Origin of the sequence: Salinicoccus luteus DSM 17002, from assembly GCF_000712035.1 — a bacterium.
Classification (GTDB): Bacteria; Bacillota; Bacilli; order Staphylococcales; family Salinicoccaceae; genus Salinicoccus; species Salinicoccus luteus.
In genome coordinates this window covers 114,108-171,307 of the sequence record NZ_JONV01000008.1, presented here as the reverse complement: position 1 = coordinate 171,307, position 57,200 = coordinate 114,108, and the positions used below count along the sequence as shown (strand labels likewise).

The window sequence follows — 57,200 nt, the reverse complement described above, 5'->3', positions numbered from 1 at the left end:
GCTCAAGACTATTCAAAGTGGTTTTACAACGAATTAGAAAACGAAATAAGTATAAGCAAAGATAAAGATTTCTTACTAGATAGCCTTAGGTTAATAAATGATTTGAAGAAACGTACCTTTGACATAGATATGATTGAAGATTTCTTTCTAAAAAATCAACAAAACTATGCCAATATTACTGATTTGAAACTTTCATTAAAAAAACTATATAAATACGGAGTGATTGGTAATTCTTGGATTCATAGAAGGAGACCAAATAAGAATGTTTATCACTATGCATGGGGCTATCGAGATGATGCAGATAATGAACCTAACTTTTCCCAATCATTTGTAGTTCATTATGGTTTAAGAAAGTTTTTCTCACTATAGACTAAATAAAAAAGGATGCTGTTTTACAGCATCCTTTTTTCATGGCTCTTACGTCCATAGATTATTTCTGAGCTCTTAGTGTCTCAATTTTTTACATAAACTGATTAGCATATGCTAGAAAACACTTGATTTATAAATTATATATCCTCTCCTGCAGTAAGTCAAACATTTTTTCAGTTAATTGACATGTATATTTATTTCCAACAATTTTTTCAAATTCAACACTTCATCAACTTAATAAATTATTTATAATATAGAAGTATAGAGTTTTTAACATATATAGTTAAGTATTTATATGCTTTCATAAGTACTCAGTGAAAGTTATTTTGCATTCGATGACCACTAAACTTACCAATACGAATGAACTAAATATAAAAGATAATAAAATAAGCAGTGAGTTGATTGCTAGCTATATTTCTTATGCGATAGTAGGACTAATATTAGAATGGTGTCAAAATGAATATGAATATTCTCCAAAAGAAATGAATAGGCAACTGTTAGAACTTATGAGAGTTTCACCATATAAAACCTTTAATACAAAAGCTCGTGATTTATATAGATAATACTCATATATTAAATTGACAAAAAGACAAAATATCTATTATACCTACTATTGTAGAAAGGTTAATCACTTTTTAAGGCTTGACCAGTTTTAATTGAAGTCCATTTCTACATTCATATATCAAGTAGTTGGACTTAAAAATAAAAGACTAAAAACTGCATTATAAACTGATACACTGAATCTTATATGCTTGTTAGAATATGCCGTCCTGTTAATATTTAATAACTGACTCCGAAGGAAAATGGTTGATCACAGGGAATAGACAATAAATTTTTACTCGGATAAACAAACTAGAACTCATGGAGATATAGAAATTTTAGTTTTCGGGAAGATTAAGAGATAATTATCGGAATATTTATATAAAATATCCTTGGTTTCGCTTCATTGAGTTCCAATTCATTCGTAACCAAAGGGGCGAGGGTGGCCAATCCTTCAGCTATAGCAAGCTGCGCCACCGCCATACCCATTTCTTCATTTACTTCTTCTATACTGTTGAACCTGACAAGATGGTTGAATTCATGTTGGATCAGCATTTTGATATCCGAATTTCTTAGGCGTTCTAGTCCTAAGTAGAGAAAGGGACTCTCACTTGGGAGAGCAGTACCATCTACGTGTCCTAATCCTACTAATAAATAGACATCATAGTAATCTGCGAAATTATAGTAATCTGCAGAATCAGATATTATCTCCTTAAGTTCTTTGACTGGATGCATTTGTATTGCGACCTCAGCTTCTTTGCTTAAAGTTTCTAAATCCATATCTCTGACCTTGTCTTTGATGGACTCCATATCCATCATGTACAATGTCTTAAATGTCGTACTGAGAGGTCTATGGTAAAAGTAGAATATTCCATCCATGCATCAACATTACCTTTTGTCTCAATATTGCTCAAAGCATGATTCTAGACCCTGGGTCAATCACTTTTATTTTTTACACAATACGTAACCTGTGGTTCCATTATTTTTCGTCCTGCCGCTTATAGCAACATGTGTCGGATAGCCTTTATCAGTATTGGTTATGGGCAGGACCCAGATCAAACCCGTGTATCTATGTACACTTTCTTCCGATACAACAATGGCGGGTCGATATTCTTGCTGCTCATGTCCTTTCGCTGGCGACATATTAATCTTTATAATATCTCCAGCCTTAAAAAAACGCTGTCATATCCATCCCTCCAAAAATAAAATCTGTACCCTTTTGCTGAAGCATGAGTACAGACGCATGATTTTTAAGCTGATCAATAGATCACCATTCTTCTTTTCCCATCGGCTCCGTTTCCTCCCAAAGAGATTCAGTTTCAGGCTTCTCACCTTCGTAACCGTCAAATAACTTTTGGAACGGAGTCAGTTTGTTCTTCGGTACCAAAGAAATCCGATTTGGTTCCACTTCCAGCTCAAGCTCGGTGTCGTTTACATCAAACCCTGCTTCATTCAAGATCTCGCGAGTAAGTTTGACGCCTTGGCTATTGCCCCATGGACGGATTCTGGCTTCACGATGCAGTACTTTGCGTTTTGTATCATCCATACTGCTCGACCTCCTCGAGATTGTTTAGTATTTATAGTATATTCGATGTGTAAATATAAGCCAATTGAGAGCCTTGATTCGTCATTCATTTACAATTGGGGCCCATAGAATCTTTATTATGAACATCATGATCTGCTTAAATCACATCTTGTCAGGATTCAGGTTGATAAAGAATGGGCCCCGCTCATTCATTCTGGAGTAGGCGCATAAAAAGACAGGTATGTATAAACAAGCTATAATCCCTTTGGTAAATCAGGATCTATGGCCACAGTCGTTGGGGTTTATCCTGTATGTTTCGCGAAATGAATAGGACTGAAGGGATGTTAAATGACAATGGTATGCTCCCTTCAAAGTTTTCACTTTTTCAAGTGTCTATTTTGAAGAGAGCATACCATTTTTCTGAAGGGGCTTTTAAAGATGAATATATTATCTTTTAAGCTTCAATATTCTTATTTTTGTTTTGATCTGATTCATTCCGGCCGACCAGGCGGATTAGAGCCTTCATAGGATGCACCACTTCCATACTCTTCCAGCTCCGGTGCATCTGTTTCATATAGTTCCATGCTCGATTCTCCACCATATTGTTCAATCAGGCTCGTTTCTTTATCTGGGTGCTCTTCGAGTATATCTAATTGATCACGGTACAAATAATCGATTTCTTTTAATCCATCCAGAGGTTCAGGGTTATAGAAACGCAGCAGATCTTTCATCAGAATTTCGTTGGAATGGCTTAATTCTTCTCTCGCTTCGTCTCTATAGCGATAAAGTTCTTCCAATTCTTCTTCGGTAAATTGCTCCTGCAATGCCTCACCTGTCTCTGTATCATAGATTTCCTGTTCAAAGAAAGTATATTCAGGCGTCACTACACGTCCATTTCTGAGTGGGACGGTATCATCGTGTTCTTCTGATAAAATATCCTGCCCCATAAATAAATAACCATCTGTTTCCATGCCCAGTAAATGCATTAAGGTTGGAAGCATGTCCACCTGACCACTGTATGTGTCAAACACTTCACCATTTCCAACACCGGGAACATGCATGATGAACGGCACTCTTTGCATTTGAGTGTCATGGTATTGATTCCACTCCTCCGGATCTTCACCCACTAAAGGTGCCAATTCCGGGTTTCTCATATCAGAAATACCATAATGGTCACCGTACATGACTATGATCGAATCTTCATATAAGCCGCTTGACTTTAAGTAATTGAAGAATTCCTTCAACGCCTGGTCAGCATAATGTGCTGTGACGAAATAATTGTTGATTGTATCATCCTCTGTCTGGGCAGCTGGAAACTCCACATTTTCCTCATCCAATGGATATGGGAAGTGATGAGAGACGGTGAGGAACTTGGAGTAGAATGGTTGAGGGAGCTGTTCAAGATACTCTACCGAATCATGGAAAAACAATTTATCTTTCAAGCCATATTCCATTGATCTGTCCCCGGACACATCATAAAACTCGGCATCAAAGAAGAAGTCATAGCCGAAACTTTGGTAAGTATCCGTCCTGTTCCAAAAAGAGCCAACATTCCCGTGAAAAGCAGCTGAGGTATAGTCCCCATGCTGGGCCAAAATATTTGGCGCTGAATGAAATGTATTTGTGGATCCCAATGATTGAAAAACACTGCCTTTAGGGAGACCGTACAGTGACAACTCACCTAAAACTTCAGCGTCTGATGACTTGCCCTGGCCGGTCTGATGGAAAAAGTTTTCAAAACTGTATGAGTCTTCATTGTCAAAGATGCTTGAAAGAAATGGCATGACTTCGTGAGTTTGACCATATTCATCTTCCAGTTCGTAATCAATTAAAAACTGCTGCACACTTTCCAATCCAATTACAATCACGTTGCGGCCCTCTGCCGCCCCAAAGTATTCTGGATTTGGCGCTGCATGGTTTTCGGCCGAAAAGTTAAACACCTTCCCTAAATCTGACTCGTCAGCACTCACGCGCATCTGGCTGTTTTGAGATGATTGGAAAACATCATAACCGGTAAAGAAATTCAAACCTAAGTATTTAACTATATAATTCCTGTCAAAAGTGCGCGTTAATAATTGAGGGCGGTCAATTTCCGCCAATATCAGGTTCCCTACCAAAAGTAGGACACCCACTAATGTAACCATGGCTTTAGTACGCCTCTTATGTTCTTTCTTATCTTCAGCGAGCGGTGCCTCCTTTTTATAAAAGAACAGATAGACAAACAACATGATATCGACCCAGTATAAAAAGTCCCAAATCCTCATCATTTCAAATATGGAAGCAAATAAGCCGGTGGTCACATTATTAGTGCCCGATACAATATTAAATGTCAGAAAATCAGCGAATTCCCTGTAATATAGTATGTTCGAATATAATAATAAAGTCATTAAGAGTAACATTATGAACATTGCCCATTTTCTTAAACTTGGACTACTGAAAAATAGCGCGATGGACAACAATATGATACCGGTAGCAACCGGGTTGATGAACAATATGATGTGTTCGAATATACCTGATACGCCCAGACTGAATTCAATCCAGTAAGCCATGTATGTTTTCAACCAGAACAAAAAAAGGAACAGGATGAAATATCCATAGCGTCTATTCAATAATTCTTTTATATTTGACATATTTTCACTTCCCTATTCTCTACCTTGCCTCTTAACCTCCAATGGTTCATAAAGGTTCCATATGAATCATTCATAGTGAATTAAGGTAGCGTGAAATATAAGAAAACCCCTTAAATAGCGTGGAGGGTCTAGTGACGGGCAACAAGTAAAATTGAAGTGCCTCAACATCAATATATGGACAGTTGCTCCATCCACTTCATTGAGGTGTCACCCCTTGTGCAGAGCCTGTATTGATGATTCTTATCTTTACACTTACAGCCTCGGATTTTTACAAATCCTTTACGAACTTTATCAATACTCTTTATTATAGAACAATATGTAGTTTTTAAGCAAAAAATACTCGTTTATCAACAATGCATTTACAGTTATTTAATAAAATAAATCAGTTTCCTATAGAGCGGTTTGCTGTATTGTTCGGTTATACCGCATGAAATAGCCCCCAAGGGATCATTAAAAAAATAAGACCCTCTACTCCAGTTCGATTGAGATAAGACGAGAAAACCAAGTTGAATAGTTAAAACGCAATAGAATATGAAAGGCTGCCGCAAGACATTACGACCATCAAGGAACTCGACCAATTCAGTGAGTATTATGAAATGGACTGAAAATAAAAGGAGCCCCTGCCACTGTGGAGGCTCCCCGATATAGAAGTTGTTGGAGCAGAGCGATCTGCTCCTTTCTTATGGGCTTTTACTGAGAATGGTTAGTCTCAGGCAGAAGCGGTAAAAGGATAGCAATCACTATATGGAGGGATGAAGATGAAACGCGCTGAAGATATTGAAGTGATTACAATCAAGATCGAGGACGATGGCCAGATACCCAACCACCCCGCCTTTCCCCTGCTGATCTATAAGAGCGTATTTGAAGAGAGTGATGACATTCCCGCCATCCTCAACTCCAATGACTGGTCCGGTGAATGGCTCGGCTCCGTCCATCCTTTCCACCACTACCACAGCAACACCCATGAAGTGCTTGCGGTCAAAGAAGGACAGGCCACACTGCACCTCGGCGGTGAGCAGGGCGAGGCAGTGGAAGCTGAGAAAGGCGATGTCATCATCCTGCCTGCAGGCTATGGACATAAAAAAATTGATGCGAGTGAGGATTATGCAAACTACGGTGCCTATCCAGGCGGTGTCGACTTTGATATGAACTATGGTAAAGCAAAAGAAAGGCCTCAAACAATCGACAATATCGCACAAGTTCCACTCCCCGATTACGACCCCGTATTCGGTCAGGACGGTCCGCTCTTTTATCGTTGGAGACGCTGATGCCGAGATGAAAATAAAAGGCATATAAGTTTGAACATCCTGGTTTTAGAGAAGATATGTAGGAAATTATTTAAACCGAATAGGAGCTGTTTAAAAATGAAAACGAATTTTGATTTGGTTGTAGTCGGCACAGGTTCTGCTGCATCCACTGCAGCAATGGAGTGCAGGGAAGCGGGATGGGAAGTCGCCATGATAGACTCTCGCCCCTTTGGAGGCACTTGTCCTTTGCGAGGGTGCGACCCTAAAAAAGTTCTTGTGGGGGCAGCTGAGATGATTGACGGGGTGGAAAGAATGCGCGGCAAAGGGGTGGCTCATGGTGCCACCATCGACTGGTCCGAATTGATGGCGTTCAAGCGGACATTCACAGAACCGGTGCCTGACGGAACAGCCAAGAAGCTGCACGAGGCAGGTATCCATACGTTTCATGGACAGGCTTCCTTTGTAGATGAAGAAACGATTCAAGTTGGAGATAATCAGCTTACAGGCAAGCACATTCTGATTGCGAGCGGTGCAAAGCCGGTCGAGCTGCCAATCGAAGGGATCAAGCATCTGACATATAGCGATGAATTCTTAGAACTGGATGAATTGCCTTCAAAAGTGGTTTTTGTCGCTGGCGGATATATCTCATTCGAGTTTGCCCATATCGCAGCCCGCGCCGGTGCCGAAGTGCACATCATCCAACGTGGGGAGCGACCACTTAAGAACTTTGAACCGGAGCTCGTCGATCTGCTGGTGAAAAGTTCTGAAGAAAACGGTATTCAAATCCACTTGAACACAGAAGTCAAATCCATTGAAAAGACGGAATCTTCCTTTACGGTCGAAGGCACGCAAGGTGAGTAATCCTTCAAACTGGAAGGCGACCTCGTCGTACATGGCGCAGGCCGCGTCCCTGAAATCGATGATTTGGATCTTGAAAAAGGAAATGTAGACCGGGAGAAAGAGGGTGTCTCCGTCAATGAGTATCTGCAAAGCATCAGCAACGCCCGTGTCTATGCGGCGGGAGATGCAGCAGCGACAAAGGGACTGCCCCTGACACCGATCGTCTCCATGGAATCCCAGGTCGTGGCTACCAATCTGCTCAACGGAGATCAACGGACATCGAACTACGAAGTAATGCCGAGTGTTGTATTTTCACTGCCAAAACTCTCGGCAGTGGGATTGTCGGAAGAATCGGCCAGAGATCAAGGATACAATATCAGAGTCAATAAGATCGATACTTCGGAATGGTATACTTACAAGCGGACAAATGAAAGGTACGCAATGGTTAAAATCATCATCGATGAAGATAAAGATCAGGTGCTCGGTGCCCATCTGCTCAGCCGGGAAGCGGATGGACTCATCAAACATTTCGCCACTGCGATTCAATTCAAGCTGAAAACAGAGGACCTTAAACAGATGATTTATGCCTACCCTACTGTTGCTTCTGATCTCTGTTCCATGCTTTAAAAAATTGAATCTGTTCCATATAAATAAATCACCAAACACAAATCTCCCCCAACCTACTTTTACAGATTGGGGGGATTCGTGTTTTATTTCTGCAGATCAACCAGCCGCTTCTTCTCTTCCAGCAACTCCTTGAACTCCGTGTCCAGTGCTTCTGTCGACCCATCTGCCATGTCACTCAGTACTTTGGAGATTTTATTTTCAACCACCATCAATGCGTCTGCACTCTCATCTTTAGGACGGACTGCCACGTTCTCCTTCAATGTCTTATCTTTAATGACATATTCCTTATCCGATACATTCTCCTTGAACCGTCTGTCGTGACTGATGGTGACGACAGCGTTCGGGTAGTTTACAACCATCGATTCCAGAGCCTCGACTGAATTGATGTCCAGATAGTTGGTCGGCTCATCCAAAATCAGAATATCCGCGTCCATGACCAGTATCTTCACCAGCTGGACTTTAATGCGCTCTCCGCCACTGATCAGTCGAACCGGCTTATGCACATCATCCCTGCGGATATTGAGCCGGCCCAATATGATCCTGACTGTTGTTTCATCATAGATGGCAGTATCCATCACATTCTCAAGTAGCGTCCTTGATTCATCCAGCCCTTCCAGGTTCTGATGAAAGTAGCCGATATTAAGCTGTGCTTCATACTTTGAGCAGATATGGTTGATCAGCGTTGTCTTGCCACTGCCATTCGCCCCGCTGATGGCGATCTTTTCTCCATTGCGGATATATAGACCGGGACCTTGTATCAGCATCCTGTCGCCGATGCTGACATCGGATTCAAAACGGATGATCATTTTGTTGCCGTATTTATTCTGCGTGTCGCTATGGAAGATGATGTCCTTCTGCTCCACCGGCTTCTCCTTCTCTTCCAGTTGATTAAGACGTGAGGCCATCGCCTTCGATGTACTGTGCAATTTCTTCTGCAGTTTATTATAGTAGGGGCTCGATCCACCATCACCATGGTCCACCCCTTCAGCGACATTCGACCGTGCCGCCTGGTCGCTTTTGCGCTTGATCTTATCCTCCAGTGCTTTCTTCTCATTCACGTACTGACGATATTCCTCATGCTCCCGTTTCAGTTTCTCTTCTTGGATTTGCTTGAATTTCGTGTAGTTCCCGGGATACTTCAATAGCGTCTTCTGTTCGATCGACCAGATTTCAGACGTCACCTGATCGAGGAAATGCCTGTCGTGCGAAATGACGACTACAATACCACCGTATCGTTTCAGTTCCCCCGTCAGCCATTTGATATTATTTTCATCCAGATGGGTCGTCGGCTCATCGAGCAATAGTATCTCACTGTACTGCTTCAGCCCATCCATGAGATATTGCTTGGTCGTCTCTCCCCCGCTTTTGGCAACTTCTGCTTCTTTAATCTGGGGGACGTAGCTGACATCGTCATGCGTCTCCAAAATTCTACGAAACAGTGTTGTCTTTCCTGACCCGTTATCCCCGATCAGACCGATAATTTTCGGATCGACGACTCTCAACTGGTCGACATGCAGGAGCTGTTCTCCTTCGACTTCCAAGGTAAGATCATTGATTTCCAACATAAAAAAACACCTCATTTCCTGTCGGAATAAGGCGCAAATATCCAAAAATGGGTGCAGAAAATACACATACCTGTCCACTTTATCCGATATAACCCTTATCCCGACATAAATTTCCATCACGAAATAAACCATGACGTATTATGTTGTCGTTTAGAATAAGGATTATTTTCTCATCGGCCTAAAGTTCACCCCTTTAACTTGTTGGTGCAATTTTATCATTTTATTCAGTTTTCGGCAATGACTGTGGTCCGCGCCATTCTTTACAATCTTATTGTAATGGGTGATCTGGACCCTTCAAATCCAGCACCATCAAGTGTTCATCATAATACCTTTCGCCATCATACATGGCTTTCGGTTCCGTGCCGTATACTTCAAAGCCGAATGACGCATTGAATGCCATGGCTCTTGTATTTTCAGTAACTACTGAGAGCAAATATATCCATGAGCCAATTGATAGCCTTGCTTCATCATTCACAATTGAGACCCATACTATCTTTAAGTATATGTAAATTATACTTGGCCCGACATTTTACAGATATGAGTATCATGCTCCATTTAAATCGTATTGTGGTAAGCTATTGTATTTTATTCTTTAATCATAAACGAGGGTGTCATTGAGAAATCAATTTGAAAAAGAATGGGGCTCTCGTTATTCATTCTTGAGTAGGGGGATAAATAGTCGGGTATGTATAAACAAGCTGTAACACCTGCGGTGAAGTAAGATCCACGACCATAATTGTTAGGAGTTATCCTGTATATTTTGCGAAACGAATAGGACTGAAGGGGATCAAATGAGAATCCGGATGAAAGACTTTTTCAAAAAGCTGGTCTACTATTCCTTAAAAGATAAAGTGTTTGATATGGCTGCACAGCTTTCTTATTTTCTGCTGCTCGCGATATTCCCATTTTTGATTCTGATATTCACCCTGCTGCGATTCTTGCCGATTTCAACCGGTTCAGTTCTGGATTTCATCGCCCCGTATGCACCAGAGGGGGCGATGCGGCTGATTGAAGACAATTTGTATCAGGTGCTTGAGGTTACAAGGGGAGACTTGTTGTCGATCAGTATGGTAGCGACGATATGGCTGTCTGCAATGGGTGCCAGTGCATTGATACGGACATTGAACAGTGCGCACCAGGTGGAAGAGAGCCGGCCTTTCCTCAGGGCTCTTGGTGTTGCAGTGCTGCTCACCATCGGTATGATCCTCGGTGTGATCTTTTCTCTAATATTGATGGTGTTCGGAAGAGAGATCGGGTTGTCCATTACTTCCCTATTGGGGGTCGATGCTTCTTTCCTGCAGGATTGGAACACATTCCGCTGGACTTTCAGTTTCATTATATTAGTAGGCCTGGTGGCAGGTCTGTATTACTTTGTGCCGAATAAGAAATTACGCTTCCTCCACATCCTTCCCGGCACATTGTTTGCTGTGGCTGGATGGCAGCTGGCTTCGCTCGGGTTCTCATACTATGTGAGCATCGCTGATTATTCCCTCATTTACGGAAATCTTGGAACCATCGTGATTATGTTGATCTGGCTGTATTTATCTTCCCTGATCGTTTTAATAGGCGGGGAAATCAACGCCATCATAAGCGATAATAAGAGAGAAGGATAAAATAATTTAAGATCCTAACAAAAAACGATCTCAGGGGATCTGTTGCTCCTGAGATCGTCTTTAATTATGGGGCAGAATTTATATTTCAGACCCATCCTTTACTATTTTGCGCGGTTCAGATACCAGCTGCCCAGTGTCAGGTAAGCTGCGAATGTTGTCCATAGTGTATACGCCAGCAGGATGATGCCGGCCAGTCTGCTTACTTTGAAGAATTTCACTAATACAGCGTACATCGTAATCCAAATCATAATACTGTTCACCAATGCCAATTGACGTTTTCTGAGACGGAAGAATAGGAAAGACCAAGTGTAGTTGATCATGAGATGAACCTTGAAGAGCCTGCTTGCCTTACGGTCCCCTTTTCTTTTGACGAGGGCGTGAGCCAGTCCCATCGTCAGATAAAGGAAAGTCCACATGGGGGCAAAGATTTTACGTGGCGGGGCAAATGGAGGCTGCTTAAGCTTCTTGTATTGCCTTGGTGCCGATTTGGTAGATAATTTACCGACCGTCTTGCCTAATATGAGCGGAGTGACAAGATGAAATACAAACTGGATGATTGGTTTCATGGAATCTCCTCGTTTCGTAATTTGATACCAAGTATATACCATATTCAGGTTAAGGTAATATTGATACACATCAAAATACAATAATCATCAATGATGCAAATGGGGAAATAAAAAACCTGACAGAAATATATTCTGCCAGGTTTTACACATTCAATTGATTATTTTATTCTCCCTCAAACTTATGCTTAGCGAGCTCCCGTTCATAAATGAACAACGCATTATTATCATCCTTAATCCGTTCAAGATAGTCGATATGACGTTCGAAAGTGGATTCTTCCTCAACTTGCTCATCCAGGAACCATCTGATGAAAGATAACGTGGCATACTCTTTCTCTTCAGTCGCGATATCAGAAATGTTGTAGAAGGATTCCGTGACTTTTCTCTCCTGATCCAACCCCGCCTTAAAAGTATCCAGGATGGAATCATAATTCACCCTTGGAGCTGGAATTTCTTTAAAGACGGCATGAATTCCACGGTCATTCAAATAATCATAGAGTTTCATACCGTGGAAACGCTCCTCTTTGGCCTGCTGGATATAAAAGTTCGCGAAGCCATCATAACTTCTGGACTCACAATACGCGCCCATAGCCATATACTCATGTGCTGCTGCAAATTCATTATTCATCTGATCATTCAATGCTTCTTTGAGTTTTTCCGATAACATGTTATACACGCCTCCCTTTGGGTTGCTTATTTATCATTACCCTCTCATCACGGAATATATCATTTGAACCATCAGCAAAAGCAATACTATGACGTCTAGACATGAAAAAACCTCCCAAGTCCACAGATTTTTCATTTCATCTGTAAGCTTGGGAGGCAGTACCTCATATGAATGTCTGCTTCTTTAATATAAGCAACCTTCTTCATGGGTGCTTTGGAAAATCATTCGGCGCCTTATTCTGAGCCTTCACCAGCTTCAGTGATCCTATAGATCTTACCGCCATCAGTACTTGCAATAAGCGCGCCATCCTCGGTTACGAGAATATCACGGAAACGTTCGCCTTCTTCAGTCAACAGATGCTCTTCTCCAACGATGGTGTCATCTTCAATAACGACACGTACGATATAATTCGGTGCTAAACCACCGATGAACAAGTTGTTCTCCCATTCAGAAATTGCGTCGTTGTCATAGAATGACATACCACTTGGTGCACTTGTCGGATCCCAATAATATCTTGGTTCAACAAAGCCTTGCGCTTCGTGCTCTGAAATGCCATCATTGATCAATTCACCACTGTACTCGATACCATAGGAAACGATTGGCCATCCATAGTTGTTGCCTGGTTCAATGATATTCAGTTCATCCCCGGCCTGTGGACCGAATTCAACAATCCATAGGTCCCCTGTTTCTGGGTGGAAGTCCACACCTTGAATATTACGGTGACCATAGCTGTAGATGCCATCCAGTGCGTCCTCATCTTCGATGAACGGATTAGACTCTACTGGTTCCCCATCAGGTGTAATGTGGATTACTTTACCCAAGTAGGCATCCAAGTCCTGGGCACGTTCACGGATTGGATCATCGGAACGTTCACCAGTCGTCAGGAACAGGTTGCCATCATCGTCAAAGATGATGCGTCCACCATAGTGTAATGTACCTTCATATGCTGGTGTCGCCTGGAAGATCACTTCAAAATCTTCAAGTGCGGTTTCATCTTCTGACAACATACCTTTACCGACGGCCGTTACAGTACCCCCTTCGATATCCTGAGAAAACGTCATGAATACTGTTCTTGATTCGTCAAAATCAGGTGCAACCGTTACATCAAGCAGACCACCCTGGTCTTCGCTGTTCACTTCCGGTGTCCCTTCGATTGGGTCGGAAACAGAGCCATCTTCAAGGTTTACGATAAGAAGTTCTGCTGAATCCCTTTGTGTAACAAGCAGGCGGTTCGTATCAAACTCCACCATACCCCAAGGTACGCCAAGACCTTCTGCAACAACTTCCACATCAAGTTCTGCTTCAGTCTCTACTTCAGGTGCTCTTGTCTGTTCTTCAAATGCTGGTTCAAAATCAGTAACCTTCGGTTCAGTTTCTGCTGATTCAGATTCTCCGTCTGCACTTTCATCACTTTCTTCTGTTGATTCTTCGGAATCTTCACCCTCTTCTGTTGTTTCCTCCGATTCTTCTGTTGATTCTTCAGTCGTTTCTTCCTCTGAGGAGCCACCATTGCCACATGCTGCCAAGGCCAATACGAAGATCAGCATCAGAAGGAACGTTAATCTTGACCATGAAATTTTCCCCATCGTTTTCCTCCCCTTTATATAATATTGAACTGAATATATTAAAACCCAGTCCATAATTCCCAGCATCAAAAACGATTCAGACTTTCATGTCATAACTGAAGTTATAGATTTCCTTATATACAATTTTATCACAATTATCAGATAACTTTAATGATGAACTTACTTTTTTCACTATAAACGGAATTATACTCTCCTGGTTTAGGTACTGGTTCGCACTATTATAATTTAAAAACCCAGTCTATCTCTCATCAAGATAGCCGGGATTTAAAATTAGTTATGCAGAATAGAACCTAAAATATATGCACTTGATAGTCAAAATTGACTAACTGGCCTCAAAGGACTTGGTTACAGTACAAAAACTCAATAGGTTTTTAAAATATTGTACTTAGATAATTGTACGTGTTTTTATATTGTCGATCTGTAGTGAAATCAGCTCTATCTTTTCTTCCTCCAATGTTCCAATAAACGGTCGTTATTTAATAGTATATTAAGTTAAATCTAAAGCGACATGCTTATCACTTTAGGAGTTAATTTGCACTGATTTAGGCGATAATTCAGAAGCTCAGCTAATCTTTTAACGAAGACAACTGGGCTTTAAAGTTGGTTATGCAAAATAACACTTAAAATATATGCAATTTACCGTCAAAAATGACAACATGCTATCGGTGGGGAAATATATACTTAAAACAGTGAAATACAAAATATGTGCTAATAAAAAACATGAAAACTATAAAATTTATAAAAGTATCATAGAAGATTTGAGATATGGGTTATTGAAAATAGAAGATAAAATTCAGAGGCATAAAAATAATGAAGTAAGCTTTGACTATGAGAGGTAGGTGAATAGTTACGGGAGGCTTAAGGATAATAACTATGAGAAATTCCTAGATATTAAAATTAAATTAATCACCCTGAGCACAAGAACTTCATGTGAATGTCGTGTTATATTAAAATTGCTACATTATCGATAAAACTCTGAGAAATAAATCTAGTTATTAAGCATAATAAATACTAGCAAAACTAAAATGGTTCATAAAGGAGAATGTAAGTTGTCAAAAAAATATTTTGGAAAAAGACCAAACTACTTTTATAAAAATGGAGAGATGAGATTAAATGCTAAAATAATAATGAATAATATTATCTCAAAAGAGATTCCTTCAAACATCTTACTAGATATCAACATAGACCGTATACTCTCTTTCTTTGATGATATTTATTTTGAAGAAAAAGCAGAGTTATTTGAGGTCGATGATAGTACAAAACTGATAACAGAGGTTAAAATAAAAGCAGGGGAGACACCAAGTTACATATTTGATAAAGGAGTAGAATCTATATCTTTTATAGATTACAAAGATTCGAATAAATATAGAGAGATTCGAATTCCAAACTTACTTTATTATTTATCATTTATATATAATGCTTTATTAATCAGGGAAAAATTATACAATGCTATATACAAAGATATTGATTATAATTATTCTAATTCAAACATATTAAACGATCAAGAATTATATCAATTCATAAATTATGATGAAATAGCTATTGAGAACGAATACTATTATAGAAATTTGAGGGAGAATAATAAAGACTTTAAAAACAATTTAATGAAAGAGAATTTCGCAGAAGGTACCCATATATACTATCTTACTACAGACATCGAAAGCTACTACAACAATATTTATTCGCATCACTATAACATGTTGAAAACACAGTATCCTTATAAGGAAGTTAAAGATTTAATAAAGTTTCTTGAGTATCTTGATATTTATAATATGAGAATTAACCATAACCAAACAAAAGGGATAATCACAGGCCCTCTTTCCTCCTATATAAGTGCAGAATTGTTAGGAATTTTTCTTGATAGTAAAATACATGAAGTAATTAATAAAAACAAGAAAACAACATACATTAGGTATGTTGATGATATGACTTTTTATTCAAATGATGTGGCAGAACTGGAAGTTATATTAAGAGAAGTTCAAAATATATTAAAAATATATAATTTGAGTATTAAAGAAGAGAAAACTAAAATTGATAAAGGATTTAAGCCTAGAAAAGAAAGTAGAATATACGAAATATTCCAGGAATTTCCTCATCTAGAACATAAATATGAGAAGCAAGTAAAATATGATGATTCAATTTTTTATAAAGTAAAGAGATACATAGAAGTTTATATTAGCCAAAATAATTTCACTCAACTAAAAACATTCCTGAGTCTAATGATATCTAATTTTAAAGATACAGAAGTCCTAATGGATAGAGATATACTTATTCAATTTGTAAACTATTTCTTAAAATTAGGTCATTTATATAATAACCTTCAGTCTAGATCGTACAAGTTAATAAATGAATTAATAAATCATTCTTCTAATAAAGACAGAGAGGAAGTAAAACAGATACTCAAAGACAACACCGAACATATAAACAACGTGCACCATGATACAATAGCTCAAATTTGGCATTATCATCTACTAAATAAACTTTTAAATTATAATGAAAAAAATATAGAGTTTAATATGTTAATTCAATATTATGAAAGAGATAAATTCAAGACTGATATTAATCCTTTAGTTTTGATTGAGTTTGTAACAAAGAGTAAAAAAAGAAATAAAAAAATTTTTGATTATGTCTGGTGTAAGTATCTTGACAGCATTGAAAATACAGATGCTTGCAAAGACACCATATCTCATTCAAAATGGTGGATTGTGCTTCTGACATTAAGATATAAAGGCGACTTTAAAATTAATAACTTAGATAATCTCTTTTTCAGTAAAAAAAATATTAAGCAAATGAAGCATCTAGGTGTTTATGAAGATTTTTTCAAAACTACTTAATTTTGCTTACTTTGATTTTTCCGTCAAGTTAAATACCTTTACCTTATAGTGTCACTTTCGATATTATTTTATGCTAAACTATATTCAATTTGAGCATGATACTGCAAACCTGCACCATAATTCTTCTTCCACTTGCTCGTCTGCTCGTATCCCTTTAAAGTAGAAGCTATCAATTATATTGAGTTTCTCATCTACTATTACATCTGTCCTAGCATCCTCTCTGATATTCGAGGTGTTCCAATCCAGGGTATTTACTTCTATCCCCTCCATGACTTCAATTGTCTGGCTATATACTGATTGAAAGTCTTGGGGCACTTCTCGGAATTCCTCGGGTATCTCATAAGTTTCATAAAAGCGTTGTGTGTGATCTAGCCTATTCTGCAAAGTGTTCATATTTTCATTATATGTTTCTTGAAGCTTCATTAGCTTATCGTTTTCACTGTAAAAGTCTTCAAAAGTTTCATCTTGAATATGTAACAGATCTGAATAGTAATCATCAGCATAGGAAAGATAAGCAAGTTCCTCGCTTATATATTCGGTATACTCCTCCCTCGATATTTCCTCTTTAGAATTGCACCCGGCAACAATGACTATTAAAAGTAAGAAACTAAAAGTGATAACTGATTTTCTCAAAGTGTGTCCCCCTCAGATAGTATTTATTACAATTATATCCATGTGAAGAGAATATTTCTATACCCCCTGTGCTTTTCTAATCAGTATGGCCTAATATCATTTTTGTGTGATTAATGTAGACCCTAAATAGACATTACAGGATATTTCTGGTGTTGGATTAGGGGTCTTCTAATCACCCTCAGAAAGTATTTTTATATAGTTTGATTTCTCAAAATGAGAAGGGTAGATCTGTTGGAAAATCAGAGTTGCTATGACAGATTTATATAAGTGCATAGTTTTAATAATATTGAGGATTTCAGTCACTATTTACAAGCGAAGTCAGACACAAAGGTTTTCAAGCTAGGGTAACAGTATAATCATGGATTACCGATTATAAATTGCTTCAAAATTACATCCATCATTTATATATATAGCTAAATCCTTAAAAATTGTAAATTTCCATTTTAATCTAAAACGCTGTATAATAAATACTATATAAATTAACGAAATACAAAAGTGGGGTGACCAGGATGAAAACTGCGAAATTATCAGATATTCGTGAAAGAAATGCAAAAAGAAGGTCACAAGCAATCCGGGCAGCAAGGCGTGTCAATCCCGATTTCATGCCTGGTATGCGTACAATCGATAGGCCACGTAAGAACCCACAAAAACAGCGCATACTTGAAGAAATGCAGGAAAGAGAATATGAATTACAACGAAAATGATGCTAGAGCTGATATGGATAGAATTTCGTCCGAGACTGAACTTTACGATCGCATGATTCAAGTAGCCGCGATTATCACAAAGCTCATGGAAGGCCATGTCAAAGTCAGTGACTTGCCAATTATTGTCGGTGGTCTTTCAATGGAAATTTATACAGAAAGTAAATATACGACCCATGATATTGATTTTGTAACTTCGGCATCCAAAGAAATGGAAGAAAAGCTATTAGCCATCGGCTTTGAGAATAGCGAGCGCGTTTTTCAGCACAAGCGCCTGAACGTGGCCGTCGATATTGTCGACAGTGTATTGGAACCATCCGACTATGATGGCCTGACCAAATTGGAAGTGGATAATGATAAGTATATTTATGTCCAATCAATAGAAAGTATTCTCTATGATAGAGTCCTGGACTACGAAAGAGTGGATAATGAACTATATAGCGTCTATCTTATTTCGATTGCATATGATGAAATCGACTTTGACTATTTGAAGCGTGAAGTGAAAACTGCTGATCCCGATGCGCTTATAGCACTTGAAAAATGGATTGAAAAAGCCTTGGAAAATTAAATTAAGTATAATAACAGATTACAACCGATGCGGACTTTGAGCTGCCCCCGGAGGCTAGATTTTAGGTCTGACTTTCGGGTGACACCATACTTGCCATGTCGGTTGTTTTCTAAAATACCTATTCCTTCGATGATTATAGTGAATACAATAAATCACCCCCAATCCATTTAAATGGATTGGGGGTTTGGTATGCCATGTTAATCACAATTTCTGATTGATTATTTTTCTTCTATCTTGGCTGGCAAATAAATAGCTAATCTCTTAGAGCGAATACTGTTCGCCATCGTCCGGTACGAGCAGATTATCGCTCATCCCTTTTTCTTCTGCATAGTCCTTCAGCTCCTGCCTGGATAGTGCCCAATGGTTCACTGCTTCCATGTGAACGGAGATGATCGTGGCTTCGGGTGCAGTCTGGTGGACTTTGAGTACGTCCTCACCGTCCATGACAAGGGAGCCACCCTCGAGGAACTGGTTGTCTCCGGCGTTCACTACGATGACTTCGGGTTTGTGGGTGTTTAGTGTCTTCTCCACTTCTTCGTACCATACGGTATCCCCGGCTACATATAGCGTCTTCTCCTCTTGATGCTTGAAGACGACACCGCATACGGATCCGGCAATCTCCAATATCTCTCCCCTGCCATGCTCGCCTTTTGTCTTGATCAGTTGGATGCCCTCAAATACTGTATCTTCCGCGAGTACTTCTATATTCGTAAAACCGGCATTCCCGACCTCTTCCTTATCCGCTTCATTCTGGGTGAAAAGCTTGATGTCCTTCGGCAATGCATCCTTTGCAGCGTCATCCCAGTGGTCGAGATGTGTATGGGTGACGATGACGGCACCCACACCGCTGATTACTTCTTCTATGGATGTCGGCAGGCTGACGAGCGGATTGTTCTGATCCTGCCGCGCAGAGTTCGGGAATGGCGGCAGTGTCCCCTTCTCCGCCAGGAACGGATCGACCAGGAACCTCTTCCCTGCATAGTCCATAACGAGTGTGGCATTACGTATATGTTGAATGTTCATAACAGCAACTCCTTTAGTTTGATTTATCCCCAGTGTATACTGATACCACTTCTGAAATAAATGGACTCATGAAAGTCTTTATGCCATTTCACTTTAAAAATGAAAGGAGCAGACGCCTATGCTCGACGATACAGATTCGCTCATTCTGGATGCGCTTCGGACAAACAGCCGCATCACGATGAAAGAACTTGGTGAAAAGGTGCATTTGAGCGGCCCTGCGGCTTCGGCCCGGGTGGAGAAGCTGGAAGATGCGGGAATCATCGAAGGATTCACCATCAAAGTGAACCCGGAAAAGATGGGCTACCCGGTCCATGCCTTCATCACCATATTCACAAGCAGCTCTTATCATACACCCTATTTGAACCTGGTGGCGGCCAACGCACAGTATGTCGTCCGAAACCATAAGATCAGTGGGGACGGGTGCTATCTCCTCGAATGCCGCTTCCCTTCAAACAGAGTACTGGATGAATTCCTCGTCCAGCTGGAATCCCATGTGAACTACAAGCTCTCCATCGCCATCAATTGACGGAAGTACAGAGATGCCTTTTCTTCCACAATGCACCCATGGCGCATACCTCTAAATATTAATGCCTGTATTTATTTGGTATGATACCAGTATCACTAAATTTCCAAATTTTTAAAGTCCATATATAAATGAGCAGCAGTTATTTTCTATTTTAAGGAGATGTCTTGAATGCCACAAAAAAGCGTATTGATCATCGGCGGCGGGCTCGGAGGGTTATCAGCCGCCATTTCCTTGGCACAAAAGGGATATGATGTATCGTTATATGAGAAGAATGCACACTTGGGCGGGAAACTGAACCGTCTGGAGCAGGATGGCTTCGGCTTTGACCTCGGCCCTTCCATTTTGACGATGCCGAAAGTATTTGAAAAACTCTTTACCGCAAGCGGAAAGAAGATGGCGGATTATGTGCCGACGGTCAAGCTGAATCACCAGTGGCGCTCCTTCTTCCCGGATGGTAATGTCATCGACCTGTATGAAGATATGAATGACATGCTGGAAAAGAATCCATCATTGGATAAAAAGGACATCAAGGAGTATGAAAAACTGCTCGCCTACTCCAAGAAGCTGTATGATACGACCGAGCAGAGCTACTTCAAAGGGGTCGATGATAAGAAGGACATCCTGAAGTACCAAGGGGTGTTCAGCACCTTGAAGGGCTTTGACCTGTTCTCGACGGTACGCCAGGCGATCGACAAGCGGATCAGCAATAAGCAGCTGAGCGATATGCTTTCCTACTTCATCAAATATGTCGGCTCCTCCCCCTACGATGCACCGGCTGTATTGAATATGATGATATATATGCAGCATGACCAGGGCGTATGGTATGTACCGGGTGGCATGGACAACCTGGCCAAAGGGCTCGTCCAGCTTGCCGAGGAGGTCGGTGTGACGATCCATACAGGGCAGCATATTTCTGAACTCCGAAATTCAGAAGGCAGGATCACCGGCGCCGTACTGGATGATGGTACACAACTGGATGCAGACTATTACGTATCCAATATGGAGGTCATTCCGACCTACGAACAGCTGATTGGCGGACATGAGGACTATGTCCGGAAAATCAAAAAGAAATTCGAACCTGCGAGTTCCGGCCTGGTCATGCACCTCGGGGTCAAAAAAACCTACACCCAGCTTGCCCACCACAACTTCTTCTTCGCAGAAGATATGAAGAAGCAGATGGATAAGATATTCCATAAGCATGAACTGCCGGATGATCCGGTCATCTATCTCGTGAACGTCAATAAGACGGATCCGGACCAGGCACCGCCGGGACATGAGAACTTGAAGGTGCTCCCTCACATCCCATATATCCAGGACGAGCCATTCACGGCTGAAGCCTACGAACGGTTTGCAGAACAGACGCTGATCAAGCTTGAACGCATGGGCCTCACGGATCTGCGTGAGAATATCGTGACAAGAGATGTGTGGACGCCGGAGGACATCCAGCGGGTGTACGGCTCCGACCGGGGGGCAATCTACGGCACCCTCTCCGACCGCAAGAAGAACAAGGGATTCAAGCATCCAAAGCAGAGCGAACACTATGACAACCTCTACTTCGTCGGGGGCACAGTGAATCCCGGAGGCGGCATGCCGATGGTGACATTGAGCGGCCAGCATGTCAGCGACCAGATCGTCCAGAGGGATTCGATTGATGAGTGATGTCTCCTTCTGAAGTTTGTGCGTGATTCAGGACACTGTCGCAAATGACGCCTGCGAAAATGAAAATGCTTAGGAGGTTCGGCCATGCAAGTGATCTCATTGTCCCTGTTCTGGACCATCGTCATAGACATAGCCGTCTGGTTCTTCTTCCATATGGCCATCTCCGTCCTCTGCCTGAAGCTTCCGGCCACAGTATTCCAGAACAATGCCTTCTGGTCCCGCATCTATCGGTGGGAGAAATCAGGCGAGATATGGCAGCAGCTGTTCCGGGTGAAGGCATGGAAAGGCAGACTGATCGACGGGGCCACCCTGTTCAAAAAGGGATATCAGAAGAAATCACTGCATGGCACGGGCAGGGAAGACCTCGAAATGTTTGCCATGGAGACAAAACGGGCTGAGCTGTCACACTGGCTGTCGATCGTGCCCGCCCCGCTCTTCTTCATGTGGAACCCACCGCTCGTGGGCTGGCTGATGATCGTATATGCGGTCGCCTTCAACCTGCCCCTCATCATCACGCAAAGATACAACCGCGGAAGAATCAGAAGAATGCTGTCGTGACTCGGGAGAGTTTTAGAACCTTCCGGGTCCTTCATTTAAGAAAGAGGTGTATGCATGACAAAGAAAGTGATCGTCATTGGTGCAGGTGTGGCAGGACTGGCAAGTGCCATCAGGCTGCAGCACGCCGGCTATCAGGTGGAGATCCATGAGAAGGATGCTACTCCGGGTGGAAAAATGAACCGGATCGAAAAGGATGGGTACCAGTTCGACCTTGGGCCGAGCATCGTCATGATGCCGGAACTGTACCGTGAAATATTCGAGCTTTGCGGACGAGACCCCAACGACTACATTCCAATGGAGAAGTTGGACCCCATGTACCGGGTGTACTTCAGCGACACTCCGGATACACCCATCGACATCTCCTCCGACTTGACCGAGTTGACCAGAATGATCGAGTCCATAAGCCCGGGGGATACGGAAGGCTTCCTCAGCTATATGCATGATATCTATAAAGGATATATCTTCGCCCAGGACAACATTCTCGGACGGCCTTTCCACAAAAGAAGCGACTTCTATAACCTTTCGATGTTGAGGAAGGCGCCGAAAGTGAAACTGGTAGGTACAGCGGACAACTTCATCGGAAGGTATATAAACAGCGAACGCCTGAAGCAGATCATGGGGTTCCAGACATTGTACATAGGCGTCTCCCCCTTCACCGGCCCGTCCTTCTATTCGATGATTCCGATGATCCAGTTCCTGTACGGGATATGGTTCATCAAAGGCGGTATGTATACGATGGCAACGGCCATGGAACGGTTGTTTGAGGAACTTGGCGGGGAAATCTTCTATGGAAGCGCAGTGCAGGAGATCTCCATCGATGCCGGACGGGCGACCGGCATCAAGGTGGATGACAGGAAGATCGATGCCGACTATGTGGTCTGCAACGCCGATTTCCCGTATGCGATGAAAAACCTGGTGAAAAGCCCCCGCGCCAAAGGGAAATTCACCGATCGGAAGATCGACGGCATGAAATATTCCTGTTCCGCCTTCCTCCTCTACCTGGGTATGGACCGGAAGTATGATGATGTCGAGCACATCCATAATTTCATCTTCAATGAATCACTCGAGAAGAACATGAAGGACATCTTTGAAGGTAAAAAGCTGGACCATGCTTCCTTCTACGTCTATATCGCCTCGAAGCTCGATCCGACACTCGCACCGGAAGGAAAGGATGGACTATATATCCTGATGCCGGTGTCCGACCTCGGTATGGCGGACTATGAGTGGAACGATGAGACGATCGAATACTACCGTACATACATTTTGGATACCTTGAAGCAGATACGCGGGTTTGAAAATGTCGAGCAGGAGATCGTTGCAGAGACACACTTCACACCACTCGATTTCGAGTCGAGGTTCAATGCATATAACGGTGCTGCTTTCGGGCTGCAGCCCACCCTTTCCCAAAGCATCCACAAGCGGCCGCAGAGCAAATCACCAAGCTGTTCCAACTTGTATTTCACAGGCAGCAGTACACATCCGGGGGCAGGCGTCCCAATTGTACTGCTGTCCGCCCAAATCGCTGCCCGGGAACTCATCCAGGACGACAAAGGCAGCCCATCCACTGAATGATATGAAAGGGGATGACGCTTATGATGGTCAATCTTATACTGGGGCTTCTGGCGATTGTTGTCGGGACACTCATGTTCTGGTCCCTCCCCCGCCCGTCAGGCCGGGGGGAGGGTGCCGAATACCCTTTCGTATCCATCATCATTCCGGCCAGGAATGAAGCAGAAAGGATTTCCGCCCTGCTCAGATCCCTGCAGGAGCAGAATTTCAGATCATTTGAAGTTCTGGTCATCGACGATGACTCCACGGATGATACAGTTTCTGTCGCATCGGCTTTTGATGCCACAGTACTGCGTAATGAATTCAAGGAGGCCGGTGCAGGGAAATCGTCAGCCTGCTGGCACGGTGTCCAGCATTCGAAAGGGGAATGGCTCCTTTTCCTCGATGCCGATACACGCTTCAGCACCCCCGACAGCCTTCAGGATCTGTTGACGCTTTATCGACGGAAAGGGGCCCGGGGCATATTGGCCCTGCAGCCCTTCCACCGCATCGAAGCCATGTACGAGAACCTCTCAGCCATCTTCAATGTGATTGTTGTTGTGGGAATGAATGTATTCACCGTCTGGGGGAAGCGCTTTAAACCTGCAGGGTCGTTCGGTCCCTGCATCCTTTCCAATAAGGACGACTACCTTTCGACAGGCGGGCATAAAGCCATCCAGGATGCCCTTATGGATGATCTGGCCCTCGGTCAGGCGTATCTTAATCAGGACCTGCCTGTCTATTGTCTCGGGGGACGCGGCGTCATATCCTTCCGCATGTACCCGGAAGGGTTCAGAAGCCTTGTTGAGGGTTGGTGCAAAAGCTTTGCGCTCGGTTCACAAGCGACCCATCCTGCCGTCATGCTGATGACCATCATCTGGATTTCCGGCAGCTTCATCAGTGCCGGCGCATTGGTTTCTTCACTTATCGCAATGGACCCGGTGCTGATTGTGCTCACTGGGGTGGTCTATCTCCTCTATGCCCTCCAAACCATGGTTTTCGCCCGAAGATGCGGCAACTTCAAAAGGTATATCTTCATCTTCCATCCCGTCCTGTTCGCCTTTTTTGCCGGTGTATTCGTATACTCCATCTTCCGGGTCCATGTACTGCGTTCGGTGAACTGGAAAGGTCGGAAAATCAACGTCAAATAATGCTAGAAAAGCGAGGTCAGTCATGTTCAAAACCATCTTTGCAAAATTACTGAGACTCTTTCCAAATAAGGCAGCAAAAAATCCAATGATTGATCATCAGCCTGTAGAAAGCAAGAAGGATATCATGGTGGAAACATCCATTGGCCTCACCGCAATAACGCTGTATTATCCATTGGAGGCAGAACAAAAAAAGCACCCCGTCTACATCAATTTCCATGGGGGTGCCTTCATAATGAACGATAAGGATATGGATGACCCGTATTGCCGCTACCTCGCCAATGAGACGGGATGCGTCGTCCTAAACATCGATTATGTGAAGGCACCGGAGTATCCATTCCCGAAAGCGATCGAACAGAGCTATGAAGTTTTCCAATGGATGAAGGAACACGCCGATGAACTGGACATCGATACTGAGAAGTTGATGGTGGGCGGCCAAAGCTCAGGCGGCAACTTTGCAGCTGCATTCTGCCTCCTACTTGAGGAGAAAGCGGAAAAGCAGCCGCTTCTCCAAGTTCTGTCCTATCCGATGCTCGATTTCGTCACACCATATTCAGAGAAGCCTGAACCAAATAAGTTGCGCGCGCAATTCCCACAGGCTGCACACTTTTTGAACATATGCTATGTGCCTGAGAAGGAAATGGCGAGGGACCCCCTCGCCTCCCCTGTCTTTGCCGATGTAGACGACCATTTGGCTCCTGCCCTCATCCTCATTGCCGAACATGACGCCTTCAGACCGGAAGCCGAAAACTATGCTGAAAAATTAAAAGCTGCAGGTGTAAGCGTCCAGGATATCCTTTTCACAGGCTGTGGCCATGCCTTTACGCATTTCGGACCGAAAGAAAAGGCCCAGGAGGCTTGGCAGCTGATTGCACAGAACATCAGAAAAGCTGTCGATCATGAATAGTCTTTTAACTTTCTCCAATGAAGATTCATTGGATTGATCTCCAAATAAAATAAATGATGAAGCCATTGTTTATCAATGACTTCATCATTGTACCTCCTAGCACTCTTACGAGTGTTTTATGGAGGTTTTTTATTGGGGTAGAGGAAGCATCACTACTACATCCAATCAATATTGATATAGTGATCAGCAAAGTACCCGTTGCTTTAAAAAACCCCTTCTGCATTTAATAACCCTTTTATAATTTAGTTCTATTAAATACTAGTTCTTTATTATTTTTCTTCCCATAGATGGTAAGCCTGATTAATTTACTGCCATTCAATTCATTGGAAAGTTCTTTATGAACTCCATGAAACCGAAATAACCAAGTAGACCCAAACCAAGGCCAACAACAATAATAATAATGATGAGATACTTAGTTCTATTATCCATTATTTCACCCCTTAGGCTTTCAACATGCTAAAAATTATATCGGAGTATATGGATGGCTCTCTCGTCAAATATTACTTGAAAAAGTGGTGCTTTGAAAAAATTATCGTGCGCACTGCAAGCACTATAATATTCATAACAGGAAATGAACGGAGCAGCTTTTGTCTTTCTTTTCACACGCCAAATATTAGCGTGGCAAAAATATTGTAGGCGATTGGAAACAAAAATAAAATGATATTAGAAATAATGCCAATCCTTGATATTTGATCCTTTCGATAGCCATATCCGACAGCTCCAACAACTGCGCCTATAGGGCATAGAAATAGTGGCAGAATCAGAGGTGAGCCTTGGATTTTTTCATTTGGTACAATTTCGAGAAAGAAGTTCAAAATGAGTATTGATAAGATGAGTGGGATTAACACAGACACAACTCCAAAAATATTCACTGTCCCGTTCTTCATTGAAACTCCCCCACTTTATCCAGCATTTAATTCAAATCGAAGATTATATCTATCTGGTCCAGGGCATCAACCCTACCTGATATAGAAATTGCTGTAGAGTTCCTCACCAAATGGGTTGATCTGCTCATGAGTTCTGTAAGAAGAGAAATTGAGATACTTCCCATTCATGAAGAAAGGCAACGTGGTGAAGACGTCGAATTCATACTGGTTGCCATTGGTGAAGGCTTCATAGATGTCCTCATACTCCTCCATGAAATAGTCCCTGGAAATGATCATCGATGGCCGGTACGCCTGTCCTTCCACTTCAATCTTATCCTTGAAGCGCACGGCAATGACTTTATCATTACTTGTCTCCGATAAATAGGCCCTCCCTGTATAGATCATCACCTTTTCCTTATCCAGCATGTCTTCATAGAACACATTGCTGCGGATACTTTCAAACATTTCCCTGATGGGGATGTCACCGCCTGCACTTTGATTGATCACTCTGAAGCCTGGGTCATCTGCAAAGAGTTCGGCATGTTGTTGGAGCGTCCTCAGCCTGTGGACAACTCCCTTCTTCTCTCTGGACTCCCCTTCTTTCTTAACCTCCGGCATCAGAAGCGTTTTTCTGCGCTGCTTCTGGTCAACAGCCTTTTGCTTCAGTGGGGTGAGGGGGACAAACCCATTCACTCTGGATATTCCTGAAATAGTTCTGCCGCTGTCGAAGTGTTCTGCATAGCTTTCTTCAGGCCTTTCCTTCCTGTCCTCCACTTTATTATCCGGATGATGACTGCAATGTTTTGAATGCAGGTTGACCACTCTTGACTGATTTACAAATGTCGGCTGATTGACATGCGTTTCTTTAATTGAACGGCAAGTGATTGGTGCATCGCACCCTTTAGTTGCACATTTAAAATGACGATTACTTTTGACTTTATCAGGATAGAGGGACTTCGCCATCAGCGGCGTCACTTTCAGATTATCCTCACCCCGTAGGGAAGTCAGATATTCTATTGCCTCCTCATCTGTAGGTATTGCCATCCGTATAAGACCACTGTCCATGCTATATCACCTCGTTGTAATGAAAATCATTTTTCAGGCTTCAATATGGTCCTCTGGATCATGCCTCCACCCATGGAATCATTCCGTTCAATAAGAATATAAGTCTGACCATCGATCAGGAATCTTCCTTTTCCTTGATACTCTACACTTCTTCCCTCTTTAACCAGCTCATGTTTTACCGCTTCCACATACTTCGACTGGTCGGTATACCGCTCCTCCAGATCCAGAACAATCTGCCCCTTCTTATATCCCATCAGCCGGTTATAGCCAAAGAGGACAAGACCAAAAATGAGCAGGAAAACTATCAACTCCATTTGAACCCCTCCTATTAAAATTTACTGAAAGAAACAACTTCCACTTCTCCAGACTCCGTCAGAAACTGTCTCAGAAGGTGGAGGTGTGCGGCGCCTATATAAAGCAATACCCTATCATGACCGGCCTCGATCAGTTCCATGACATTCTTATAGATGATCAGGTTGCGCTGGTACCACCATCGCATCCAGTCTATACCTACGTACTCCGTACCCACACCAATTTGGGCCAACTTCATATAAGCCTGATGATTATCACGGATGTTCGAATCTGCATTGATCAGCCTGAGGTTCTCTATGATTGTATTATTATTTTCAATACGATCACTTTCCATGAACATATCATAGACCGTTTCATATGTATCCGGCTGATGGACTTTCGACCACTCGATCACATCGCCCATACCTCTGTTACCCACCGAATCCATCCAGTCTACGGCATTGATTTCAGCCAATCCCAATCGTTCACCCAACCGATACATGACTTGATGGACTTCATTGGCTTCAAGTGAAAGCGTCCCGGCCAAATATGATCTGTATTCATCATTCAGATGCTTTTGCTTATCCTTGGTGATTTCCACCGCCAGGGCAGTCGGTTTGAAGCGAGCGAGTATATCTATCAGTGTCTGTATCTGATTCTGGTCGTTCTCTTCGTCAAAAGTATCTTCGTGGCTCACCATATCGAGTTTTGACGCGAAGTGATAGGTGCCCACCAATAGGACTTTTGGTTTCATATGGATGCTCCAATCCCTGTTGATTTCTAAGGCTGATTCCTTCTCTTCAATCCATCCCTAATTGTATTTTGCCTCAACCGCTTCAAAGACGTTCCTCATGTCTTCTCCATCGACCTGATGCTTTGTGATTTCATCACAGGTAAACACTTTGCCTGCGACAAATACGGTATCGATGTCGAGTATGTTCTCCAGGCGCTCTATAGGGTTGCTGTTGAGGAGCAGGTATCCTTCGTCTTCACCAACCACCTTCTTTGCTTCAATAGTCGCCTTCTTAAGTATTTCAAAGTTTTCCAGACCAAAGTCCCTGAACTCATTCAACTCTTCAACCATGCTGAGACCGGGATATACCCATGTTCCTGCCGGGGCATCGGTACCGATATATACTTCCCCGCCCATTTCGAGGTACTTTTCAGTTATCCGCTTCACCTGGTCATACTGCCATTTTTGGCGTTTCCGGAACTCCTTATTAATCTGGTCATCGATTGAACGGAACTGTGCATCAATGGATAACATTTCATCCAACCCCAACAGTTCCATCTGCCGGGATGCATCCAGTTCAGGCGGGTTGAATACCCGCCCCTCAGCCAAATGACGATACAGCGTCAATGTCGGTACGATCTTCACTTCATTCTCCATCATGTAGGACAGCAGATCCTTCAATTTATCCTCATCCATAGGTTTTCCGGCGATGGCATCAAAGTCCTCATCTGAAAGCTGCGTATGGTAGCCGGGGAACAGGTGATGGATGATGCTCGATGCATGTTCGAGCCACTTCACTCCGTATTCTGCCGCCTTCATAGCATCGATGGACTTCTTGTGCAGCAGGTCGGCTGCCACCTCCAACCCGAGCGCCTCCCCCTTTTCAACCACTGCTTCGAGAACATCCGCCTGAATATTCCCGTAGACTTTAATGAATTTCGCCCCCTGGGCATGCAGTTCTTCGACAGCCTCTACAGCTGTATCTATATCATTGGTGGATACAGTGCCATAGGACGTCGGGCCCCATAGACCCGGGTCCCCATCGATGAAACGGTATGTTGCGTATGTATTTGGAGCCACATCATCCACCACCTGGATGAGTTCATAATTGCCTCCCGTATTTCGGACAGAAGTGACACCGCTGGCCAAATAGTGTTTCGCACTGAGCGGCGAAATATGGGTATGCATGTCGACCAGCCCGGGCATCATGTACTTGTCTGCCCCATCGATCACTCGATCGGTTTCCGAAGGGATTTCCATATCCCTCACTTCGATCTTTCCATCCTTAAGATCAATCCAGTTGACACTGTTTATTTTGATCATCTTAACTGCTCCCTACTGTTTAAAGATTCTTCAAGCATTGCAGCATTCCTAACTCCTACCTACACACCTTTGATATGAATGTTTCGAGCGCCTTATTGTAGATTCCGGGCTGATCAAGGTGTACAGCATGTCCCGCGAAAGGAATTGTCGCAACATGGATGTTGGGATTCATTTTTGGATATCTGATGGTCCCCTTCACTTCATGCATATTCTGCTCCCCCACTATATACAGGACGGGCATATCGAGCATGGAGAGGTCCGCCGTTTCGTCGAATGGATACCAACTCCCCTCCTGGGTCAGCCGTAATAGTTCCCGCCAGTTACCTTCGTGGAGACGATCAAAGTAGGCAGCCGTATCCGAATGCTCCAGCATCTTCTCTACATTTTCCGCATCCAGACGGTTCAGTTCCTCCCAGTTTGACGGCTTTTCCGCCATGATGCCGGAGAGTGTCAAGCTCTTCGTCTTTTCAGGATATTCCTTGGCAAACATCAGCGCTGCCAATCCACCGAGTGAACACCCTGCAATGTGTGCCGACTGGATCTTCAAATCATCCAGTGTTTCAGACAGATCGATGGCTGTTTGGGCAAAGTAGTCTGTAAAGTCTTCCGCGACGGATTTTCCATGGCCACGGAGGTCGGGGAGAATGACCAGATTATCTTGATTAAAGTATTCTTTCTGTATTTCAAGTTCAGTTTCTCCTGTCTGGAGTCCGGTGTGCAGAAAAACGACAGGCTCTCCTTCACCTGAAACGTCGGTATGCAGAATCATGGATGTCGCTCCCTCCTCTTCTTTAGTGACATGGGTACTGTCTAAAGGATGACTCCTAATTTATCATTACAAGAAATGCGATGAGAAAGATGACATAGATGCCCATAAATCCGAGTGATAATTGTGCCAGTCTTGTCTTGATCGAAAGTGCCGGCATGAATCCAAGTCTGATGATGTTTACTCCGAGGAGTATAATCGCAAGTAAGAAAGATGCCAGGGCGATAAGGAATACGACCTGTTCCAAGTAGTTTCCCCTTTATGATTTTGAAAGTAAAAGATATAAATCACGCTCTATAGGTCAAGTGACCGACTTCAGTAGATCCACAGAAAGAAAACGACAGAGGAAAAATTCGCCAGGAAATGAGCGATTGCACTGACCCAGGCGTTATCAGTCCTGTAGAAGACGATGCCATATAAAACACTGTTGATGAAGACGAAGAAGATATCATATACCACAACAAGTGGACTGGCGAAGACGATATGCCCAAATGAAAAAAGCAGAGAAGTAAGCAGTAATGCAGGGAAAATCGGCATCATTTTGCCCAACTGCTTTTGAAAGAAAGCCCGCCAGGCAATCTCTTCACCCAATGCGAAGAATGCCAATTGAAAAATCAACAGAAACAACAAGTTCCATGAAAGGAAGGCTTCTGTCCTTGAAACGACATGCTCGAGGTAATCGGGGAGAAAAATCAGGGCGATGCCGATGCTCAATGCATTCATGATGACCGGAAGGATGATCCAGAACCAGATCCCCTTTTGCTTCAGGTCACGTCTTATGGCTCGTATATCCAGTCCACTATTGCTTTCAGATCTTCTTTCCCTCCTCTTATGAAGGAAAAAGAAAATGACTCCAACAATGACCGCCGCCCCTGCAATTCTTGTACCAAAGAAATTGGCAAATGACAGAACTGTCATTACAATGACGCCAACTAAAGCAAACTTGCCTATATTCTTCATTTTCCCACTCTCCTGTGGTGAAACTTCAAATTTTGAAAGCCGAAGTTCCAATCGTCATCTCCCTCGACAATAGAACAGTCGCATTCTTACTTCATGGTATTGTCCCCCTGTTGCCGCTTCGAGTGAATCCACCCTCAATTTATTTTTCTGGATGTAATTATTTGGTATGGTAACAGTATAACAAATTTTCTGATTTTTTATCTCGTGATTTCCTATTTCACATAAATCAAAAGGAGTGCTGTTCATTGGAAAAGAAAAAGTTCACAGAGCTTGATGTTGAGAAACTTAATATTGTCGACAGCAATGGCAAAATCAAAATGACGCTTTTCAATCAGGAGAATATCCCACCAGTGATTTTAGATGGTCAAGATATCATGCCGGGACACAGAAAGGATAATCCGATAGGAGTTTTTAAATTATGAATGAAAAAGCCACATATTTTCTTAATATATTGGTTGGCATTTTCTTCTTTATTTTTTATATTACAATTGTTAATGCCATACTTAATCAAGATATTCTTAGTTTCCCCTTTGTCATACTAACAATATATTTTTTTATTTCTATCTTCACACTAACTCCAGTTAGTACAGAGCTTGGAGAAAAGACTAAAGATTGGAATGCTATTATTGCTAGTTATTCAATGATTGTTGCCTATTTGATATCTCCAATATGGTTATTAATAAAATCTTTCAAAAATTAGAAGTAGTTTTTTGTATAAGAAAATTATGCTTTCTCTATGGAAGGGAAGAGAAATGTGGCGGGTTGATCTTTGGCAGTGAAGCGGATGAAGATGGCAACCCATCAATGACCGCTTCCCTTACCTTCGATGAGTACAGGCAGGATCAAGTGGTACAGATGAGCTACATAGAGGAAAAAGGACAGACCCAATACGGATTTTCCGTTTTTGATAGACCCAATCGGCCACTTTCACATATCGTCAAAGCACATCGTGAGATTGAATCATCTGATATGAGCGATGAGGAGAAAGAGACCGCGTATAAAGCATTGTATAAAGGCAACGCACCACGTGCCTTCATGGGTAAATCCCAAAATGGTGATGTATCCATGAAGCTTATGGATTCAAAAGGGAAGGATCGGATCCGGATGGTCATAGATGAGAATGATGAGCCCAGGATGGAGTTCCTGAACGCACATGGGGAGGTTACTTATAAGCTTCCATAACTCGCTGATCAGTTGCCCTGAATCCACCTTTCATTTAATGTCTTAACTTCTCGAACCTATTTCGATTTGATGCCCGCTCCACAGAGTGGGATGATTATTTTTTCGTCCGGATGTTTTTCATACTTGAGGTAGCCGGCATAGTTGACTGCTGATGTCACTTCCACATAGAATCCTTTTCCACTCAGTTCAGCTCGTGCATCGAGGATTTCATCCTCTTCAATCTCAATGAACGTACCATTCGTATTTCTTACAGCTTCAAGAATCTGCTTAGATCGCGCTGGTGCGGCGATGGCAATCCCTTCCGCCAGCGTCCCTTCATTGACGACGGCCTGTGCAGTCTCCTCACCGTTCCGGTAAGCCTCAGCCAGGGGCGCACAGTGCTTCGCCTGGATGGCGATGATCTTTGGCATCTTCTCAATCAAATCATTTTCATAAAGCTCTTTAAAGCCGTAATAGACACCGAGGAGCAGTGTCCCATTCCCCACCGGAACAATAACTGAATCGGGCACGCCGTTCAGCTGTTCGTAGATTTCGTAGGCGTATGTCTTTGTGCCTTCATAGAAATATGGGTTGTACACATGACTGGCATAGAAGACCCCCTCTTCATCCACAGCCCGTTGGGCTGCCGCGGCAATATCCTCACGGGTACCATGGACCGCCTTGATCGTGGCCCCATGTGCCTTCACCTGATCGATCTTCTTCGGTGATGTTGTATCACGCAAGTAGATGTCACAGGCGATATTGCAGCGTGCTGCATAGGCTGCGATTGCTGTGCCTGCATTGCCGCTGCTGTCGGCGATCACCTTTTTCACACCCAACTCCTTGGCCAGTGTCATCAGAACGGCTGCGCCCCGGTCCTTGAAGGATAACGTTGGCATCATGTAGTCGACTTTCACATATGAATTTGGGGTTTCAGAATCCAGGACAATTAGAGGTGATTGGCCTTCTCCCATCGTGACGCCTTCCCATGTTCTCGAATCCTTTTTGAAGGGCATGGTTTCAAAATAGCGCCATAACGAGTCCGGATAGGCATTCCAGGCTGCAACATCAATCTTGGGGGTTTCCTTCGCTATATCCAGTACGCCTCCACATTCACATTTCCATAATGTCGGAGTAATCTCATACTTTCTACCACAGCTGCTGCAGATGAATTGTTCCACACTCCTCAACCCTTTCAAATAATAATTTATATTAATTAGACTTTTTTATATGCCTCATGCAAAAAAATATACTTAGATGTATGCGATGGCATCTGCTTCAATTTTGAAGCCAAAATGGAGTTCATTCGTCGGTATCACAGTACGGGCAGGCTTGTGCTCGCCGAAGAATTCCTTGTAGACGCCGTCCACCCTATCCCACAGCTTCACATCCGGAATATACAGGTTCATGCGCACAATCTGCTCTTTACTGCTGCCGGCCGCTTCCAAAATGGCTTCCACATTCCTAAGTGCCTGCAGTGTCTCCTCTTCAATCGGTCCAAACTTCTTTTCCCGGGTTTCCGGGTCAACCGCGAATTGTCCGGATACATATACGGTATCCCCGTGTATCGTCACCAAAGCATAATGTCCATTCGATTTTAAATTTCCCACTTCAAAGATCTGCTTCATGATGACACTCCTATTTTCATTTATTTTTGATTTCATCCAAATAGCTGTAGACGGTCACTTTGGAGATGCCCAGCAGAGAAGCAACCTTCTCAACCGAACCTTTCATCAGAAAGATGCCCTTTTCTTCCATGAACCGCATCAGTTCCACCTTCTCATGGCGCTTCATCGCCGGATGCACACTGGTTTTAATGATCTGCTGGATCAGCTGGTCCACTATTTCTTCGACATTCTCGACGTCATCATCCTTTTTGGCCTCTTCCACCGTGGGCACGGCCTGTACAGGCAGAAAATTATCCATGAACTTCTGCATCTGGTTCAGTGCCTCGATATCAAAATTCACACAATAGGCACCAATGACCTTCCGATTGGAATCACGTATCAAAGAAGTCGAGGAACAGATGGTCCGCCCATCTTCAGTTGTGAATGTATAGCCTGACAGATGATCCTCCTTGAAGTCTTCAGCCTGCAGTACCGTCTTGACCAGGTGATCAAAAGATTGACCGACTTCCCTTCCCGTCACATGATTATTGACTGTAAACATCACTGAATTTTGCGGATGGGTCAAATCATGGATGACGACCTCACAGTTTGGTCCGAACATTTTTGCGTTGGCTTTCGCAACCGGGATGAAACTTTCTAAAATTCTCTTGGATTCCTCCATATATATCTCCCTCAGCTTTGAATTCAAATTTATTATATAATTTATTATATGTATATATAAATAAATAGATTTTTTTATACAAAAGAAGAGAGAAGACGGCTGCCTCCACCGCTTCTCTGCACATCCATCAAACATCTAATCCTTTATCTCCTCGACCATGCTGCCGACGGATGAAAGACGGCCTTTATGGTCTTTGTAGATGACATGCTTCCTTTCGAGCTTTGTTGGGGAGTCGACACCGGCAGCTGCGGCCATATTAAACAGTCCTGCACGAAGTGAGGTGACATAGTTCGTCACACGATAGAGCTTTTCATCGACGATCAGACCCTCCTGCAGCTTATCATCCGTCGTCGCCACACCGACCGGGCATGTATTCGTATGACATACTTCAGCCATGATACAGCCGACACTGATCATAAAACCGCGGGCGACATTGATGAGATCCGCCCCCATCCCAAGTGCGATGGCTGCCTTGTCGGGCGTAATGAGCTTGCCGGAGGCGATCAGTTTGACGCGGTCCCGGATACCGTATTCACGGAGCAGATCATCGACAATCGGCAGCGCGGTCATAATCGGCAGACCGACGGAATCCGCAAGCTCCTGATACGTCGCACCGGTTCCGCCCTCCCCTCCATCAATCGTGATGAAGTCCGGTCCTTTACCGGATTCCTTCATGGTCTGGACCATCTCTTCCACACCCTCGATATCTCCGACCACAATCTTCATCCCCACCGGCTTTCCGCCGACTTCACGCAGTTCCTCTATGAAGTCGAACAGCTTCGGGAAGGAATCGTATTCGATGAAGCGGTTCGGGCTGTTGACCGTCTTCCCCGGTTCGATCAGCCGGATTCTTGCGATCTCTTCAGTGACCTTCTTCCCTTCAAGGTGGCCGCCCCGCGTCTTGGCCCCCTGGGCGAGCTTGATTTCAAAGGCCTTCACCTGCTCCATCTCTGCCTTTTCCTTGAATGCCTCCCAGGAGAACTCTCCGGCCGGGGTCCGGACGCCGAACAGTCCCGGCCCGATCTGCATCATCAGGTCGGCATCACCCGCCAGGTGATGGTCGGATATCCCGCCTTCCCCCGTGTTCATCCAGGTGCCGCCGGCAATCCCGAGTCCTCTTGACAGTGCGGTAATCGCCCGTTCGCCGAGGGCACCGTAGCTCATCGCAGACATGCCGACCTGCCCCTTTAGATGGAAGGGCTGCCGGCATCTGCCTTCCCCAAGGACAATCGCGTCCTCATCCCGCAGAAGATATGGGTCCGCCTGCGTCTCTTCCCGGTGCTCCTTGCGGGAGAAGAGCCCTTCATTGTCGATGATGTATTTGTAGGTATTCGTCTTCTCTGTATTATCAATCCGCATTTCACTGGAAAGCTTGGGGAACAGGCTGTTCCGTATCAAATAGCCCTCTTCCTTGAAGTCCCGGTCGGAACCGAAGCCGAGCAGCCGTTCATTATATTTCCCTGCCTTGACCACGTTCTGGAACTCGAGCCTCGAGAACGGCTCCCCTTCATTATCCTCTGCGAAAAGGTACTGTCTCAGTTCCGGACCGACGTGTTCGGAGATATACCGGACCCGCCCAAGCAGTGGAAAATTGCGCAGGATCGCATGCTGCTTCTGGCGGTCATCCTTCTGATACATATATGCCATATAGGCAAGCGGTGCCGCGACCGAAGATGTCATAATCGCCGACGGCAGATATTTCGTTACTTTTCCCATATGAACCACCCTTCTTTTTATTTCCTCATTCATACTTTATAAAGAACTCAAAGCCTCTTCTATCTCCGTCTTCCCTTGGGCCACTTCAAAGGCCCTGTTGAATGTATGCTTATTGCCGAGTGCTCCCACAAGGACGGCAGCCACATCTTCATGGGGTATTTCATCACTGTCTGCATCCACTGTCTCTCCTGCCTCGATCGTGCCATTCCCCGGCTTGCTGACTGTCTTTACCGTCCGGATGACCGTATAGGAGAACGCGCTCTTTTTGATCCATTCCTCCGGTTTGTGCTTCCCGCCCGTCTTCTTTGATTCTTCGGACTCATCCAGCCGGACGGGGCTCAAGTAGACGATGCGTTCGACCTTCTCCCGCTGTGCGGCTTCAAGCGATTCGATCACGGCTTCATGATCCACCAGTGTACCTTGGTTCTCACCTGCGCCCTGGCTCGCCCCTGCAATGTAGATGATCGCATCGACACCTGCGGCGCCTTTGCCGACCCCCTCATCTTTGGAGATGATCACTTCATCCGCCCCAATCATCTTCAGCTCTTCCGCCCTGTTTTCAGCTTCCGCAACCGTCACCACTTCATGGCCTTTCGCATCAAGCGCCTTCAGAACATGCTCACCCAGTCCTTCACTGCCGCCAAAAACAAATACCTTCATCCAATACCTCCCTTCTGCCGATATGTTTATTCTCTAACTTCCCTATCCAAAATTAATGAAACACCTCATGTTGATTGCTGAACTGCCGAATCAGAAAAATTGTCTCCTGCATTTAGCAATATTAAAATTCTGTGCAGTTTCTGTGGAGTTTAGGAATATCGGTTTATATGCAAAATGGGTGGGAATCCAACTAATGCAAGCGCATTTAATTCTTATAGGAGGGATTTTTCTATGGCACATGAAAAGCACCAGCAATTGATTCAAACCCTGCATGAATGTCTGGAAGCCTGTAACCACTGCTACGATGCCTGTCTGAGGGAAGAAGATGTAAAAATGATGGCGGAGTGCATCCGATTGGACCGTGAGTGTGCGGATATCTGTGCATTTCTGGAGCAGTCACTGACAAGGAACTCACCATTCTCTTCAGATCTTGCATCCGTTTGTGCAAAAGTCTGCGAAGCATGCGGAAACGAATGTAAGAAACATGACCACGACCATTGCCAGAAGTGTGCAGATGCATGCTTCAAATGTGCGGAAGCGTGCAAACAGATTGCATAGGACGGAAATCAAAAAAGGAAGGGAAACTTGGGGTTTCTCCCAATTTTCCCTTCCTTTTAAATTTATATTGGCATCTGAATCAATGATGGTCCGCATGTGCTTCTCCTCCATCATCCCGGTTTTTAAGGAATACATATTCCCCAACGAAAATGACGATGATGAAAATGAGCGAGACGGCAACAATCAGCCAGTCATTCATCAGCTTGACCCAGACGAAGGCAGCGAGCACTATTCCATCAAGAATGAAGGCTGTAATGAGGATCCATGGCTTGGCATCGACCTTTTCCCTCAGATGTCTGAATACGCCCCAATGCACAATCATATCCATCACGAGATAGAGTATGGCACCGACCGAGGCGATGCGGCTGAGGTCGAAGATGACTGCGAGCACCATCGCAAGCACAATCGTGTATACCAGCGTGTGCTTCTGGATGCGTCCCGGCATGCCGAAGTGCTTATGTGGAATCAGCTTCATATCCGTCAGCATGGCAAGCATGCGGGAGACGGCGAATACGCTGGCAATGATGCCGGATACTGTCGCAATGATCGCAATGGCGACGGTGAACCATACACCGTAGTCGCCGAATGCCGGCCTCGCCGCTTCAGCAAGGGAGTAGTCCCTGGCTGCAATAATCTGGTCGAGCGGCAGATTGCTGGATACCGCCCATGCGACCAGCAGATAGACGAAAAGACTTATCGAAATCGATATGACGATCGCCCGGCCGACATTTTTGTTTGGGTTGACGATTTCAGAACCGCTGTTTGTGATCGTCGTAAATCCCTTGAATGAAAGGATGGTAAGTGCTACAGCTGCAATGATGCTGGCAATTGTGGCATCTTCAGTGCCTCCACCGCTTTCGGCCGGCGTGACGGAAAATCCGGCGACCCACAAGCCGCCCATCGCGAATGTGACAAGACCGAGAATTTTAAGCAGGGAGACGATCGATGTGAACGTCTGTATGAAGCTGTTGCTGGCAATGTTGACCAGGAATGCGAAAAGCAGGAGACCCACAGCGAGCACGGGCACCAGATAGCTGTTTGCATCCATGTCGAATATCTGTAATGTATAGGTGCCGAAAGTACGCGCCACAAGACTCTGGTTGATGACCATGGAGACTGCCATCAACATCGCTGCAGAAGCGGTGATGGTCCCCTGGCCATATGCTTTTGCCAGGAACATGCCGATGCCCCCGGCTGACGGGTACTCATTGCTCATCTTCACGTAGGAATAGGCACTGAAGCCCGTCACGATGCCACCAACGATGAACATAATCGGAAACCATGTTCCGGCAAGTACCGCAATCTGACCCAGCAGTGCAAATATACCGGCGCTGATCATCACGCCTGTACCAAGACCGATTGCCCCCGTCAGGGATAGGCTGTTCTTTTTATAGTCGCTCATTATCCTCACCTCAGAAATAGTGTTGTCTGAAGTATATGCCCATGTTTTATGCAGTTATTGTGCAGTTTTTGGAGTATTTCATATAAATATTGATAATTCGCTCAGCATAATGAACGGAGGACCTATAGAATCTACTGCTTCACCCATTTATAGCCGACGCCCCATACTGTATGGAAATAATCGTCGATGGGGAAACCCGCTTCCCTGATCTTCTCCCGGATGTTCCTCACATGGGAATCGACCGTCCGTCCTTCGGTCTCCGAATATATCCCCCACACCAGGTCGATCAGATGCTCCCTGGAATATACGCGCCCCGGGTGCTCCATGAGCAGTCCGAGCAATGAGAATTCCTTGGGGGTCAACTTGATATGCTGCCCCTTATAGGATAGTTTAAACCGCTCCTCATCCCAGAGCAGACCATCCACTTCCACACGGCTCGCTGGCTCCACCCGCCTCAACAGGGCATCCATCCGTGCAGTGAGCTCTTCCTCATCGAATGGTTTCGTTATATAGTCGTCCGCCCCAAGCTTCAGACCTTTGACGATATCCGTCTTCTGTTCCCGTGCCGTCACCATGATGATGGGCACATCTGAATGTTCACGGATTTCCCGGCATACCTGCCATCCATCGATGTCAGGCATCATGATATCGAGCAGCACGATATCAAATCGCTCCTGACCGATATATTCGAGGCCTTCTTTTGCCCCTAAGGCCTTCTTGCAGTTATAGCCATAGGGACTCAAGTATAATGACAGTAATTCGAGCATCCGCTCTTCATCATCAACCAATAGAACCTTTTTCATAATCTTCCTCCTTCGGCAACGTTATTCTGAAGATAGTGCCCTCGCCCACCTTGCTTTCAACTTCCAGCCTGCCGTTGTGCAAAGCGACAATCTCTTTGGCGATGGTAAGCCCAAGACCGGATCCGCCCTTCGTACGGGATCTGGATTTTTCTGCACGATACAGTCGCTCGAATATATATGGAAGATCTTCCTCGGCAATGCCGTCCCCTGTATCCGAAACAAGCGTCACTATTTCATTTTCGGACGGAATCACTTCCAGCCTGACATGATTTCCGTGGGGCGTGTATTTAATGGCATTATCCAATATATTGAGCAGCACCTGCTGAATCCTTTCCGGATCAGCCTCGATGGCCACATTGTCCGGGCAGTCATATGAAAATTTTATATGCCGCTCTTCAATTACCGGGCGGACCCGATCCACAACCTTTTTAATCAGTACATCGAAGGCCACCTCCTCCTTTTTTATGACGAAGGCATTCTGGTCTATCTTGGCCAACTCAAATAAAGTCTTGACCAGCCCAGACAGATGGTCCACCTCTTCCTGGATCACTCCGATATACTTCCTCCGGTCTGCGGCTGACTGGGAATCCCGGCTGATGATGTCTGCATATCCCTTCAGATAGGTAAGCGGGGTGCGGAGTTCGTGGGAGACACTTGCCAGAAACTCATTCCTTTCACTCTTCACCCGCTTCAAATCCTTCGACAGCCGAGTGATGGCAGTCGCCAGTTCCCCGAGTTCGTCATTCCGGTCCGTGGAGAGCGCCACTTCATGATTGCCCCCACTCATTGCTTCAGTGGCATGCTTCATTCTGACCAGCGGCTGGGTGATCACCTTGGACAGCACCATTACGGTGACTACAGTCAGTATGACTGTCACCAGTCCGATGAAAAGGAATTGCCGGGTGAGATTGCTGATGATCTCCTTGATATGGTTGCTGTCGGCAAACATGAATACGTGCCCACTATGCTTCCCATCCATGATGATTGGGCTGTCGGTCGCCACATACTGCTCATCCGCCCAGTCCGATTCCAGTATCACGCCCTCATCCGGCACTCGGCCCTCATCCGTATGTTCGATGACTGCCTCCACTTCCGCCCCTATGGCGTCGGAGCTCCTGATGACCTCCCCACCCCGGTCCGTGATTGCCACAATTAAATCAGATTCGGATTCCATGATGACGACATGATCTAAAGTCGTTGATGTATAGTTTTCCTCCAGCACATCCCGATGGGTATTGCCACGTGCCAGCAAATCCCCCATCACTTCGTCGACGCGGTCATTAACGAGGTTCGTATAAAGTATGGAAAATAAAATGATTTCAACAGTGATGATGACTATAAAAAATAACAACCCTATTTTCAAAGATAATTGATTTCTCATCAAAACCGTCCCCCCTTCGCCAATAATCCTACGGGTGCTCCAACAGAATAAAAACATGACTTATGCCTGCTTGGTTTTCTCAGTACTGTCAGCATACCTTATTATCCTGTACATCTTCCATTTCTCCGCCCGTATAATCAATGGAATGAATCTCTGGAGCAAGTAGATTTCATCCAAATTTCACTATATCTGCACGTAAACTGCACATACTTGGGGTAAGCTTCCAGCATCTTAAAAAAATTGGAGGAAAATTGGAATGAGACAATTTCAAAAAGTTTCTTTATCAGGCGCTATGATTTTCACATTGGCTATGGGGATCGGTACAGGAGCAGCAAACGCAGGTGGAACAGAGGATGCCTCCCATGCAGATGGAAGTTATTACTACTATGAAGTGGATGCACATGGAAACAAAACGCATTACATTGAGGGTTTGACTGAAGGGCAACTGGAAGATGAACTGGGCTATCCTTATAACGGAGAGCGCAGCCATTACTACTATGAAGCCAATGAAGAGGGAGAGCAGACGAAGTACATCAACGGTCTGACAAAGGAAGAGCTGAAGGAAAGACTGCATCAATACAATATGCAGGCCGGTTTCCACTCTGATGGACATATGAATATGGAATCCAAATCACATTCCGGCGGGCACATGAATCATTCCGCTGAAGAAATGTCGAGTTCCGGTGAAGTTCCTGAAGAGCTGCAGACAGCTGAAAATCCCACATATCCAGTAGGAAGCACAGCAGTTATCCAAGCCGATCATATGCATGGCATGGATGGTGCTGAAGCGACCATTTCCGGCGCTTTCGATACCACCGTGTACACTGTTTCCTATATACCGACAACAGGGGGCGAAATGGTTGAAGACCATAAATGGGTCATCCATGAGGAACTGGTCGATCCGGGTGGCACACCATTGCAGCCGGGTGATGAAGCAGTCATGGAAGCCACCCACATGGAAGGTATGGAAGGTGCTGCTGCTACTATAGATTCCGCTGAACAGACCATCGTCTATATGGTGGACTTCACAACTACAGATACTGGCGAAGAAGTACAGAATCATAAATGGGTGACGGAAGGCGAGCTGTCACCTGTCAATAAATAGTTTTTAAATGCTTACAAGTACCAACAAAGACACCCTTCCTCTTTGATTGGGTGCCTTAATCGTTTGTATACGAAGCAGTTTCGAATCATATTGAAGAATAACTCCCCCTGATCCGCAGCAGCGGACCAGGGGGAGTTATTCTGCTTCCATTCACCAAAAATATTCATCATTACACTAAGCCAGCACTATCCATAAGCAGATATATACCGGTGACTACCAGAATAACATATGTAAAGATGCGGAATCCCTTCTGGTTGATGTATTTGAACAGCCTCTGTCCCACGAATAGTCCCATGAAAACCAGAGGCAGTCCCCACAGGCTGGCTATCCACACCGTCTGACCAGTGCCAGCGAAGACAATCTGGATGATCAGGCTCACAGTATATATGAACAGATAAAATGCAAGGGTCGTCCCCCTCACCTTCTCCTTCAGACTGTCTGTGCCTGCAAAGTACAGCAGCAGCGGTGGACCGGGCATGCCAATGCTTGTGGTAAGCGCGCCCGCAAGGCCGCCTGCAAAAAAGTCCCTGCCCCTGTTTCTGTCAATCCGGAACTTGCATATCAGCAACAGCGTCAATCCGAGTATGACTATCCCGATGACGCGTTTCAATCCATCGATATCGACCATCAGAAAGATGGCGATTCCGATGAACATCCCCACACTGCTTCCTATGATGAATCGCTTGAGCACTCCGTAATCAATGTCTCTCCTGATTCTTCGAATCAAAGCTGCTGAAATGATGAGGGATAGAACCAGATTGATCTGGATTGCTTCAGCCGGTTCGAATATCAGCAGCAGAAAAGGTGTCGCAAGAATCGAAAAGCCGAATCCGGTACTTGTCTGCAGTGTAGAAGCGACCAATATGATTATGATGAATACTGCTACCTCCATGCGTTCGTCTCCCCAGTAAAAAGATAATGCTGACATACTACCATTTCTTTCGTTCTTTAGCACCCTGCAGTAAAATCCTTTCCTCCTGGAAGCCACTGGAGGTCCCTTTAAATTCTACATATACCATCTTCATCCCACTTTATAATTTTGGACTTTACTCCTCATCCAATCAGTTCTGAACTGTAAATTTCATACTGTCACAATTTTGCCATTTATCATTTATGAGCCTGGAAAACGCTTACCCCCCGGCGTATCAGAACCCTTGGCCGCCAAGGGATTCAGTGATAGTATTCTGTAAATTAGGACTATAAATAAAACTATTGTAATTTGCCATCATTTTCTAGTATTATGAATCGGTGCTACTCAAGCGCCATATAAGGAGGGTTATTATGATGATCGGTAAAAAGCTGAATAAAATTAATTTTGAAAAGATAAAAGTGTCCATGACGCCCACGATTACATTGCAGACATTGATGAATATAGCTGCTGTCATATTGGGGGCTTTCCTCTTTTCCATCGGTGTGAATCTATTCATGATTCCGGGAAATCTGGGGGACGGGGGCGTATCAGGACTGGCCATCATAATCCTGTATGCGTTTGAGATTTCCCCGGCAATTTCCACACTCGTACTCAACGGCATCCTGCTCATTATTGGATTCAGATTCCTGTCAAGACGTGGAATGTACTATACAATATTTGCAGTAATCATGATGTCCGTGTTCCTGGGAATTACGGAACCATGGGTCGTGCAGACGAACGAAGTGATGCTCAATGTCATATTCGGTGGTCTATTCCTCGGACTGGGCAATGGACTTGTCATCCGGATCGGAGCAACAACAGCAGGGTCTGCGATACTCGGCAGGATCGCCCATAAATATCTCGATGTGAAAATATCGAATGCGGTATTGCTGTTCGACCTCATGGTCATTACACTCGGCTTGACGGTACTGACAATTGAACAGGTACTGCTCACCGTCGTTGCCATGTATATCAACGTGAAAGTCATGGACTTCATGATAGAAGGTATGAATCCGAAGAAGGCGATCACAATCATTTCACAGCACCCCGAAGTGCTGGGCAAACTGATCAACAGTGAAATTGGCCGCGGTGTCACCATGATGAATGGTAAAGGATTCTATTCCAGGGAAGAGAACGACATCCTCTATGTCGTCATCAGTAAATCCAAATTGACCCGGCTTAAACGTCTGATCCAAAAGTACGATGAAGATGCCTTTGTTGTCGTCAACGATGTGAACAGCGTACTTGGCAGTTCATTTGTATAGAAAATAGATGAAACAGGGTGCAGGATCTCCAAGAAGAGATGCTGCACCCTGTTTTTTCATATATTGTCTAGAACGGCCCCCACTGTATCAGGTGGGCAATCACAAGGGCGATTGCGCCGACGCCGTATGCGATGAGGAGGAAGGGCCAGATGAACTTGAGCCAGTCCGTATACTGGACCTTGGCAATGACGAGGGCTGCCATGAAGTAGCCTGAAGTCGGATAGAAGATGTTCGAGAAACCATCGCCCAACTGAAATGCGAGCACCGCATTCTGCCGGGTCATCTCCGTAATGTCCACGACCCCGACCATGATCGGCATGGTGGCAGCCGCCTGTCCGCTTCCCGAAGGAATCACGAAGTTGAGCAGACCTTGCGTGATCATCATCATCACCGGCACAAGGTTCTCGGGAATCGCAGTGATGAGGAGACTGATTCCATAGACGACCGTATCAAGAATCTGACCGTCCTCAAGCACAATGGATATCGCCCGGGCGACCCCAACGATGAGTGAGCCGAGCAGGATATTCCTGATGCCGTCATTGATGGATTCGGCAATCTTTGACGGTCCCATTCCGGCAATCAGACCGCTGATGATACCAGCAAACAGATAGAACCCGGCGAGCTCCGTGAAATACCAGCCATGTACAAGCACACCGTAGAACATGCCGCCGAATGATAATATGAAGGCTGCTGTAGCGATTTTCGTACGGGTACTGATTTCCTCCTGCGGATCTTCATCCGACTCCGTGATGAACTCGGAAGCCGGTACATCGTTCGTCTGTAGCGTCTTCGATGGGTCCTTCTTCACCCTGTTGGCATAGCGCAGCACGAACAGTATGCCGAGGACCAGTATCACACTCAGGAGTATCGCCCTATATCCCATGCCGGAATATAGGGGCAGTTCGGCGATCGCCTGTGCCGTCCCCAGGTTTGCCGGTGCTGTCAGGGCGACGGCGAACCCTGTGACGGTTGCTACGAGCGTCGTTGCCGCTGCAGTGATCCTGTCGAAACCGAGTCTGAGGAACAGCGGCAGCAATGCCGGCAGGAAGATCAGGGAAGATTCGATATTCCCTGTAACTGCAACAAAGATGGCAAGCGGCACCATCACTGTCGGGATGATCAGAAGACCTTTGTTTGAAAATGACTTCGAGAGATAGTTGATGATCAGCCTGATGATGCCGGCATCCTCCACTATCTTGAACAGGGCACCGATTGCCATGATGCCGAAGATGATCTCTATTGTCGCGATGACACCGCGCGGTACAGCGGTCATATATTCCATGAAGCCGACAGGTGTCTGTTCCACACCGCCATACGTCCCCTGTACGATCATGTCCACGCCATCGACCGTTTCACGTTCGTAGCTGCCCGCCGGAACAATGTATGTAGCAATCACGCCGATGGTGATCAGGGCGAATAGGATGACGTAGATATGCGGCATGACAAACCTATTCTTTTTGGATGAATCCTTTTTTGCCATTGAATTTTCTTCCCCTTTCCTCAATTGGATTGATGAAAATCATGTTTACCAATAATTTTCATAATATTCTATATATAACAAGCTACTATAGCTTCAGAGTAATGTAAATATGCGTCCCATAAGTAAAGGTGTCTTTTGTAACCACTCATTTTTTTCGAAGAATCTGTCCCAATATGAAACATCCCCCTGCCGAGCGGCAGGAGGATGTCCGATGCCTCTATTCTTTTTTACCGTAGAGCTGCCTTCATGGAATGGAGAACCCTATATCTCGATGTCCCAGTTCTCCCGCTCCTCTTTGCGCATGTTCTCTGCAGTCTCTTCAGGATATGCGGTGCGGAACTTATGGTGGTCCTTCGGAATGACTTCGACCATTTTGTCGATCATCATCTGCGGATCATTCTGCTGGTCGAGCCCCTGCTCGCTTTCCTTTAGGTTTTCGACGGAAGTATGATGCTTTTCGGAATCGAACCATTCCCACTTCTCTTCCACGGCGCGGTCATTGAATCCGGTGTCAAACGGTCCCGGGTTGATTGTGGCCACCTGCACGTTGAATTCTTCCATCTCCTGCCTCAGCGACTTGGCGATGGCTTCCAGGGCGTGCTTGGAGGACGCATAGAGTCCCTTGTAGGCAGAAGCCATCGTACCGGCCATGGAGGACATGAAGACGATCTTGCCCTGCCGCTTTTCGACGAAGTGCTCTGCTGCGATGCGTGCAGTCTCGAGTGTACTGAAGACATTCACTTCGAACAGCTGCCTCAATGCCGACATCGGCACTTCCCAGATCGGGCCGCCTTCATTGACTGCAGCATTGGCGACGAATACATCATAGTCATAGCGTTTCATGCGCTCCCGGTCATCCGGGTTGGTGATGTCCATCTTGAGGATTTCAAGGTCGACACCTGTCGCTTCTGCCGCTTCCTTCAGTCCAGTGATCTGAGGGTGGTTCTCTACAGCGGCGATGACCTTATGCCCTTCTTTTGCCAGTCCGAGTGCCGTCCCCTTGCCGAGTCCGGAGCCCGCACCTGTAATCATGATGGTTTTAGCCATTTATAATTGCCTCCTTGAATGCTTTGTTGATGATGGTTCATTTTTCCCCTCTTATCACCATCCTAAACGCGCCCGGGGCCTCATGAGGAAGTGGCAGTGTTGCCAATTATGGACCATAATGAATTATTTCTTCAATTAGAACGATGATATGGAGCCCGGCGATGCATTCAAGGAATTCTCCGGCGCCATCTCCCTCGGCCGTTATCAGGAACAGCAGGATGTCGCCAAACTCGTCAGCTTCTTGGCATCAGAAAAAGCAGGCTATATTACAGGACAGGCAATCGTCACAGACGGTGGACTCGTATACAGATAGAAATGATTTACAAAAAGGCTTTGGAGCACATCAAATGCTCTAAAACTTTTTTATCATGCCATTCAATCAGCAAAATCCCCTTTGACAATCCTTCATACCAGTAATATCCTTATAATAATCAAAATTCATCAGAATATTTTACACAATCTGATGATGTCCATCACAGAAATGAGGAATAGCAATGCTGTCACTTCTTGGTACGGCGGTGAATGCGCTGGCCATCATCACCGGCAGCTTCATCGGCCTGTTCTGGCGCAACATCAATGAGGATATGAAGACCACCATCATCCAGGGGCTCTCGATTACAGTGATCGTCCTCGGTATCGACATGGCACTGGAAAGCAATCGGATCATCATCGTTGTGGTCAGCATTGCGCTCGGTGCAATGCTCGGGGAGAGATGGCGCATCGAGGAGCGGATGAACCGCTTCGGCATATGGCTTGAGACGAAGACCGGGGCGAAGGAGGGTGGCGTGGCAGCGGCCTTCGTCACGGCGACACTCGTCTATGTGGTCGGTGCCGTCGGCATCGTCGGTGCACTGGACAGTGGCCTCCGGGGCGATCATACGGTACTCTTCACAAAGTCGCTGATCGATGGCATCATGTCCATCTTCCTGACTTCGGCACTCGGCATCGGCATCATCTTCTCCGCCGTTCCGGTGTTCCTGTTCCAGGGCGCCATCACGATATTCGCCGCCCAGATCGACCGCTTCATCCCACCGGATCTGATGGACCAGTTCATCATCGAAATCACCGGCGCAGGCGGCGTCATGATCATCGCCATCGGCCTCAGACTCCTCGGCATCCTGAACATACGGGTAGCGAACCTGCTTCCGGCGATACCGATCATCATGCTGATTGTGGCCGTCCTGTACTACTAGACACCCGCAATCTGATTCAGCACCTTACATACCTCCTTTTGAAGCCAATCCGATCCTTCTCGACCTGCTTCTGGATGTTCCCGTAGGCATCCAGTATGGCAGGTTTCTTATTTTCCCTGATCACTTCGACCGTCCCGACCCTTCTTGCGGTTTCGACCGCTTTGTCATGCAGCGGCAGGAAAGATGCCGCGACTGTATAGATGAAGTTGTTCATGGAAGCTTTGGCCCGTTCGGGCGCATCATGGATTTCCTCCTCCGCCCTATCGAGCATCCCCGATATCTTGCCGGTTTCGAACGCCTCATCCTTCCGGCTGCCGAGCAGCCAGCAGTAGCAGCTCCACCCGGCCGACATCTTCATTTCCTCCCCGCTGTCGATCCATCTGTCCGCCACTTCCTGGGCGATATCCGACTCGGACAGGGTGACGGAGACGATGTTGTCGGAGATCATATAGAAGTAGGCGCCATCGATCCACCGTTCGTAGTCCGCTTCCGTCATGGCTTTCGGATCTGCGATGATGCCCGCGAAGTACATGGCATCATAGTTGCCCGTCGCATACAATGACTCAGCAAGCGCCTGATCGGTCTTTATTTTCTTCGACATCGGTTTCATGGCCCCTGTCGCCACCCCGAAAACCGGCTCCTTGGCTCCATTCGACATATACATCTTTCTGGTGCGTTCCTTTCCCAGACCTTCAAGCTCCTGCATGACAGTATCGAAATCCATATTCAGCACGTCCCTTCTCATATATGCCCATTGTACCATCCTTCATTTTAAAATGTCACCATTTAACCGAACATATGTTCGTGTTATAATGAGTGTACGTTCGGGTGATACGAAAAATACAGGGAGCCGGAGACGGGGGATGCCTCCAGTCTGTGGACCCTCACCATTGGAGGTCAGGACATGTTTTATAATCTGATATATTTTGATGAAAACCTCTATGACACATACTATACATTCGCCAGCGCCGGCCAGGCGGTGCAGTTCAATGAAATCGAATCCCAGACGGACAAGGGGGGTCAACTGGGATTCAATGACACGCATGTCGGTCTTGGAAAAACTTCAGTCATAAAGGGGGAAATCATCAACAATGCCGCATCGAAACTGATCAGCCTGGAACGGAGCCTCGTGGATAACGACTTCTATGTGGATTTCGAGGGGGAGACGCCTTTTAGGCACATCGGGGACTTGAGCCGCCGGATGATCTTCAGAGCCGCCCTTCCGCTTAGGATCCATGCATCCTTCGATATGTATGAACTGACGAAACTGATGAAGGACAAGCTGGAAGAAGCCGGATTTATGGGAACGAAGTCCGATGACGTCGAACTGTTCAATATGGTGTTTGATTTCGATAAGATCAAACTGCCCGTCTATAATGATGACATGGACACTATCATCTTCAGTAGACTCCATAAGGACTGCCTGCTGATCGAGGAGAATGAACTCGGGGAGTTGGAGGAGGACAACATCATCCTCGCCAAAGTAAAGAAAACGCATGAAAGGCAGTTCACACTGTTCGACCCGCTGAAGGACTTCATCAATCTGAACACGGAGTTGCAGAGACGCCTGGAACAAAGCATTGGAGATAAGGGCATCCTAGCTCCAATCACCGTCTCCTCAGAAGCCATAGAGATTGAAATCATAGCAATATACAGCTGAAGACACAAAAGAAAATACTTTTCTTTAATTTCCCTGAAAATGATGTTTAATATTTTTCGCATGTGGTATAAAGAAACTGAAATTAGCACTCTATATATCAGAGTGCTAAAACTGATTATATGGTAAAAGGAGTGATTGATGATGTCTGGATTGATTCCGTTCAACAGGAAGAAACGCGACCTCACGAGCGCAACCACTGCGAATCCTTTCAACATGATCGATGACTTTTTTGAAGATTCCTTCAATGACCTATGGACACTCAGAAGGAACCTGGCCACAGACCCGTTCAAGGTCGATGTCAGGGAAACGGAGAGTGAATACCTGATTGAAGCCGAGTTGCCGGGTATAAAAAAAGAGGATATCGACCTGAGCCTGAATGACGGCAGGCTGACCATTTCTGTGGATAGAGAAGAACAGTCTGAATCGAAGGATGATGACACATTCATTCACAGAGAGCGGCGCTCCAGCTCCATGCAGCGTTCCCTCTACCTTGCTGATACCGATCCTGAAGGAATAAGTGCGAAGCTCGAGGAAGGGCTGCTCAAAATTACCGTGGCCAAAGTGGAAATGTCTGATGATGTCCGTAAAATTGATATAGAATAACTTTGCCGGGGGTCGTGTTCTCCTCAACTCACTGGACTGAGCCCAGTACAGCAGACAACTAGATAAGGATAGTATTGGCACAGCTTAGATGAGCTGTGCCATTTTCGGTTTTTGCGCCTGGCATCATCGAAGCACCCGCCGTCGGCATCGGCCCTCCAGGAATGCGACCACCTGCTGCTCAGCATTAAGTGCGTAATTTCCTGCAATAGACCAGGAGAGGACTCCGTTTACATGGAATCACCTTTCTGGCCCATACGATACCTTGGCTGAGAGTAAAAATGGATTGCCCTCGCACTCTGTATCTATACACAAAGAGAAACAAAGAGCCGGTCCAGGAAAAATCCTGAACCGGCTCTTTAATCAGTCACTCTATATTATATTCTGTCATCTCTTCTTGGATCATCTGTCAATCCATCCTTCAATGTCTCGTCTTCATCTCTCAGGCCGTCTCTGCCTGTACGACCTGTCGTGCGGCCTGCCGTTTCTTCGTCGATGTCCACATCTTCACGGCGGACATCTTCGGAGACGTGTTCAGTGTCTCTGACCTTATCCTTCTTGACGACGACCTCTTCGGAAACGACGTCTTCCTTGTCTACATTGACGCGTTCTTCATTGACGGGCACTCTGATGGACTCATTGTCATCAGTAAGGTCCCTATCGCCTGCCGGCCTATTGTCATCGACCGGGCGCCGTTCAACTGTAACTTCCTCACGTTCTACCGGAACATCGAATTCCTGACGCTCTGTTTCAGTATGCTTGTCGATGTTGACTTCACCGGTCTTGACGTTTTCCTTGTCGACGTTCAGCCGCTCTTCATGAAGCTTGAGTGACTCCTCGTCTGTAGTGGCATCCCTGTCATCGCGCTCAGCATATGCACCTGTAGTGCCTGCTGCCGGTCCACCTGCAACGCCTGTGCCCTGTCCTTCGACAGTGGCTGTGCCGTCAACATAAAGGAGAATCTTGTCTGCATCAAGTGCTTCCCTGTACTCCTGCTCTTCTGCAGCTGTCAGGTTCATGTTGTTGACTGCCTGTTCCTCAGGTGCGTCACCTGTAAAGAAGGAAACGACTTTGTCCCAGGCACTGCCTTCGGAACTCTTCACTTTAACACCGGAATAGTCGCCAAATGCGCCACCGGCTTCAAGGTCTCTGTTGGATACGATTGTTATCTGATTTTCTTCTACGCCTTCGGTCTTCAGCTGATCGATTCTGCTAATTGCTTCCTGTTCAGTATTGAATGTTTCGATCTTACGCATGATTATCCCTCCGTCGTTCATTTGATTTATTGTATTGATTACCGTCTCGATTGATTGACCATGTCAGCAACATGCTTCAAATCACGGTCAATCTATCGATACCCGTGCATGGCTTTATTAAACATGACAACATTTATGGAAAGTTTGTGTCAACGAGTGTAATCGCTTGCAGATTTTATTAGAAGGAATAAAATGGAAGTATGTAATCCAATTATTCGTAAGGAGAGATATGAATGGCAAAACTGGAAGGTAAAGTCGCGATTGTCACAGGTGCAGCATCAGGAATGGGCAGATCGATTGCGAAGCTCTATGCAAAGGAAGGCGCGAAGGTGATCGTCGCCGACTACAATATGGAGGGGGCCGAAGCGGTCACGGCCGAAATCATTGATGACAGCGGTACTGCGAAAGCGGTCAGCGTCAATGTAGCGGACAAGGATCAGGTGGAGAAGATGATCGATACAGCAATCAGTGAATATGGAGAGCTGGATATCCTCGTCAACAATGCAGGCATTATGGACGGCTTCGAACCGGTCGGTGAAATCACTGACGAGAAGTGGGACCAGATCTTCGACGTCAACACGAAGGGTGTCATGCGTGCAATGCGCAAGGCGGTGAACTACTGGATGGAGAACGAGAAGGAAGGCGTCATCGTCAATACCATCTCCACAGGTGGCCTGAACGGTGCACATGCGGGTGTGGCATATGGCGCATCCAAGCATGCCGTGGTGGCACTCACGAAGAACACCGGCTTCATGTATGCGAAGAACGGCATCCGCGTCAACGGCATTGCGCCGGGCGCAATCGAGACGAATATCGGTTCCAGCATGAAGGGCGCCAGTGAATTCGGCATGCAGCGTGCCGGCATGACGCACGGCCTGTCACCGCGTACCGGCCAGCCGGATGAAGTGGCAGAAGCGGCCCTGTTCCTCGGATCAGAGGCTTCAAGTTTCGTAAACGGCACCGTGCTTACAGTCGATGGCGGCTGGACAGCAGGGTTCTAATAATAAAGGAAACTTCCCACATACTTTAAATGTTTATACTACTCCCCACCTGGGCCCAGGTGGGGAGTAGTTGTTTACTGGGTATATACCGGCAACCCCGCGATTAGATTTAAGCATATAGCTGCTGATTATTCATAGGTGATTGAAATGGCTGATAGCCACGGAGACTAGTACGAGGAAAAAGAAGGGACAGATGATCACCGTTTCCATCCCCTCTTTCAAATACTGCGTAAGTATACTCATTTTCAATGCCTATAAACCCAAATAGAGAATATGGCGTATAGTATCAAGATAAGAAGAACTTGCTTTTTCTAACGAAAATTCTTCGTTTAAAAAACGATAACAAACAACAAAATAATACTAAGAATTAAAAAGACCAAAGCTAAAACCCCAAAAGGAATCCCAAAAAATTTATCCAAAAAAGACCAAACAAAATCTCCTTCTTTATTTTTAGACTTGTCTTCCATATCTTCTCCTCCTTTTTTCAGAATATCATAATATTTATTCCAATTTCCTTTTAGCGTGAACCAATCACAATCCTAAAAACCCAGAATCTGGAGGTAGAAATTTTGATACCTCACGGTATCCGCCTACCGGTTTTCTAGTTTATTCAGGGTCCCTTTACAACAAAATTTTTCTCCGCATAAATGGATCTCTGCAGTTTATTTTGAATACAGGCGCTGAAATGTCCCAGAAAAGTCCTCATGGCGATAAATGTTAGGACCACCCATACCAGACCGAGAAGCAAAGAAGGCTTATTCAACTCCCGCATGCGCTCCCCTCCTAAAGGTTCCTAATCAAAGTCTAACATATGAAGCCTTCCCCAGAATCCGCCATCCTTAACTGCCCCCTCAGATTCTGTTAGAATGGATTATTATATGATATCTACATTTAAAAGGACTGAAGGTGTAATTTATGACGGAAACAGGACTGGTGCTTGAAGGCGGCGGCATGCGGGGCCTCTATACCGCCGGTGTGCTGGAATATTTCATGAGCAAGGAACTTTATTTCCCATATGTCATCGGTGTCTCTGCAGGGGCCTGCATGGGTGCTTCCTACCTTGCAAGACAGCGTGACCGCAACCGGCGGGTCAACCTGGACTTTGTCGAGGACAAGCGCTACATCTCCCTCTCCAACTACATCCGGAAACGTGAACTTTTCGGCATGGATTTCATTTTCGATGAGATTCCGAACAACCTCGTCCCATTCGACACCGATACACTGCTTGAAAATCCGGAGGAGTTCGTCATCGTCACAACCGACTGTGATACTGGTGAACCCGTCTATTTCAGGAAGCAGGACTATGATGCAGATTCCCTTCCGATACTGCTCCGGGCATCAAGCTCGCTCCCATTCGTGGCATCGAGTGTCCACTACCGCGGCCGGCAGCTGCTCGATGGGGGCATCTCCGACCCGATTCCGATCAAGAAGGCGGAGCGCGACGGCTTCCGAAAAAACATCGTCATCCTCACCAAGCCCCGGGGCTACTTCAAGAAACCGAGCCGGATGCCGAAGATCATCAAGTACAGGGACCATCCAATCATCAATGACAAGCTTGGTGTGCGCTACAGGCACTACAATGAAACACTCTATGACATCTCCAAACGCGAGCGTGAAGGCGATGCATTCGTCATCAGCCCAAGCAGAAGCCTCAAGGTCAGCCGGACCGAGCGCAACAGGGAGCGGCTCCAGGCACTCTATGAACTCGGCTGGAATGATGCGAAGGCGCAGTTTGAAGCACTGCAGGAATTTCTCGAACAGCCGGCCGGGCAGCCAATGACAAATTCAAGATAATGAATAAAGGGAGCTGGGTTTCCAGCTCCCTTTATTCATAGTTTGATGTGCTTCATTTCAGCAATCACCCTGCATGTCGTTTCAATGCCACTGAAGAAATGCTCCACCACCAGGTTCTCGTTCGGTGAATGGTTGGCTTCGTCGACGTTGGCATATGGGACGATGACCGATGGGGTACCGAGCACCTTCGTCCAGACGGCATCCGGCAGGCTGCCGCCCATACTTGGCTGGATGAACGCTTCCTTCCCGAATGACGCTTCGGCCGCCTTCCGGATGGGTTCGATGAACGGCAGGTCGACGGATGACCTGGAAGGCGACATCTGCCCGAGCTTCTTCACTATGACATCCGGCGCATGTCTCGCGACATGGTCCCGGATCAGTTCAAAAATGACATCCGGATCCTGGTCCATGACGAGGCGCATATCAATCTTCACTTTGGCATCGCCCGGAATGATCGTCTTCGCACCTTCCCCGCCGTAGCCGCTGGTGAAGCCCGAGATGTTGAAGGTCGGCTCGAAGCACAGCTTCCTATAGTACTCCGTCTTCGTCAGTTCAATGCCACTATGGCCGACATTCCTCCGCACTTCATCCAGATCGAAGGGCAGCGCTTCAATCAGTTCCATCTCCCGTTCAGTCGGTGCCTTCACGGTGTCATAGAATCCTTCGATCAACACCTGTCCATCCGCGCCACGCATCGTATGGAGGAGGTCCATCAGCTTCCATGCCGGATTCGGCACGATGTTCCCTTTATTCCCGGAATGGTTGTCGAAGGCCGCTTCGCGTGTTGCGAGCTCCACATACAGCATCCCCCTGACACCAAGGAGCACGTAGGGATGACCGTCCGGCAGCATCGGCCCGTCGGAAGTATAGACAAGATCCGCTTCGAGTTTCTCCCTGTTCTGGGCCACGAATGAATCAAGGTTCACACTGCCGATCTCCTCCTCGCCTTCAATCAGGAACTTCACATTTACCGGCAGGTCACCTTTCGCTTCAAGATAGGTCCGGATGGCCATGATCTGTGCCATGATCTGGCCCTTGTTGTCCCCGGCCCCGCGGGCATATATCCTGCCGTCACGGATTGTGGGCTCAAAGGGTGGACTGTGCCATTCCCCGATTGGATCCGGCGGCTGGACGTCATAGTGCCCATAGATCAGTATCGTCGGTGCATCATCCGACACGTGATATTCCCCGTAGACGACCGGATGGATTTCCGTCTCCATCAGCTCGACATGCTCGATGCCGGCACTCTTCAGCTTCTCCATCATCAGCTCCGCGCACTCCCTGATGCCCTCATTTTGTGCACTGATGCTCTTCTGCTCCAACACCTCGAACAACTCATCCAGATAACTTTCCCTGTTCTTTTCAATCACGCTTCTGAAATCCATTCATTCTCCCCCTCGTCTGTGATATGTATTCTTCATAACAACCTGTACCGGCAAAATTAAAGGGAGCCATCATTTTCCTCCGCATTGCAGAAATACTGGTCAGGAAAATACGGCTCCCTCCATTCTACATCGCCATGCCGAATATTGTAAGAATCAGGGCAATCCAAAGCACAGCGGCCAGCACAAGGAAGAAGATGCTCCATTTCGACACCCTGCCATTCTCTTTTGCTTCTTTGCGCAATTTCCCCATGAAGAGGATGGTGAACAGAAGCAGAACGATGGCACTGAATATCATTCTGATGACCATGAGATGTGCGCCTCCTTATATAATACTCTACCTTGTGCTATACCCGTCCCATGGCCGGTGTATGCTTAAACAATCAAGAACCGATACCGATTCGATGTAGATTTCAAGTCCTCTCATAAACAGTAAAGAAGCATCTGTCCAGTTGAGGACAGATGCTTCTTTTCTACATTGCAGTAAGACCGCCATCGATGATGAACTCGGAACCGGTGGAATAGCTTGCTTCATCACTGGCCAGGAATGCCACCATGTTCGTCACCTCTTCCGACTGCGCCGTGCGCTTCATCGGAATCTGCTTGGCGAATTCCCGGATCTGTTCGACCGCATCGCCTTCTGACACCATCGGTGT

General features: G+C 45.4%; 60 protein-coding genes and 2 pseudogenes (2 of these 62 cut by a window edge). 26 read left to right on the top strand and 36 right to left on the bottom strand.

Annotated features, from left to right (window positions below):
• Positions 1-369: the end of a P-loop ATPase, Sll1717 family gene (locus tag BO53_RS0105670; protein WP_031546397.1), read on the top strand. 1,152 nt of this gene lie to the left of the window's left edge; the window shows 369 of its 1,521 coding nt (coding positions 1,153-1,521); the start codon falls outside the window, past its left edge; it ends in the stop codon at positions 367-369.
• 314 nt (positions 370-683) lie between these two features.
• Positions 684-932, top strand: coding sequence for a TetR-like C-terminal domain-containing protein (locus BO53_RS14190; RefSeq protein ID WP_169738729.1), 249 nt, complete (start codon positions 684-686; stop codon positions 930-932).
• 331 nt (positions 933-1,263) lie between these two features.
• On the opposite strand, the gene BO53_RS0105665 is transcribed toward BO53_RS14190, so the two are convergent.
• The 4 genes from BO53_RS0105665 to BO53_RS0105650 form a co-directional block, all read right to left on the bottom strand.
• Positions 1,264-1,728: a DUF2268 domain-containing putative Zn-dependent protease gene (locus BO53_RS0105665; protein WP_169738728.1), complete on the bottom strand. Its 465-nt coding sequence runs from the start codon at positions 1,726-1,728 to the stop codon at positions 1,264-1,266.
• Positions 1,729-1,854: 126 nt separating this feature from the next.
• Positions 1,855-2,067: a type II toxin-antitoxin system PemK/MazF family toxin gene (locus BO53_RS14185; RefSeq protein ID WP_425414480.1), complete on the bottom strand. Its 213-nt coding sequence runs from the start codon at positions 2,065-2,067 to the stop codon at positions 1,855-1,857.
• Positions 2,068-2,176: 109 nt separating this feature from the next.
• Positions 2,177-2,455 (bottom strand): AbrB/MazE/SpoVT family DNA-binding domain-containing protein, encoded by a 279-nt coding sequence (locus tag BO53_RS0105660; RefSeq protein WP_051683026.1) that lies wholly within the window; start codon positions 2,453-2,455, stop codon positions 2,177-2,179.
• A gap of 470 nt (positions 2,456-2,925) precedes the next feature.
• Complete coding sequence (locus BO53_RS0105650) at positions 2,926-5,064, bottom strand: LTA synthase family protein (RefSeq protein WP_031546388.1); 2,139 nt, start codon at positions 5,062-5,064, stop codon at positions 2,926-2,928.
• A 758-nt stretch (positions 5,065-5,822) separates the two neighbouring features.
• Here BO53_RS0105650 and BO53_RS0105645 point away from each other — a divergent pair.
• Together BO53_RS0105645 and BO53_RS13350 are read left to right on the top strand one after the other, a co-directional pair.
• On the top strand, positions 5,823-6,332 hold the full coding sequence (locus BO53_RS0105645) for a cupin domain-containing protein (protein WP_031546386.1): 510 nt from the start codon (positions 5,823-5,825) through the stop codon (positions 6,330-6,332).
• Positions 6,333-6,428: 96 nt separating this feature from the next.
• A pseudogene (locus BO53_RS13350) lies at positions 6,429-7,778 on the top strand (dihydrolipoyl dehydrogenase family protein).
• Positions 7,779-7,861: 83 nt separating this feature from the next.
• Here BO53_RS13350 and abc-f read toward each other — a convergent pair.
• Positions 7,862-9,343, bottom strand: a complete 1,482-nt coding sequence (gene abc-f, locus BO53_RS0105635; protein ID WP_051683025.1) for a ribosomal protection-like ABC-F family protein — start codon at positions 9,341-9,343, stop codon at positions 7,862-7,864.
• Positions 9,344-9,611: 268 nt separating this feature from the next.
• Positions 9,612-9,818, bottom strand: a complete 207-nt coding sequence (locus BO53_RS14035) for a GNAT family N-acetyltransferase (protein ID WP_169738727.1) — start codon at positions 9,816-9,818, stop codon at positions 9,612-9,614.
• A gap of 316 nt (positions 9,819-10,134) precedes the next feature.
• Between BO53_RS14035 and BO53_RS0105625 the strand changes: the two genes are divergently transcribed.
• Positions 10,135-10,956 carry a YihY/virulence factor BrkB family protein gene (locus BO53_RS0105625; RefSeq protein WP_031546383.1) on the top strand — a complete coding sequence of 274 codons (822 nt, stop codon included), beginning with the start codon at positions 10,135-10,137 and terminating at the stop codon, positions 10,954-10,956.
• Positions 10,957-11,057: 101 nt separating this feature from the next.
• Here BO53_RS0105625 and BO53_RS0105620 read toward each other — a convergent pair whose 3' ends face one another.
• From BO53_RS0105620 to BO53_RS0105605, 3 genes are all read right to left on the bottom strand, one after another.
• Entirely contained in the window at positions 11,058-11,522 is a 465-nt protein-coding gene (locus BO53_RS0105620) for a TspO/MBR family protein (RefSeq protein ID WP_031546381.1), read from the bottom strand.
• A 163-nt stretch (positions 11,523-11,685) separates the two neighbouring features.
• A complete protein-coding gene (locus BO53_RS0105615; protein WP_031546379.1) occupies positions 11,686-12,186 on the bottom strand; it encodes a ferritin in 501 nt (166 codons plus the stop codon).
• A gap of 233 nt (positions 12,187-12,419) precedes the next feature.
• The gene (locus BO53_RS0105605; protein ID WP_031546377.1) at positions 12,420-13,772 is read right to left on the bottom strand and encodes a PQQ-dependent sugar dehydrogenase; all 1,353 of its coding nucleotides are present in this window, start codon (positions 13,770-13,772) and stop codon (positions 12,420-12,422) included.
• A 1,049-nt stretch (positions 13,773-14,821) separates the two neighbouring features.
• Between BO53_RS0105605 and BO53_RS0105595 the strand changes: the two genes are divergently transcribed.
• On the top strand, positions 14,822-16,606 hold the full coding sequence (locus BO53_RS0105595) for an RNA-directed DNA polymerase (protein WP_031546372.1): 1,785 nt from the start codon (positions 14,822-14,824) through the stop codon (positions 16,604-16,606).
• Between the two features lie 84 nt (positions 16,607-16,690).
• Here the strand turns inward: BO53_RS0105595 and BO53_RS0105590 are convergent, their stop codons facing one another.
• On the bottom strand, positions 16,691-17,239 hold the full coding sequence (locus BO53_RS0105590) for a hypothetical protein (RefSeq protein WP_031546371.1): 549 nt from the start codon (positions 17,237-17,239) through the stop codon (positions 16,691-16,693).
• 509 nt (positions 17,240-17,748) lie between these two features.
• On the opposite strand from BO53_RS0105590, the gene BO53_RS13880 reads away from it, so the two are divergent.
• Together BO53_RS13880 and BO53_RS0105585 are read left to right on the top strand one after the other, a co-directional pair.
• Positions 17,749-17,943 (top strand): hypothetical protein, encoded by a 195-nt coding sequence (locus BO53_RS13880; RefSeq protein WP_156956099.1) that lies wholly within the window; start codon positions 17,749-17,751, stop codon positions 17,941-17,943.
• The gene (locus BO53_RS0105585) at positions 17,924-18,508 is read left to right on the top strand and encodes a hypothetical protein (RefSeq protein WP_031546369.1); all 585 of its coding nucleotides are present in this window, start codon (positions 17,924-17,926) and stop codon (positions 18,506-18,508) included. The genes BO53_RS13880 and BO53_RS0105585 overlap by 20 nt, the downstream gene beginning before the upstream one ends.
• Positions 18,509-18,769: 261 nt before the next feature.
• On the opposite strand, the gene BO53_RS0105580 is transcribed toward BO53_RS0105585, so the two are convergent.
• A complete protein-coding gene (locus BO53_RS0105580; protein WP_031546367.1) occupies positions 18,770-19,531 on the bottom strand; it encodes an MBL fold metallo-hydrolase in 762 nt (253 codons plus the stop codon).
• Positions 19,532-19,649: 118 nt separating this feature from the next.
• On the opposite strand from BO53_RS0105580, the gene BO53_RS0105575 reads away from it, so the two are divergent.
• From BO53_RS0105575 to BO53_RS0105550, 6 genes are all read left to right on the top strand, one after another.
• Positions 19,650-20,057 (top strand): Lrp/AsnC family transcriptional regulator, encoded by a 408-nt coding sequence (locus BO53_RS0105575; RefSeq protein WP_031546366.1) that lies wholly within the window; start codon positions 19,650-19,652, stop codon positions 20,055-20,057.
• Positions 20,058-20,225: 168 nt separating this feature from the next.
• Positions 20,226-21,716, top strand: coding sequence for a phytoene desaturase family protein (locus BO53_RS0105570; RefSeq protein ID WP_031546363.1), 1,491 nt, complete (start codon positions 20,226-20,228; stop codon positions 21,714-21,716).
• Positions 21,717-21,800: 84 nt separating this feature from the next.
• Entirely contained in the window at positions 21,801-22,274 is a 474-nt protein-coding gene (locus tag BO53_RS0105565) for a glycosyl-4,4'-diaponeurosporenoate acyltransferase CrtO family protein (RefSeq protein WP_031546361.1), read from the top strand.
• A 54-nt stretch (positions 22,275-22,328) separates the two neighbouring features.
• On the top strand, positions 22,329-23,846 hold the full coding sequence (locus BO53_RS0105560; protein WP_031546359.1) for a phytoene desaturase family protein: 1,518 nt from the start codon (positions 22,329-22,331) through the stop codon (positions 23,844-23,846).
• 20 nt (positions 23,847-23,866) lie between these two features.
• Positions 23,867-24,973: a glycosyltransferase family 2 protein gene (locus tag BO53_RS0105555; protein ID WP_245608200.1), complete on the top strand. Its 1,107-nt coding sequence runs from the start codon at positions 23,867-23,869 to the stop codon at positions 24,971-24,973.
• Positions 24,974-25,058: 85 nt separating this feature from the next.
• On the top strand, positions 25,059-25,877 hold the full coding sequence (locus BO53_RS0105550; protein ID WP_245608199.1) for an alpha/beta hydrolase: 819 nt from the start codon (positions 25,059-25,061) through the stop codon (positions 25,875-25,877).
• A gap of 599 nt (positions 25,878-26,476) precedes the next feature.
• Here BO53_RS0105550 and BO53_RS0105540 read toward each other — a convergent pair.
• The 8 genes from BO53_RS0105540 to BO53_RS0105505 all read right to left on the bottom strand — a co-directional run bounded on the left by BO53_RS0105540 (position 26,477) and on the right by BO53_RS0105505 (position 31,881).
• Complete coding sequence (locus BO53_RS0105540) at positions 26,477-26,764, bottom strand: hypothetical protein (RefSeq protein ID WP_031546355.1); 288 nt, start codon at positions 26,762-26,764, stop codon at positions 26,477-26,479.
• A 72-nt stretch (positions 26,765-26,836) separates the two neighbouring features.
• On the bottom strand, positions 26,837-27,808 hold the full coding sequence (locus BO53_RS0105535) for a hypothetical protein (RefSeq protein WP_031546354.1): 972 nt from the start codon (positions 27,806-27,808) through the stop codon (positions 26,837-26,839).
• 26 nt (positions 27,809-27,834) lie between these two features.
• Positions 27,835-28,122 (bottom strand): hypothetical protein, encoded by a 288-nt coding sequence (locus BO53_RS0105530; protein ID WP_031546353.1) that lies wholly within the window; start codon positions 28,120-28,122, stop codon positions 27,835-27,837.
• 14 nt (positions 28,123-28,136) lie between these two features.
• Positions 28,137-28,853, bottom strand: coding sequence for a DUF5694 domain-containing protein (locus BO53_RS0105525; RefSeq protein WP_031546352.1), 717 nt, complete (start codon positions 28,851-28,853; stop codon positions 28,137-28,139).
• Between the two features lie 57 nt (positions 28,854-28,910).
• On the bottom strand, positions 28,911-30,155 hold the full coding sequence (locus BO53_RS0105520) for an amidohydrolase family protein (RefSeq protein ID WP_031546351.1): 1,245 nt from the start codon (positions 30,153-30,155) through the stop codon (positions 28,911-28,913).
• A 55-nt stretch (positions 30,156-30,210) separates the two neighbouring features.
• Complete coding sequence (locus BO53_RS0105515) at positions 30,211-30,924, bottom strand: alpha/beta fold hydrolase (RefSeq protein WP_031546350.1); 714 nt, start codon at positions 30,922-30,924, stop codon at positions 30,211-30,213.
• Positions 30,925-30,979: 55 nt separating this feature from the next.
• A complete protein-coding gene (locus BO53_RS0105510) occupies positions 30,980-31,168 on the bottom strand; it encodes a hypothetical protein (RefSeq protein ID WP_051683023.1) in 189 nt (62 codons plus the stop codon).
• A gap of 68 nt (positions 31,169-31,236) precedes the next feature.
• A complete protein-coding gene (locus BO53_RS0105505; RefSeq protein WP_031546346.1) occupies positions 31,237-31,881 on the bottom strand; it encodes a CPBP family intramembrane glutamic endopeptidase in 645 nt (214 codons plus the stop codon).
• Between the two features lie 245 nt (positions 31,882-32,126).
• Here BO53_RS0105505 and BO53_RS13875 point away from each other — a divergent pair, with 245 nt between their 5' ends.
• The 3 genes from BO53_RS13875 to BO53_RS0105490 all read left to right on the top strand — a co-directional run bounded on the left by BO53_RS13875 (position 32,127) and on the right by BO53_RS0105490 (position 33,063).
• Positions 32,127-32,303: a hypothetical protein gene (locus BO53_RS13875; protein WP_156956098.1), complete on the top strand. Its 177-nt coding sequence runs from the start codon at positions 32,127-32,129 to the stop codon at positions 32,301-32,303.
• Positions 32,300-32,581 carry a hypothetical protein gene (locus BO53_RS0105495; protein ID WP_031546344.1) on the top strand — a complete coding sequence of 94 codons (282 nt, stop codon included), beginning with the start codon at positions 32,300-32,302 and terminating at the stop codon, positions 32,579-32,581. Before BO53_RS13875 ends, BO53_RS0105495 begins: the two co-directional genes overlap by 4 nt.
• 62 nt (positions 32,582-32,643) lie before the next feature.
• Positions 32,644-33,063: a hypothetical protein gene (locus BO53_RS0105490; protein ID WP_051683022.1), complete on the top strand. Its 420-nt coding sequence runs from the start codon at positions 32,644-32,646 to the stop codon at positions 33,061-33,063.
• 56 nt (positions 33,064-33,119) lie between these two features.
• Here BO53_RS0105490 and BO53_RS0105485 read toward each other — a convergent pair whose 3' ends face one another.
• The 5 genes from BO53_RS0105485 to BO53_RS0105465 all read right to left on the bottom strand — a co-directional run bounded on the left by BO53_RS0105485 (position 33,120) and on the right by BO53_RS0105465 (position 37,707).
• The gene (locus BO53_RS0105485; RefSeq protein WP_031546340.1) at positions 33,120-34,223 is read right to left on the bottom strand and encodes a threonine synthase; all 1,104 of its coding nucleotides are present in this window, start codon (positions 34,221-34,223) and stop codon (positions 33,120-33,122) included.
• A 72-nt stretch (positions 34,224-34,295) separates the two neighbouring features.
• Positions 34,296-34,670 (bottom strand): RidA family protein, encoded by a 375-nt coding sequence (locus tag BO53_RS0105480; protein WP_031546326.1) that lies wholly within the window; start codon positions 34,668-34,670, stop codon positions 34,296-34,298.
• 16 nt (positions 34,671-34,686) lie between these two features.
• Positions 34,687-35,331 (bottom strand): helix-turn-helix transcriptional regulator, encoded by a 645-nt coding sequence (locus BO53_RS0105475; RefSeq protein ID WP_031546324.1) that lies wholly within the window; start codon positions 35,329-35,331, stop codon positions 34,687-34,689.
• 135 nt (positions 35,332-35,466) lie between these two features.
• Positions 35,467-37,047, bottom strand: coding sequence for an FMN-binding glutamate synthase family protein (locus BO53_RS0105470; RefSeq protein ID WP_031546322.1), 1,581 nt, complete (start codon positions 37,045-37,047; stop codon positions 35,467-35,469).
• 36 nt (positions 37,048-37,083) lie between these two features.
• Complete coding sequence (locus BO53_RS0105465; protein ID WP_031546316.1) at positions 37,084-37,707, bottom strand: NAD(P)H-binding protein; 624 nt, start codon at positions 37,705-37,707, stop codon at positions 37,084-37,086.
• A gap of 231 nt (positions 37,708-37,938) precedes the next feature.
• Here BO53_RS0105465 and BO53_RS0105460 point away from each other — a divergent pair, with 231 nt between their 5' ends.
• Positions 37,939-38,265 (top strand): four-helix bundle copper-binding protein, encoded by a 327-nt coding sequence (locus BO53_RS0105460; protein ID WP_031546313.1) that lies wholly within the window; start codon positions 37,939-37,941, stop codon positions 38,263-38,265.
• 79 nt (positions 38,266-38,344) lie between these two features.
• Here the strand turns inward: BO53_RS0105460 and BO53_RS0105455 are convergent, their stop codons facing one another.
• The 3 genes from BO53_RS0105455 to BO53_RS0105445 all read right to left on the bottom strand — a co-directional run bounded on the left by BO53_RS0105455 (position 38,345) and on the right by BO53_RS0105445 (position 41,851).
• Positions 38,345-39,667 (bottom strand): APC family permease, encoded by a 1,323-nt coding sequence (locus BO53_RS0105455; protein WP_031546312.1) that lies wholly within the window; start codon positions 39,665-39,667, stop codon positions 38,345-38,347.
• Positions 39,668-39,798: 131 nt separating this feature from the next.
• The gene (locus BO53_RS0105450; protein WP_031546311.1) at positions 39,799-40,470 is read right to left on the bottom strand and encodes a response regulator transcription factor; all 672 of its coding nucleotides are present in this window, start codon (positions 40,468-40,470) and stop codon (positions 39,799-39,801) included.
• Positions 40,448-41,851 carry a sensor histidine kinase gene (locus BO53_RS0105445; RefSeq protein ID WP_031546310.1) on the bottom strand — a complete coding sequence of 468 codons (1,404 nt, stop codon included), beginning with the start codon at positions 41,849-41,851 and terminating at the stop codon, positions 40,448-40,450. The genes BO53_RS0105450 and BO53_RS0105445 overlap by 23 nt, the downstream gene beginning before the upstream one ends.
• A 613-nt stretch (positions 41,852-42,464) precedes the next feature.
• Between BO53_RS0105445 and BO53_RS13710 the strand changes: the two genes are divergently transcribed.
• On the top strand, positions 42,465-42,956 hold the full coding sequence (locus BO53_RS13710) for a YdhK family protein (protein ID WP_245608210.1): 492 nt from the start codon (positions 42,465-42,467) through the stop codon (positions 42,954-42,956).
• Between the two features lie 169 nt (positions 42,957-43,125).
• Here BO53_RS13710 and BO53_RS0105435 read toward each other — a convergent pair whose 3' ends face one another.
• On the bottom strand, positions 43,126-43,848 hold the full coding sequence (locus BO53_RS0105435; protein WP_031546308.1) for a sulfite exporter TauE/SafE family protein: 723 nt from the start codon (positions 43,846-43,848) through the stop codon (positions 43,126-43,128).
• A 389-nt stretch (positions 43,849-44,237) separates the two neighbouring features.
• Between BO53_RS0105435 and BO53_RS0105425 the strand changes: the two genes are divergently transcribed.
• Complete coding sequence (locus tag BO53_RS0105425) at positions 44,238-45,131, top strand: YitT family protein (protein ID WP_031546307.1); 894 nt, start codon at positions 44,238-44,240, stop codon at positions 45,129-45,131.
• 67 nt (positions 45,132-45,198) lie between these two features.
• On the opposite strand, the gene BO53_RS0105420 is transcribed toward BO53_RS0105425, so the two are convergent.
• Both BO53_RS0105420 and BO53_RS0105415 read right to left on the bottom strand, forming a co-directional pair.
• On the bottom strand, positions 45,199-46,611 hold the full coding sequence (locus BO53_RS0105420) for a YfcC family protein (protein ID WP_031546306.1): 1,413 nt from the start codon (positions 46,609-46,611) through the stop codon (positions 45,199-45,201).
• Between the two features lie 261 nt (positions 46,612-46,872).
• Positions 46,873-47,658 carry an SDR family oxidoreductase gene (locus BO53_RS0105415; protein WP_031546305.1) on the bottom strand — a complete coding sequence of 262 codons (786 nt, stop codon included), beginning with the start codon at positions 47,656-47,658 and terminating at the stop codon, positions 46,873-46,875.
• A 139-nt stretch (positions 47,659-47,797) separates the two neighbouring features.
• Here BO53_RS0105415 and BO53_RS13705 point away from each other — a divergent pair.
• Positions 47,798-47,971: pseudogene (locus tag BO53_RS13705) on the top strand (SDR family oxidoreductase); the annotation flags it as partial.
• Positions 47,972-48,152: 181 nt separating this feature from the next.
• On the top strand, positions 48,153-48,851 hold the full coding sequence (locus tag BO53_RS0105405) for a DUF554 domain-containing protein (RefSeq protein WP_342665363.1): 699 nt from the start codon (positions 48,153-48,155) through the stop codon (positions 48,849-48,851).
• A gap of 16 nt (positions 48,852-48,867) precedes the next feature.
• Here the strand turns inward: BO53_RS0105405 and BO53_RS0105400 are convergent, their stop codons facing one another.
• The gene (locus tag BO53_RS0105400; protein ID WP_031546301.1) at positions 48,868-49,575 is read right to left on the bottom strand and encodes a DNA alkylation repair protein; all 708 of its coding nucleotides are present in this window, start codon (positions 49,573-49,575) and stop codon (positions 48,868-48,870) included.
• Between the two features lie 180 nt (positions 49,576-49,755).
• On the opposite strand from BO53_RS0105400, the gene BO53_RS0105395 reads away from it, so the two are divergent.
• Positions 49,756-50,511 carry a hypothetical protein gene (locus BO53_RS0105395; RefSeq protein ID WP_031546299.1) on the top strand — a complete coding sequence of 252 codons (756 nt, stop codon included), beginning with the start codon at positions 49,756-49,758 and terminating at the stop codon, positions 50,509-50,511.
• A gap of 141 nt (positions 50,512-50,652) precedes the next feature.
• Positions 50,653-51,114 (top strand): Hsp20/alpha crystallin family protein, encoded by a 462-nt coding sequence (locus tag BO53_RS0105390; protein WP_031546297.1) that lies wholly within the window; start codon positions 50,653-50,655, stop codon positions 51,112-51,114.
• A 374-nt stretch (positions 51,115-51,488) separates the two neighbouring features.
• Here the strand turns inward: BO53_RS0105390 and BO53_RS0105385 are convergent, their stop codons facing one another.
• A complete protein-coding gene (locus BO53_RS0105385) occupies positions 51,489-52,367 on the bottom strand; it encodes a YsnF/AvaK domain-containing protein (RefSeq protein WP_051683021.1) in 879 nt (292 codons plus the stop codon).
• Positions 52,368-52,600: 233 nt separating this feature from the next.
• Here BO53_RS0105385 and BO53_RS0105380 point away from each other — a divergent pair, with 233 nt between their 5' ends.
• Complete coding sequence (locus BO53_RS0105380) at positions 52,601-53,368, top strand: SDR family oxidoreductase (RefSeq protein ID WP_031546293.1); 768 nt, start codon at positions 52,601-52,603, stop codon at positions 53,366-53,368.
• 329 nt (positions 53,369-53,697) lie between these two features.
• Here the strand turns inward: BO53_RS0105380 and BO53_RS13870 are convergent, their stop codons facing one another.
• Positions 53,698-53,835, bottom strand: coding sequence for a hypothetical protein (locus BO53_RS13870; protein ID WP_156956097.1), 138 nt, complete (start codon positions 53,833-53,835; stop codon positions 53,698-53,700).
• Positions 53,836-54,283: 448 nt separating this feature from the next.
• Here BO53_RS13870 and BO53_RS0105365 point away from each other — a divergent pair, with 448 nt between their 5' ends.
• Positions 54,284-55,162, top strand: a complete 879-nt coding sequence (locus tag BO53_RS0105365; protein ID WP_031546291.1) for a patatin-like phospholipase family protein — start codon at positions 54,284-54,286, stop codon at positions 55,160-55,162.
• Between the two features lie 35 nt (positions 55,163-55,197).
• Here the strand turns inward: BO53_RS0105365 and BO53_RS0105360 are convergent, their stop codons facing one another.
• From BO53_RS0105360 to BO53_RS0105350, 3 genes are all read right to left on the bottom strand, one after another.
• On the bottom strand, positions 55,198-56,547 hold the full coding sequence (locus tag BO53_RS0105360) for a M20/M25/M40 family metallo-hydrolase (RefSeq protein WP_031546288.1): 1,350 nt from the start codon (positions 56,545-56,547) through the stop codon (positions 55,198-55,200).
• 124 nt (positions 56,548-56,671) lie between these two features.
• A complete protein-coding gene (locus BO53_RS0105355; RefSeq protein WP_031546285.1) occupies positions 56,672-56,854 on the bottom strand; it encodes a hypothetical protein in 183 nt (60 codons plus the stop codon).
• A gap of 163 nt (positions 56,855-57,017) precedes the next feature.
• Positions 57,018-57,200, bottom strand: the final stretch of a protein-coding gene (locus BO53_RS0105350; RefSeq protein WP_031546283.1) for an SDR family NAD(P)-dependent oxidoreductase. 552 nt of this gene lie beyond the right edge of the window; only the last 183 of its 735 coding nucleotides appear in the window; the start codon falls outside the window, past its right edge — the gene reads right to left on this strand; the stop codon is at positions 57,018-57,020.

Excerpts from the sequence above, each read along its gene's own strand:
- BO53_RS0105665 (WP_169738728.1), bottom strand. The coding sequence starts at position 1,728 with ATGATGGATATGGAGTCCATCAAAGACAAGGTCAGAGATATGGATTTA.
- BO53_RS0105660 (WP_051683026.1), bottom strand. The coding sequence starts at position 2,455 with ATGGATGATACAAAACGCAAAGTACTGCATCGTGAAGCCAGAATCCGT.
- BO53_RS0105650 (WP_031546388.1), bottom strand. The coding sequence starts at position 5,064 with ATGTCAAATATAAAAGAATTATTGAATAGACGCTATGGATATTTCATC.
- BO53_RS0105645 (WP_031546386.1), top strand. The coding sequence starts at position 5,823 with ATGAAACGCGCTGAAGATATTGAAGTGATTACAATCAAGATCGAGGAC.
- abc-f (WP_051683025.1), bottom strand. The coding sequence starts at position 9,343 with ATGTTGGAAATCAATGATCTTACCTTGGAAGTCGAAGGAGAACAGCTC.
- BO53_RS0105625 (WP_031546383.1), top strand. The coding sequence starts at position 10,135 with ATGAGAATCCGGATGAAAGACTTTTTCAAAAAGCTGGTCTACTATTCC.
- BO53_RS0105620 (WP_031546381.1), bottom strand. The coding sequence starts at position 11,522 with ATGAAACCAATCATCCAGTTTGTATTTCATCTTGTCACTCCGCTCATA.
- BO53_RS0105615 (WP_031546379.1), bottom strand. The coding sequence starts at position 12,186 with ATGTTATCGGAAAAACTCAAAGAAGCATTGAATGATCAGATGAATAAT.
- BO53_RS0105605 (WP_031546377.1), bottom strand. The coding sequence starts at position 13,772 with ATGGGGAAAATTTCATGGTCAAGATTAACGTTCCTTCTGATGCTGATC.
- BO53_RS13880 (WP_156956099.1), top strand. The coding sequence starts at position 17,749 with ATGAAAACTGCGAAATTATCAGATATTCGTGAAAGAAATGCAAAAAGA.
- BO53_RS0105585 (WP_031546369.1), top strand. The coding sequence starts at position 17,924 with ATGAATTACAACGAAAATGATGCTAGAGCTGATATGGATAGAATTTCG.
- BO53_RS0105580 (WP_031546367.1), bottom strand. The coding sequence starts at position 19,531 with ATGAACATTCAACATATACGTAATGCCACACTCGTTATGGACTATGCA.
- BO53_RS0105575 (WP_031546366.1), top strand. The coding sequence starts at position 19,650 with ATGCTCGACGATACAGATTCGCTCATTCTGGATGCGCTTCGGACAAAC.
- BO53_RS0105570 (WP_031546363.1), top strand. The coding sequence starts at position 20,226 with ATGCCACAAAAAAGCGTATTGATCATCGGCGGCGGGCTCGGAGGGTTA.
- BO53_RS0105565 (WP_031546361.1), top strand. The coding sequence starts at position 21,801 with ATGCAAGTGATCTCATTGTCCCTGTTCTGGACCATCGTCATAGACATA.
- BO53_RS0105560 (WP_031546359.1), top strand. The coding sequence starts at position 22,329 with ATGACAAAGAAAGTGATCGTCATTGGTGCAGGTGTGGCAGGACTGGCA.
- BO53_RS0105555 (WP_245608200.1), top strand. The coding sequence starts at position 23,867 with ATGATGGTCAATCTTATACTGGGGCTTCTGGCGATTGTTGTCGGGACA.
- BO53_RS0105550 (WP_245608199.1), top strand. The coding sequence starts at position 25,059 with ATGATTGATCATCAGCCTGTAGAAAGCAAGAAGGATATCATGGTGGAA.
- BO53_RS0105540 (WP_031546355.1), bottom strand. The coding sequence starts at position 26,764 with ATGAAGAACGGGACAGTGAATATTTTTGGAGTTGTGTCTGTGTTAATC.
- BO53_RS0105535 (WP_031546354.1), bottom strand. The coding sequence starts at position 27,808 with ATGGACAGTGGTCTTATACGGATGGCAATACCTACAGATGAGGAGGCA.
- BO53_RS0105530 (WP_031546353.1), bottom strand. The coding sequence starts at position 28,122 with ATGGAGTTGATAGTTTTCCTGCTCATTTTTGGTCTTGTCCTCTTTGGC.
- BO53_RS0105525 (WP_031546352.1), bottom strand. The coding sequence starts at position 28,853 with ATGAAACCAAAAGTCCTATTGGTGGGCACCTATCACTTCGCGTCAAAA.
- BO53_RS0105520 (WP_031546351.1), bottom strand. The coding sequence starts at position 30,155 with ATGATCAAAATAAACAGTGTCAACTGGATTGATCTTAAGGATGGAAAG.
- BO53_RS0105515 (WP_031546350.1), bottom strand. The coding sequence starts at position 30,924 with ATGATTCTGCATACCGACGTTTCAGGTGAAGGAGAGCCTGTCGTTTTT.
- BO53_RS0105505 (WP_031546346.1), bottom strand. The coding sequence starts at position 31,881 with ATGAAGAATATAGGCAAGTTTGCTTTAGTTGGCGTCATTGTAATGACA.
- BO53_RS0105495 (WP_031546344.1), top strand. The coding sequence starts at position 32,300 with ATGAATGAAAAAGCCACATATTTTCTTAATATATTGGTTGGCATTTTC.
- BO53_RS0105480 (WP_031546326.1), bottom strand. The coding sequence starts at position 34,670 with ATGAAGCAGATCTTTGAAGTGGGAAATTTAAAATCGAATGGACATTAT.
- BO53_RS0105475 (WP_031546324.1), bottom strand. The coding sequence starts at position 35,331 with ATGGAGGAATCCAAGAGAATTTTAGAAAGTTTCATCCCGGTTGCGAAA.
- BO53_RS0105470 (WP_031546322.1), bottom strand. The coding sequence starts at position 37,047 with ATGGGAAAAGTAACGAAATATCTGCCGTCGGCGATTATGACATCTTCG.
- BO53_RS0105465 (WP_031546316.1), bottom strand. The coding sequence starts at position 37,707 with ATGAAGGTATTTGTTTTTGGCGGCAGTGAAGGACTGGGTGAGCATGTT.
- BO53_RS0105460 (WP_031546313.1), top strand. The coding sequence starts at position 37,939 with ATGGCACATGAAAAGCACCAGCAATTGATTCAAACCCTGCATGAATGT.
- BO53_RS0105455 (WP_031546312.1), bottom strand. The coding sequence starts at position 39,667 with ATGAGCGACTATAAAAAGAACAGCCTATCCCTGACGGGGGCAATCGGT.
- BO53_RS0105450 (WP_031546311.1), bottom strand. The coding sequence starts at position 40,470 with ATGAAAAAGGTTCTATTGGTTGATGATGAAGAGCGGATGCTCGAATTA.
- BO53_RS0105445 (WP_031546310.1), bottom strand. The coding sequence starts at position 41,851 with ATGAGAAATCAATTATCTTTGAAAATAGGGTTGTTATTTTTTATAGTC.
- BO53_RS13710 (WP_245608210.1), top strand. The coding sequence starts at position 42,465 with ATGAATATGGAATCCAAATCACATTCCGGCGGGCACATGAATCATTCC.
- BO53_RS0105435 (WP_031546308.1), bottom strand. The coding sequence starts at position 43,848 with ATGGAGGTAGCAGTATTCATCATAATCATATTGGTCGCTTCTACACTG.
- BO53_RS0105425 (WP_031546307.1), top strand. The coding sequence starts at position 44,238 with ATGATGATCGGTAAAAAGCTGAATAAAATTAATTTTGAAAAGATAAAA.
- BO53_RS0105420 (WP_031546306.1), bottom strand. The coding sequence starts at position 46,611 with ATGGCAAAAAAGGATTCATCCAAAAAGAATAGGTTTGTCATGCCGCAT.
- BO53_RS0105415 (WP_031546305.1), bottom strand. The coding sequence starts at position 47,658 with ATGGCTAAAACCATCATGATTACAGGTGCGGGCTCCGGACTCGGCAAG.
- BO53_RS0105405 (WP_342665363.1), top strand. The coding sequence starts at position 48,153 with ATGCTGTCACTTCTTGGTACGGCGGTGAATGCGCTGGCCATCATCACC.
- BO53_RS0105400 (WP_031546301.1), bottom strand. The coding sequence starts at position 49,575 with ATGGATTTCGATACTGTCATGCAGGAGCTTGAAGGTCTGGGAAAGGAA.
- BO53_RS0105395 (WP_031546299.1), top strand. The coding sequence starts at position 49,756 with ATGTTTTATAATCTGATATATTTTGATGAAAACCTCTATGACACATAC.
- BO53_RS0105390 (WP_031546297.1), top strand. The coding sequence starts at position 50,653 with ATGTCTGGATTGATTCCGTTCAACAGGAAGAAACGCGACCTCACGAGC.
- BO53_RS0105385 (WP_051683021.1), bottom strand. The coding sequence starts at position 52,367 with ATGCGTAAGATCGAAACATTCAATACTGAACAGGAAGCAATTAGCAGA.
- BO53_RS0105380 (WP_031546293.1), top strand. The coding sequence starts at position 52,601 with ATGGCAAAACTGGAAGGTAAAGTCGCGATTGTCACAGGTGCAGCATCA.
- BO53_RS13870 (WP_156956097.1), bottom strand. The coding sequence starts at position 53,835 with ATGGAAGACAAGTCTAAAAATAAAGAAGGAGATTTTGTTTGGTCTTTT.
- BO53_RS0105365 (WP_031546291.1), top strand. The coding sequence starts at position 54,284 with ATGACGGAAACAGGACTGGTGCTTGAAGGCGGCGGCATGCGGGGCCTC.
- BO53_RS0105360 (WP_031546288.1), bottom strand. The coding sequence starts at position 56,547 with ATGGATTTCAGAAGCGTGATTGAAAAGAACAGGGAAAGTTATCTGGAT.
- BO53_RS0105355 (WP_031546285.1), bottom strand. The coding sequence starts at position 56,854 with ATGGTCATCAGAATGATATTCAGTGCCATCGTTCTGCTTCTGTTCACC.